The organism is Streptosporangium sp. NPDC049046 (assembly GCF_040649155.1).
Classification (GTDB): Bacteria; Actinomycetota; Actinomycetes; order Streptosporangiales; family Streptosporangiaceae; genus Streptosporangium.
The window spans coordinates 1-55,662 of sequence record NZ_JBEZEZ010000021.1; the positions used below are offsets into that span (position 1 = coordinate 1).

The 55,662-nt window shown below is 70.0% G+C and carries 49 protein-coding genes, 1 tRNA gene and 2 pseudogenes (1 of these 52 only partly in view); 28 read left to right on the plus strand and 24 right to left on the minus strand.

Going from position 1 to position 55,662, the window contains the following annotated elements; genetic code table 11:
* From AB0B96_RS27220 to AB0B96_RS27230, 3 genes and pseudogenes are all read right to left on the minus strand, one after another.
* Window positions 1-220, minus strand: a pseudogene (locus tag AB0B96_RS27220) (hypothetical protein); the annotation flags it as partial.
* A gap of 236 nt (window positions 221-456) precedes the next feature.
* Window positions 457-690, minus strand: a complete 234-nt coding sequence (locus tag AB0B96_RS27225; protein ID WP_362903040.1) for a hypothetical protein — start codon at window positions 688-690, stop codon at window positions 457-459.
* Between the two features lie 4 nt (window positions 691-694).
* Window positions 695-2,053, minus strand: a complete 1,359-nt coding sequence (locus tag AB0B96_RS27230; protein ID WP_362903267.1) for a S8 family serine peptidase — start codon at window positions 2,051-2,053, stop codon at window positions 695-697.
* Between the two features lie 171 nt (window positions 2,054-2,224).
* On the opposite strand from AB0B96_RS27230, the gene AB0B96_RS27235 reads away from it, so the two are divergent.
* Window positions 2,225-4,288, plus strand: a complete 2,064-nt coding sequence (locus AB0B96_RS27235) for a spermidine synthase (RefSeq protein WP_362903042.1) — start codon at window positions 2,225-2,227, stop codon at window positions 4,286-4,288.
* 99 nt (window positions 4,289-4,387) lie between these two features.
* Here the strand turns inward: AB0B96_RS27235 and AB0B96_RS27240 are convergent, their stop codons facing one another.
* Window positions 4,388-5,854 (minus strand): LCP family protein, encoded by a 1,467-nt coding sequence (locus AB0B96_RS27240; protein WP_362903044.1) that lies wholly within the window; start codon window positions 5,852-5,854, stop codon window positions 4,388-4,390.
* Between the two features lie 843 nt (window positions 5,855-6,697).
* On the minus strand, window positions 6,698-7,951 hold the full coding sequence (locus AB0B96_RS27245) for a neutral zinc metallopeptidase (RefSeq protein WP_362903046.1): 1,254 nt from the start codon (window positions 7,949-7,951) through the stop codon (window positions 6,698-6,700).
* Between the two features lie 738 nt (window positions 7,952-8,689).
* Here AB0B96_RS27245 and AB0B96_RS27250 point away from each other — a divergent pair.
* Both AB0B96_RS27250 and folP read left to right on the plus strand, forming a co-directional pair.
* Window positions 8,690-9,559, plus strand: a complete 870-nt coding sequence (locus tag AB0B96_RS27250; RefSeq protein ID WP_362903048.1) for a LysR family transcriptional regulator — start codon at window positions 8,690-8,692, stop codon at window positions 9,557-9,559.
* Window positions 9,560-9,656: 97 nt separating this feature from the next.
* On the plus strand, window positions 9,657-10,490 hold the full coding sequence (folP, locus tag AB0B96_RS27255; RefSeq protein WP_350949203.1) for a dihydropteroate synthase: 834 nt from the start codon (window positions 9,657-9,659) through the stop codon (window positions 10,488-10,490).
* Between the two features lie 10 nt (window positions 10,491-10,500).
* Here folP and AB0B96_RS27260 read toward each other — a convergent pair whose 3' ends face one another.
* The 3 genes from AB0B96_RS27260 to AB0B96_RS27270 all read right to left on the minus strand — a co-directional run bounded on the left by AB0B96_RS27260 (window position 10,501) and on the right by AB0B96_RS27270 (window position 14,376).
* Complete coding sequence (locus tag AB0B96_RS27260; protein WP_362903050.1) at window positions 10,501-11,961, minus strand: aspartate aminotransferase family protein; 1,461 nt, start codon at window positions 11,959-11,961, stop codon at window positions 10,501-10,503.
* Window positions 11,962-12,110: 149 nt separating this feature from the next.
* A complete protein-coding gene (locus AB0B96_RS27265) occupies window positions 12,111-13,712 on the minus strand; it encodes an ATP-binding protein (RefSeq protein WP_362903052.1) in 1,602 nt (533 codons plus the stop codon).
* A complete protein-coding gene (locus tag AB0B96_RS27270) occupies window positions 13,702-14,376 on the minus strand; it encodes a response regulator transcription factor (protein ID WP_350949200.1) in 675 nt (224 codons plus the stop codon). The genes AB0B96_RS27265 and AB0B96_RS27270 overlap by 11 nt, the downstream gene beginning before the upstream one ends.
* Before the next feature lie 161 nt (window positions 14,377-14,537).
* Between AB0B96_RS27270 and AB0B96_RS27275 the strand changes: the two genes are divergently transcribed.
* The 3 genes from AB0B96_RS27275 (at window position 14,538) to AB0B96_RS27285 (ending at window position 17,902) form a co-directional block, all read left to right on the plus strand.
* A complete protein-coding gene (locus tag AB0B96_RS27275) occupies window positions 14,538-15,734 on the plus strand; it encodes a DUF2092 domain-containing protein (protein WP_362903055.1) in 1,197 nt (398 codons plus the stop codon).
* Window positions 15,735-15,948: 214 nt separating this feature from the next.
* Window positions 15,949-17,034, plus strand: coding sequence for an ABC transporter ATP-binding protein (locus tag AB0B96_RS27280; protein WP_362903057.1), 1,086 nt, complete (start codon window positions 15,949-15,951; stop codon window positions 17,032-17,034).
* Window positions 17,021-17,902: an ABC transporter permease gene (locus AB0B96_RS27285; protein ID WP_350949197.1), complete on the plus strand. Its 882-nt coding sequence runs from the start codon at window positions 17,021-17,023 to the stop codon at window positions 17,900-17,902. The genes AB0B96_RS27280 and AB0B96_RS27285 overlap by 14 nt, the downstream gene beginning before the upstream one ends.
* A gap of 244 nt (window positions 17,903-18,146) precedes the next feature.
* Here the strand turns inward: AB0B96_RS27285 and AB0B96_RS27290 are convergent, their stop codons facing one another.
* Together AB0B96_RS27290 and AB0B96_RS27295 are read right to left on the minus strand one after the other, a co-directional pair.
* Window positions 18,147-18,887, minus strand: coding sequence for a YcnI family protein (locus AB0B96_RS27290; RefSeq protein WP_362903060.1), 741 nt, complete (start codon window positions 18,885-18,887; stop codon window positions 18,147-18,149).
* Window positions 18,888-18,937: 50 nt separating this feature from the next.
* Window positions 18,938-19,489 carry an MFS transporter gene (locus AB0B96_RS27295; RefSeq protein WP_362903062.1) on the minus strand — a complete coding sequence of 184 codons (552 nt, stop codon included), beginning with the start codon at window positions 19,487-19,489 and terminating at the stop codon, window positions 18,938-18,940.
* 103 nt (window positions 19,490-19,592) lie between these two features.
* Between AB0B96_RS27295 and AB0B96_RS27300 the strand changes: the two genes are divergently transcribed.
* On the plus strand, window positions 19,593-20,066 hold the full coding sequence (locus AB0B96_RS27300) for a hypothetical protein (RefSeq protein WP_350949110.1): 474 nt from the start codon (window positions 19,593-19,595) through the stop codon (window positions 20,064-20,066).
* 13 nt (window positions 20,067-20,079) lie between these two features.
* On the opposite strand, the gene AB0B96_RS27305 is transcribed toward AB0B96_RS27300, so the two are convergent.
* Both AB0B96_RS27305 and AB0B96_RS27310 read right to left on the minus strand, forming a co-directional pair.
* Window positions 20,080-21,528, minus strand: coding sequence for a HAMP domain-containing sensor histidine kinase (locus AB0B96_RS27305; protein ID WP_362903064.1), 1,449 nt, complete (start codon window positions 21,526-21,528; stop codon window positions 20,080-20,082).
* Between the two features lie 59 nt (window positions 21,529-21,587).
* Window positions 21,588-22,418 (minus strand): helix-turn-helix transcriptional regulator, encoded by an 831-nt coding sequence (locus AB0B96_RS27310; protein ID WP_362903066.1) that lies wholly within the window; start codon window positions 22,416-22,418, stop codon window positions 21,588-21,590.
* 708 nt (window positions 22,419-23,126) lie between these two features.
* Between AB0B96_RS27310 and AB0B96_RS27315 the strand changes: the two genes are divergently transcribed.
* From AB0B96_RS27315 to AB0B96_RS27335, 5 genes are all read left to right on the plus strand, one after another.
* Window positions 23,127-24,317 carry an alpha/beta hydrolase gene (locus AB0B96_RS27315; RefSeq protein ID WP_362903068.1) on the plus strand — a complete coding sequence of 397 codons (1,191 nt, stop codon included), beginning with the start codon at window positions 23,127-23,129 and terminating at the stop codon, window positions 24,315-24,317.
* A 243-nt stretch (window positions 24,318-24,560) separates the two neighbouring features.
* Complete coding sequence (locus tag AB0B96_RS27320; protein WP_362903070.1) at window positions 24,561-26,234, plus strand: serine/threonine-protein kinase; 1,674 nt, start codon at window positions 24,561-24,563, stop codon at window positions 26,232-26,234.
* 84 nt (window positions 26,235-26,318) lie between these two features.
* Complete coding sequence (locus AB0B96_RS27325; protein ID WP_350949103.1) at window positions 26,319-27,149, plus strand: ATP-binding cassette domain-containing protein; 831 nt, start codon at window positions 26,319-26,321, stop codon at window positions 27,147-27,149.
* A gap of 51 nt (window positions 27,150-27,200) precedes the next feature.
* Window positions 27,201-27,935 carry a hypothetical protein gene (locus tag AB0B96_RS27330; RefSeq protein WP_362903073.1) on the plus strand — a complete coding sequence of 245 codons (735 nt, stop codon included), beginning with the start codon at window positions 27,201-27,203 and terminating at the stop codon, window positions 27,933-27,935.
* A gap of 124 nt (window positions 27,936-28,059) precedes the next feature.
* Window positions 28,060-28,192, plus strand: a tRNA-OTHER gene (locus AB0B96_RS27335).
* A gap of 228 nt (window positions 28,193-28,420) precedes the next feature.
* Here the strand turns inward: AB0B96_RS27335 and AB0B96_RS27340 are convergent.
* Window positions 28,421-28,708 carry an HU family DNA-binding protein gene (locus AB0B96_RS27340; RefSeq protein ID WP_030909250.1) on the minus strand — a complete coding sequence of 96 codons (288 nt, stop codon included), beginning with the start codon at window positions 28,706-28,708 and terminating at the stop codon, window positions 28,421-28,423.
* 395 nt (window positions 28,709-29,103) lie between these two features.
* Window positions 29,104-29,277, minus strand: a complete 174-nt coding sequence (locus tag AB0B96_RS27345) for a hypothetical protein (protein WP_350949100.1) — start codon at window positions 29,275-29,277, stop codon at window positions 29,104-29,106.
* A 163-nt stretch (window positions 29,278-29,440) separates the two neighbouring features.
* Between AB0B96_RS27345 and mihF the strand changes: the two genes are divergently transcribed.
* Window positions 29,441-29,749 (plus strand): integration host factor, actinobacterial type, encoded by a 309-nt coding sequence (gene mihF / locus AB0B96_RS27350; RefSeq protein ID WP_329083125.1) that lies wholly within the window; start codon window positions 29,441-29,443, stop codon window positions 29,747-29,749.
* Window positions 29,750-29,993: 244 nt separating this feature from the next.
* Here mihF and aceA read toward each other — a convergent pair whose 3' ends face one another.
* A complete protein-coding gene (gene aceA, locus AB0B96_RS27355) occupies window positions 29,994-31,286 on the minus strand; it encodes an isocitrate lyase (protein WP_362903076.1) in 1,293 nt (430 codons plus the stop codon).
* A 441-nt stretch (window positions 31,287-31,727) separates the two neighbouring features.
* Here aceA and AB0B96_RS27360 point away from each other — a divergent pair, with 441 nt between their 5' ends.
* On the plus strand, window positions 31,728-33,164 hold the full coding sequence (locus AB0B96_RS27360; RefSeq protein ID WP_350949114.1) for a helix-turn-helix domain-containing protein: 1,437 nt from the start codon (window positions 31,728-31,730) through the stop codon (window positions 33,162-33,164).
* Window positions 33,165-33,235: 71 nt separating this feature from the next.
* Here AB0B96_RS27360 and AB0B96_RS27365 read toward each other — a convergent pair whose 3' ends face one another.
* Window positions 33,236-35,236 (minus strand): hypothetical protein, encoded by a 2,001-nt coding sequence (locus AB0B96_RS27365; protein WP_362903078.1) that lies wholly within the window; start codon window positions 35,234-35,236, stop codon window positions 33,236-33,238.
* Between the two features lie 131 nt (window positions 35,237-35,367).
* On the opposite strand from AB0B96_RS27365, the gene AB0B96_RS27370 reads away from it, so the two are divergent.
* Window positions 35,368-36,318, plus strand: coding sequence for a glucosyl-3-phosphoglycerate synthase (locus AB0B96_RS27370; RefSeq protein ID WP_362903080.1), 951 nt, complete (start codon window positions 35,368-35,370; stop codon window positions 36,316-36,318).
* 160 nt (window positions 36,319-36,478) lie between these two features.
* Here the strand turns inward: AB0B96_RS27370 and AB0B96_RS27375 are convergent, their stop codons facing one another.
* Window positions 36,479-37,435 carry a threo-3-hydroxy-L-aspartate ammonia-lyase gene (locus AB0B96_RS27375; protein WP_362903082.1) on the minus strand — a complete coding sequence of 319 codons (957 nt, stop codon included), beginning with the start codon at window positions 37,433-37,435 and terminating at the stop codon, window positions 36,479-36,481.
* A gap of 355 nt (window positions 37,436-37,790) precedes the next feature.
* On the opposite strand from AB0B96_RS27375, the gene AB0B96_RS27380 reads away from it, so the two are divergent.
* The 4 genes from AB0B96_RS27380 to AB0B96_RS27395 all read left to right on the plus strand — a co-directional run bounded on the left by AB0B96_RS27380 (window position 37,791) and on the right by AB0B96_RS27395 (window position 41,306).
* Window positions 37,791-38,222: a cold shock domain-containing protein gene (locus tag AB0B96_RS27380; RefSeq protein ID WP_350949095.1), complete on the plus strand. Its 432-nt coding sequence runs from the start codon at window positions 37,791-37,793 to the stop codon at window positions 38,220-38,222.
* Between the two features lie 419 nt (window positions 38,223-38,641).
* Window positions 38,642-39,481 (plus strand): copper resistance protein CopC, encoded by an 840-nt coding sequence (locus AB0B96_RS27385; protein ID WP_362903084.1) that lies wholly within the window; start codon window positions 38,642-38,644, stop codon window positions 39,479-39,481.
* A 133-nt stretch (window positions 39,482-39,614) separates the two neighbouring features.
* On the plus strand, window positions 39,615-39,983 hold the full coding sequence (locus AB0B96_RS27390; RefSeq protein WP_362903086.1) for a cupredoxin domain-containing protein: 369 nt from the start codon (window positions 39,615-39,617) through the stop codon (window positions 39,981-39,983).
* Between the two features lie 9 nt (window positions 39,984-39,992).
* The gene (locus AB0B96_RS27395) at window positions 39,993-41,306 is read left to right on the plus strand and encodes a hypothetical protein (RefSeq protein WP_362903088.1); all 1,314 of its coding nucleotides are present in this window, start codon (window positions 39,993-39,995) and stop codon (window positions 41,304-41,306) included.
* Window positions 41,307-41,353: 47 nt separating this feature from the next.
* On the opposite strand, the gene AB0B96_RS27400 is transcribed toward AB0B96_RS27395, so the two are convergent.
* The 4 genes from AB0B96_RS27400 to AB0B96_RS27415 form a co-directional block, all read right to left on the minus strand.
* The gene (locus AB0B96_RS27400; RefSeq protein ID WP_362903090.1) at window positions 41,354-42,187 is read right to left on the minus strand and encodes a S1 family peptidase; all 834 of its coding nucleotides are present in this window, start codon (window positions 42,185-42,187) and stop codon (window positions 41,354-41,356) included.
* 173 nt (window positions 42,188-42,360) lie between these two features.
* Window positions 42,361-43,635, minus strand: coding sequence for a cytochrome P450 (locus tag AB0B96_RS27405; RefSeq protein ID WP_362903092.1), 1,275 nt, complete (start codon window positions 43,633-43,635; stop codon window positions 42,361-42,363).
* Window position 43,636: 1 nt separating this feature from the next.
* On the minus strand, window positions 43,637-43,837 hold the full coding sequence (locus tag AB0B96_RS27410) for a ferredoxin (RefSeq protein WP_362903094.1): 201 nt from the start codon (window positions 43,835-43,837) through the stop codon (window positions 43,637-43,639).
* On the minus strand, window positions 43,834-44,484 hold the full coding sequence (locus AB0B96_RS27415) for a TetR/AcrR family transcriptional regulator (RefSeq protein ID WP_362903096.1): 651 nt from the start codon (window positions 44,482-44,484) through the stop codon (window positions 43,834-43,836). Before AB0B96_RS27415 ends, AB0B96_RS27410 begins: the two co-directional genes overlap by 4 nt.
* Before the next feature lie 202 nt (window positions 44,485-44,686).
* Here AB0B96_RS27415 and AB0B96_RS27420 point away from each other — a divergent pair.
* The 6 genes and pseudogenes from AB0B96_RS27420 to AB0B96_RS27445 form a co-directional block, all read left to right on the plus strand.
* A pseudogene (locus AB0B96_RS27420) lies at window positions 44,687-45,106 on the plus strand (TniQ family protein); the annotation flags it as partial.
* A 171-nt stretch (window positions 45,107-45,277) separates the two neighbouring features.
* The gene (locus AB0B96_RS27425) at window positions 45,278-45,760 is read left to right on the plus strand and encodes a hypothetical protein (protein ID WP_362903278.1); all 483 of its coding nucleotides are present in this window, start codon (window positions 45,278-45,280) and stop codon (window positions 45,758-45,760) included.
* A gap of 193 nt (window positions 45,761-45,953) precedes the next feature.
* Complete coding sequence (locus AB0B96_RS27430) at window positions 45,954-46,715, plus strand: TnsA-like heteromeric transposase endonuclease subunit (RefSeq protein ID WP_362903098.1); 762 nt, start codon at window positions 45,954-45,956, stop codon at window positions 46,713-46,715.
* A complete protein-coding gene (locus tag AB0B96_RS27435; protein ID WP_362903100.1) occupies window positions 46,712-48,838 on the plus strand; it encodes a hypothetical protein in 2,127 nt (708 codons plus the stop codon). Before AB0B96_RS27430 ends, AB0B96_RS27435 begins: the two co-directional genes overlap by 4 nt.
* On the plus strand, window positions 48,835-50,034 hold the full coding sequence (locus tag AB0B96_RS27440) for a TniB family NTP-binding protein (RefSeq protein WP_362903102.1): 1,200 nt from the start codon (window positions 48,835-48,837) through the stop codon (window positions 50,032-50,034). Before AB0B96_RS27435 ends, AB0B96_RS27440 begins: the two co-directional genes overlap by 4 nt.
* Complete coding sequence (locus AB0B96_RS27445; RefSeq protein WP_362903104.1) at window positions 50,031-51,275, plus strand: TniQ family protein; 1,245 nt, start codon at window positions 50,031-50,033, stop codon at window positions 51,273-51,275. The genes AB0B96_RS27440 and AB0B96_RS27445 overlap by 4 nt, the downstream gene beginning before the upstream one ends.
* A gap of 63 nt (window positions 51,276-51,338) precedes the next feature.
* On the opposite strand, the gene AB0B96_RS27450 is transcribed toward AB0B96_RS27445, so the two are convergent.
* Both AB0B96_RS27450 and AB0B96_RS27455 read right to left on the minus strand, forming a co-directional pair.
* Window positions 51,339-51,911: a sugar nucleotide-binding protein gene (locus AB0B96_RS27450; protein ID WP_362903106.1), complete on the minus strand. Its 573-nt coding sequence runs from the start codon at window positions 51,909-51,911 to the stop codon at window positions 51,339-51,341.
* A gap of 256 nt (window positions 51,912-52,167) precedes the next feature.
* On the minus strand, window positions 52,168-52,548 hold the full coding sequence (locus AB0B96_RS27455) for a transposase (protein WP_362903108.1): 381 nt from the start codon (window positions 52,546-52,548) through the stop codon (window positions 52,168-52,170).
* Between the two features lie 93 nt (window positions 52,549-52,641).
* Between AB0B96_RS27455 and AB0B96_RS27460 the strand changes: the two genes are divergently transcribed.
* The 3 genes from AB0B96_RS27460 (at window position 52,642) to arsM (ending at window position 54,776) form a co-directional block, all read left to right on the plus strand.
* On the plus strand, window positions 52,642-52,872 hold the full coding sequence (locus AB0B96_RS27460; RefSeq protein WP_362903110.1) for a helix-turn-helix transcriptional regulator: 231 nt from the start codon (window positions 52,642-52,644) through the stop codon (window positions 52,870-52,872).
* 329 nt (window positions 52,873-53,201) lie between these two features.
* Window positions 53,202-53,537 carry a metalloregulator ArsR/SmtB family transcription factor gene (locus AB0B96_RS27465; protein WP_362903112.1) on the plus strand — a complete coding sequence of 112 codons (336 nt, stop codon included), beginning with the start codon at window positions 53,202-53,204 and terminating at the stop codon, window positions 53,535-53,537.
* A gap of 9 nt (window positions 53,538-53,546) precedes the next feature.
* Window positions 53,547-54,776, plus strand: coding sequence for an arsenite methyltransferase (gene arsM, locus AB0B96_RS27470; RefSeq protein ID WP_362903114.1), 1,230 nt, complete (start codon window positions 53,547-53,549; stop codon window positions 54,774-54,776).
* A 259-nt stretch (window positions 54,777-55,035) separates the two neighbouring features.
* Here arsM and AB0B96_RS27475 read toward each other — a convergent pair whose 3' ends face one another.
* Window positions 55,036-55,662, minus strand: the 3' portion of a protein-coding gene (locus tag AB0B96_RS27475; RefSeq protein ID WP_362903116.1) for a sulfite exporter TauE/SafE family protein. 201 nt of this gene lie beyond the right edge of the window; the window shows 627 of its 828 coding nt (coding positions 202-828); its start codon lies beyond the right edge, outside the window — the gene reads right to left on this strand; it ends in the stop codon at window positions 55,036-55,038.

Consider the following 55,662-nt stretch of genomic DNA (forward strand, 5'->3'; position numbering starts at 1 on the left):
CCTTTGGGCGTTTGGCTTCTGGTGGCGCGGCGTTTTGCGCTCCTTTGTGGTTCGGGGGGTGTCGCCCCTCCGCGCCGCCGCCCGCGCCGTACGGCGCGGCGCTCGTCGTCGTCGAGGTCTCCAATCCGAGCGTGACCGCGTTGATCACGATGACGGCGATGATGAACTGCTGGAAACGCTGCGTTTCGAGCAGGCGGCGGAGACGCTCGCGCGGTGGCACGGGGACTCCCGGGAGTCAAAAAGGTCAAGGACAAGCAAAGATCATAACGGACCGATGAAGACCGAAATCCGCCTTTTGTGGGGGCGAGATGTCCCAAATATTTGATCTTTGTGGTACGGGAACGTTCCGTGTAAAGGAGAGTGTGCCGAACCGTTTTTCCGGTTCTGTTCCTGTGCCTCGCCCGGCGGGCGGAGACGCAGGGCGGGGCCCACATGGGCCCCGCGCGAGCGAGGTGTTCAGCCAGGGGGGCCGTACGGCTCGATTCTCGGATCGGAGTAAGGGCCGCCGCCCGCCTTCGGGGCGACCCGGCGGGCGGCGACCTCGCTCACCCGCAGGCCGTACAGGCCCTGGTCGGGGTCGATGAGCACCAGGCCGTAGTCGGTGTCGACGTCCTCCTCGGGCAGCTCCAGGCGCCGCATGGCCTGCGCGAGCGTGGCGTCGGGCGGGAGCCGTACGGTGATCAGGAGCATGCACTCACGCTACGCGCCTGGCGCGGCGTCGCAACGAGGCGAGCATCCCGGGGGTGTCGACGACTCCGTAGCCGTAGTCGTGGTCGAACCCGATGTCGCCGCGGTCGTCGGCGGTGCGCCGGAGCAGGGTGCGCAGCTGGGAGGGTGACAGCCGGGAGGAGGGCCACAGGGTGCGGATGGCCGCGACGACCCCGGCGACGACGGGGCACGCGGCCGAGGTGCCCGAGTCGGCCTCGTCGTCGCCGAAGGCCCGCGAGCCGGAGAAGTGGGTGAAGGCGCAGAGATCGGGCTTTCTCACGGTGAGGCGGCCGGGCCCCTGCGAGGAGTAGCCGACCCGCTCGCCACGGATGTCGACCCCGCCGACCGACAGGACGCGCGGGTGGGAGTTCGCGCCCGTGATCGGCCGGTTGGCGTACGCGCACCGGCCGTCGGGGCAGTCGCGCCCGCAGTTTCCCGCGGCGAACAGCACGTCGGCGCCCGCCTGCTCCAGGCTGGAGACGATCAGGTTGAACGGGTGGGCCGGGTTGTCGGAGTAGTTGCCGGGATGGCCCGCGGGGAAGTCCCAGCTGGGGGAGAAGGAGCCCCAGCTGTTGGTGACGACGAGGGAGCGTGAGGCCGCGGGCTGGTCTTCGAGGACGGTGCGCAGGTGGGCGAATGCGGCGACCGCGTCCGACAGCAGGCCGTCCAGCGCCGAGCCGCCCGGACGCCGGGAGAGCAGCACGGGCACGTCGATCAGCGACGCCCTCGGGGCGGCGATGAGCGCGTCGAAGGCGCACATCGTGCCGTGGTCGACGGGGAACTCGCCCGCCTCGCCCCGCACCCCCGACGGCTTCCAGCTGCGCTGGGCGTCGAGGGCCACGCCGCGGTCCAACTGCCGGGCCACGTGCGCGGCGTTGATGCCGCTGTCGAGCACCGCGAGCGCGACGCCCGAGCCGTCGAGGCCCTCGCGCGCCAGCTCGGAGACGTGGAGCAGCCGCTCCACGTCGCGCCAGTCGCCCACCGGTGGCGTTCCGCCGCAGGTGAGGCTCCGCTGGATCATCGGGTCGGCGAAGACCCCCACCACGTCGGGACGCAGCGAGGGCAGCAGGGTGACCCGGGTGGAGATCTCGTCGTCGGAGATCTCCCCGCGGACCAGGACGGAGGCCTCGTCGTCGGCGAAGGAGAACGTGAGCGGCTGGTTGAGCGAGAGGGGATCGCCCCCGGCGAGGGGGACCGGGCGGGGAGCGACGACAGGGGTGAAGGAGGAGTCCACGACGACGCCGGGCAACGCGTCGGCGACGTCGGCCGCCGCCGTGCTCACCGAGGGGTCGGCCACGGCCGCGACGACGTCGGGGGATGGACGGAGCTGGAGCAGGACCCGCATGTGCACCACCGGGGCTTGAGAGGATCGGGCTCCACCACGTTCCTGCATCCGTCTCGACCGCGTCCAGCCGTTGAAACCACCCTCTATCTGGCCTCATGGCATGTAACCCACACAAACGACAGGGATGGATTTCCTTCCCTGCGCGGGTGCCGGTGACTAGCGTTGGGCGGCATGACCGCAGAGGCGGAGACGACTCCACCCCCCACCCCAGATGTCCGGCACACCCACTGGCTGAGCACCCGGCCCAGACTGATCGTCGCCAGTGGGTTCATGCTCTTCCTGGAGCTGGCCCTGATCCGATGGACCGGATCGAACATCGTTCATCTGAGTTACTTCACCAACTTCGTCCTGTTGGGGTCGTTTCTCGGTATCGGGCTCGGCTTCCTCCGGGTGGGACGCACCACCCGGCAGCCGTACTACTCGCCGATCGTGCTCGCCGTCCTGGTGCTGGTCGTGTGGCTCTTCCCGGTCACCGTGGACCGCCAGACCGAGGGGGTCCTGTACTGGACGAGCCTGAGCGAGAGCGGGCCGCCCGCCTGGCTGATCCTGCCGGTCATCTTCGCCGCGGCGGCGATCGTGCTGATGGGCCCGGCCGAGCTGGTCGGGCGGTGCTTCCCCGAGCTGGAACGGCTGGAGGCCTACCGCTACGACCTGATCGGCAGCCTCGGCGGCATCGCGCTGTTCACCGCGCTGTCGTTCCTCAGCGCGCCCCCGGTGGTGTGGGGGTTGATCGCCGCGGTCGCCTACGCGGTGCTGCTCTGGCCCCGCAAGGTCTGGGCCCGCGCGGCGCTGCTCGTGCCCTCCCTCATCGTCGTCGGGGTCCTCGCGACGGAGTCGCTGACGGCCGGGGCGCTGTGGTCGCCCTACTACAAGGTGACCTACGTGCGCGGCTACTGGAACGACGTGCCGCTGATGGACATCAAGGTCAACGGCATCCCGCACCAGCAGGCCAGCCCGGCCAAAAGCCGCCTGGAGTGGGAACGCCAGTACGCCCTGCCGTACGAGCGCGCGACCTCGGGCAAGCTGGACGACGTGCTGATCGTGGGCGCGGGCAGCGGGACCGACGTGTCGATCGCGCTGTCGAAGGGCGCCAAGCGTGTGGACGCCGTGGAGATCGACCCCAAACTGCTCGAACTCGGCCGCTCCTACCACCCCGACAGCCCGTACAGCGACCCCCGCGTCACCGCCCACGTCACCGACGGCCGCGCCTTCCTGGAACGGACCTCCGACAAGTACGACCTCATCCTCTTCGCGTTGCCCGACTCGCTCACCCTGGTGTCCGGGGCGAGCTCGCTGCGGCTGGAGAGCTACCTGTTCACTCAGCAGGCGATGGAGGCGGCGAGGGACCACCTCAAGCCCGGCGGCACCTTCTCGATGTACAACTACTACCGCGAGACCTGGCTGGTGGACCGCCTCGGCTCCACCATGCAGGCCGCCTTCGGCCACAAGCCCTGCGTCGACATCGTCAGCGAGACCGGGCAGCAGGCGGTGATCACCGCGGGTCTCACCGCCGAGGCGCAGCGCTGCGACTCCGAATGGGCGGGGGCGACCGCCGACACCCCGCCGCCGAGCGGTGACGACCGGCCCTTCCTCTACCTGAAGGACCGGACGATCCCGCAGATCTACGTCATCACCCTCGGCCTGATCCTCGTCGTCAGCCTGCTCGCCGTCCGCGCCGTCGCCGGTCCCTACCGGCGGATGCGCCCGTACGCCGACCTCTTCCTGCTCGGGGTGGCGTTCCTGCTGCTGGAGACGAAGAGCGTGACCGGGTTCGCGCTGCTGTTCGGCACCACCTGGGTGGTGAACGCGATCGTGTTCGGCGGGGTGCTGGTCGCCGTGCTCGCCGCGGTGGAGGTGACCCGCCGCTTCAGGGTGCCGTCGCTGCCGGTGATGTACGGGGTGCTGCTCGCGGGGCTGGTCCTCGCCTGGTTGGTGCCCAACTCGTGGCTGCTGAGCCTGCCGCTGCCGGTGCGCGCCGTGGCGGCCGTGGTCGTGGCGTTCCTGCCGATCTTCGCGGCCAACGTGGTGTTCGCCAAGCGCTTCGCCGACTCCGCGGACGCCACCGTGTCCTTCGGGGCGAACCTGCTGGGCGCGATGGTCGGAGGCTGCCTGGAGTATCTGGCGCTGGTCATCGGCTACCAGGCACTGCTGATCGTCGCGGGCCTGATCTATCTGGGGGCCTTCGTCCTGCTGCCCAGGACCGCGAGGGGCGTCGGAGCGGCCAAGGTCGGCTGAGCCCGGCGGGCTCCGGGAAAAGCGCCGGTGGCCCGTCCTCCTTCGCGGAGGGCGGGCCACATGCGTGCGGGATGGTCAGGAGCCGGTCGCGCGGGGCGGTCAGAACCCGCAGAGCTCGTCCAGGGACGCGGCCTCGCCCTTGCCGTTCGGGGTGGGCGTCTGGCTCGGCTTGGCCACCGCCGTCCTGGAGGGCTTGGGTGTGGCGGTGGGCGTTGATCCGCTCGCGCCGCTCGTCCCGGGGGAGGCCGTCGCGGCGAGGGGCCGACGGGCCGGCTGCAGTGACTGGCGCAGCGTCCTGGCGGTCGCGGCACGGATCTTCTGCCAGTCGGGCGAGCCGGTGTAGAACTCCGGCGGCACGAACTGGAGGCTCACAATCCTCGCGTCCTTGACCTTCAGCCCCAGTTCGGTGATGTGCTCGAGCAACTCGCGAGGGATGTCGGTCTTGGCCATCTTCTTGGCCACGTTCGCGATCTTGACGAAGTTGGTGAGCACGACCGACGGGGTGGCCTGCTGGGTGAAGGCGCCGATGACGCAGCGCTGGCGGGCCATCCGGGAGAAGTCGTCGCTGCCGACGCGGGAGCGCCCGTACCAGAGGGCCTCCTCGCCGGTGAGCTTCCGGTATCCGGCCTTGATGGTCCCCGCGGTGCCGTAGAGGCCGCCCCAGGGCACGTCGCTCTCCACCCTGATCCTCAGGCCGCCGATGGCGTCCACCAGGTGGGCGAAACCGAACATGTTGACCAGGGCGTAGTAGTCGATCTTCAGGTTGAGCGTGTAGCCGATCGCGTCCATGAGGGCCCGAGGGCCTCGATGGCCGTCCTTGACGTCGGGCATGAGCTCGGGGTGGTCCTCGGCGTACTGCCAGACCTCGTTGAGCAGGCCCCCGTTGGGCAGCTCGCGCATGAACCCGTCGGGGAACCGCTTGCCGAGCGGGGTGTTCGGCGGGAAGCGGACGTGCTGGAGGTTGCGGGGGAGGCTGAACATGGCGGTGTTGCCGGTCGCGACGTGCACGCTGGCCATGGTCATGCTGTCGGTCCGCACGCCCTCCCGGTTTCCGGCGCCGTCGCCGCCGACGAGCAGGAAGTTCACCCGCTTGCGCCCGCCCCACGGGTCCTCGTGCTTGACGGGGGCCGCCGTGGGGTTGGCCGAGGCGCTCTCGAAGATGCTGTTGGCCGCGTCCTTGACGGTCAGCACGGTGCTCGCGGTCAGCGCGAACGGCGCCATCACCGACACGCACAGCACGCCGACCGCGATTCCCGACACGATCTGTCCCCTGCCGCTGAGCCGGTCGGGCCCGAGGGAGACGTAGGAGAAGAGCACCAGCAGGAACCAGGCGATCGCGCCGACGATGGCGAGGACCGCCCCGGTCATCAGTGTGCTGTCGCGGGCGACGAAGCCCGCGTTTCCGTCACCGCTGAGGACGAGCGCACCGACCAGGGCGGCGAGCAACAGCGCGCCGAAGATCGTGAGGAGGATGTATCCGGTGCGGCGGTGTCCCGCCCGCAGGTGCGCCGCGCCGGGCAGGAGCGCCGACAACGCGGTCCAGCCGATGAGCGCGCCGACCGTCATCGGCTTGGCGAACCGCGGCCGCTTCCCGGGCGGTCCGGGAGGGGCAGGGGGGCCGGGAGGCGACCCTCCGCTCTGGCCCGGTCCTCCGGGACTGCTGGGCCCTCCGGGCGGGGCTGCTCCCTGAGGCTGAGCCGGTCCCGCGGGCTGGTCGGGCCGCGGTCCAGCTCCGGCCTGCGGGGGAGAGGCCGCCTCGGTCTCGGGCGCCCCTCGGGAAGGAACGGACCCCTGTGCGTCGTGCGTGGCCTGCCCGTCGCGTACGCCGTTCGGGGGAGGCGTCCCCTGCCCGCCGCGTACGTCGTGGGGGGAGGGCGTCCCCGGCCCGTTGTGCGCGCCCAGAGGGGAGCGCGCCTCCTGCCCGTCGGTGGCGCCCCGTACGCCGGGCCGGGTCTGCGGGGGTGTGCCCCGCCCGTCCGGCACGCTCTGGGCCTGGCCGGGAGCCGCCCGGAGTCCGCTCGCCGCGTCCCTGGAGGGGGACGCGTTCTGCCCGGAGGGAGAGCCCTGCGCCTGTGGCGTGCCGGGTGGGGCGGCGGGGGGCTGTGTCTCGGCCGGCCCCTGCGCGACGCCACGACCTGCACCTTGGCCGCCGCCGCGGCCCGCGCCCTGGCCACCGCTGCGGCGCCGGGGGCGCCGTTTCCCGTTCCCACTGTCGCCGGCGAGATCCCCCGAGTCTTGCCCAAGGCGCATCGTCACACCGCTTCCTACTACGTCTTGCCCCGGTCTACCTGGCAAAACAGCCAAGGTTCCCCGATTGAACGGAATTTGCCAGGATTCTAGTCCCCATACCTGGACATGACAGACAGATAGCTAATCTGTGGTTAATGATCGTTTAAGTCGTGATGTTATCTAAGATGTCGCTGAAGACGGTGCCAACCAGGTGTTGCACTGGAACGTCTTGTTCTTCTCGTAGCCCTGCCGGAACCACCGATGGTTGTTCGCCGGGGAACCGTGGTCACGGGGGTAGCCGGGCCAGTCGCCCACGCGGGAGTAGAAGTAGTAGAGGGTGTTGCGCCGGGCGGGGGTCACCGGATAGCTGGCCGAGACCGAGCGCATGAACATCGCGCCGAAGCAGGTCGCCTGGAGCTCGAACCGGCGGCTGAGCGCGAGCCTTCCGCTCTGACTGCCGGAGCGGAGCGACTTCTGCCACCAGGTGTCGGACAACCCCGACAGATGCTGCACATGGTGTCCGTACTCGTGCGCCATCATGCTGACGACCCCGCCGTGCCAGTCGGTGATGGAGCCGTACCCGCCGGAGTTGCCCACCCCGCGCACCATCGCCCTGGTCGAGGCGTAGATGGTGGTGTTGCGCGGGCAGTAGTAGGGCACCATGCTGCCCGGCGAGGGAAAGTCGCCACAGGCGCCGCGGCCCTTCGTCGCGGTGAGGGCGTAGCCGGGCGGACGCCAGTCCATGCCCTGCTCGCGCATGATCCGGGACCAGCCCTTGTCCATGCATCTGGAGGTCTTGAGGATCAGTGCCTTGAGCTGACTGTGGCTGTAGATGCTGGCCGATCCCGCCGGGCAGTTGACCCTGGGAAGCCCGCCGGCCCGGTAGAGCGTGTTCTTCTCCAGGCTGGTGTTGAGCGCCCGTGCCCTGGTCGGGGGCGTGACCGTGTCCTTCGAGGCGTCGGAGGAGGTCGTCGTCCGCCGCGGTTCGCTGGACGCGGTCCGCGCGGGCTTCGCGGTGGGCCTGCCGTCCAGGGAGGTGGGCGGCGGCGAGATCGCGACCGGCGAGACCGAAACCGAGCGGCGGCTGTTCTTGGCCACCGCGCCCATCACCACGAGCCCGAGGAAGACCAGCGCGAACACGCCGAGGAACCCGCCGACGATCGCTCCGGCGCCACTGGAACGAGAGCGCTGCGGCTGCCACTGCGGTGGCGGGTAGGCGTGCCGCTGCCGCAGGTCCGGTGGTGGCGGGGCCGGGTGGCTGTACGGCGGCGGGGGCGGATGACCGTACGGCGATGGTGGCTGGGATGGATGACCGTACGGCGGCGCCGGCGGGGCCGGATCGCCGTATGGCGATGGTGGTGGGGTCGGATGACCGTACGGCGGCGGCGGGGCCGGATGGTCGTACGGCGCCTGACCGCCGGGCAGTGTAGGCATATGCCGGTATCCCTGTTCCGGCGGCGGCTGCTGCGGGCGCGCCGGCGAAGGCGGAAACCGGGGCGGATATCCGGAGGGCGGTGGCTGGGGGTGGCTCTGGGGCGGGCTCGGCTGCCGGGAGGCGGGGGGATACCCGTAGCCGGGAGGGAATCCCTGTCCTGGCGGCGACGCCGGGTGGCTCCCGTGCCCCGGCGGCGACGCTGGACGGTTTCCCTGCCTCGGCGGTGCCGGTGCGTATCCGGCCTGTCCCGATGGTGGCGCCGGCGGATATCCGGCCTGTCCCGGAGGCGGCGCCGGAGGGTTTCCCTGTCCCGGCGAGGGGTGCCCCTGCTCCGGGTACGTGGGCAGGATGAGCGTGTGCGGATAGCCCTGCCCCGGCGGCGACGGGTGTCCCTGCCACGGCGACGCCGGACGGTCTCCCTGTCCCGGCTGCGGTGGATACCCCGGTGGCGGCTGGGGGTGGCCGTGAGCCGCCCACCCGGGCGGCTCCTGAGGTGGTCGCCCCCCTGGTGGAGGGGGTGGTGGAGGATGTTGTCCGTTGCCTGTCACGCTGTCTCCCCGTTACCCCGAGCGTCTGATATGAGCTACAGGTCCGGACTTTTGCCGAATTTGGGGCGTAAGCATACTGATTTATCATCCGTCACGGATGTCGCTGCATTCGATTACATTCCGAAATCATCCGAGGTGATCTCCGCTATGTACCGGACCGATCCAGGGCCCGTGACCTAGCTTCAAACCATGAATCTGCAGCAGCTCCGCTATGTGGTCGCGACGGCGGAGCATCGCACCATGACCGACGCGGCCAGGTCGCTGTACATCGCACAACCTGCCCTTTCCCGTGCGATCAGGGATTTGGAACGAGAGCTCGGGATGACGTTGTTCGCACGTTCCGGACGTGGCGTGGTCGTCACGGCACAGGGACGCCGGGTGGTCAAGCTGGCCCGGGAGGCACTCGACGCCGTCCGCGAGATCGAGTCACTGTCCACGCACGGCCACGCGTCCGAGGCGGAGCTTCGCATCGCCTCGATACCCAGCCTCGAACCGGGGCTGGCAGGACGCCTCCTCCCCGCGTACACCGCGGAACATCCCGGGGTACGCATTCACATCGTCCGCTGTGACGGGCGGGACGGCGTGGTGAGCGCCATCAGGGACCAACGGGCCGATCTCGGCCTGACGGACCTGCCCGTCCCCACCGATCTGGTCAGCCACCCGCTGGAGCGCCAGGAGATCGTGCTGATCTCCCCGCCCGGCGTGGACCTGCCCGACCCGGTGCCGATGAGGAGACTCAACGGCATGCGGCTGGTGCTGCCGGTTCCCGGCAGTTCCCGGCGCAGGGAGTTCGACGCGCTCTTCGCCAAGCACGGTGTGGCCCCCGTGGTGGCGACGCAGCTCGACGAGCGCGGCAACTGGCTGAGCACCGTCCGTTCGGGTACGGCCTCGATGCTCTGGTACCGGGGGATGGCCGAGCAGGCATCCCGCGCCGGGCTCGTGGTCCGCACCCTCGATCCCTCGGTCCGCCGGGTGATCGCCATCGTTCACGCGCGGCGGCGGCTGCCCGCCATCGCCCAGGAGTTCCTGTCCGTGGCCGAAAGTGGGTCGGCCGCGTAAGGACCCTGTGGTTCGCTGGTTTTCCCAGATTTCCCCCAGAGGCGGCGCAGGTGGGAGCGCCGTCCTCTCCGACACCGGGGCTATAGGCTCGGTCTCGATGACTATCCTGCGCCTGCGTGGCCGTGAGTTCCGGCCCGGCGAGTTCGCGATCATGGCGGTGGTCAACCGCACCCCCGACTCCTTCTTCGACAGGGGAAGGACGTACGGCTTCGCGGCGGCCCTGGAGGCGGTGGACGGTGCCGTCGCGGGAGGCGCGGACATCGTCGACATCGGCGGCGTGAAGGCGGGTCCCGGCGACGAGGTCGATCCCGCCGAGGAGATCCGCCGGGTGGCCGACCTGGTCGCCGAGGTCAGGCGCCGCCATCCCCGGCTCATCGTCAGTGTCGACACCTGGCGCGCCGAGGTCGCCGAGGTCGTCGCCGAGGCGGGCGCGGACCTTCTCAACGACACCTGGGGCGGGGTGGACCCCGAGCTGGCAGGAGTCGCCGCCAGGCACGGCATCGGCCTGGTCTGCGCGCACGCCGGGCGCGTGACCCCACGCACCCGCCCGCACCGCATCGCCTACGCCGACGTGGTCGCCGACGTCATCGGCTACACCGTCGACCTCGCCGAGCGCGCCGTCGCCGCGGGGGTGCCCAGGGAGTCGGTCCTCATCGACCCGGCGCACGACTTCGGCAAGAACACCTGGCACTCCCTGGAGGTCAGCCGCCGCCTGGACGAGATGGTCGCCACCGGCTGGCCGGTGCTCGTCGCGGTCTCCAACAAGGACTTCGTCGGAGAGACCCTCGGCGGCCTGCCGGTGGACGAACGCCACGCCGGGACCATGGCCACGCTGGCGGTCTCCGCCTGGCAGGGCGCCCGGGTCTTCCGCGTCCACGACGCCGCCTCCGCCCGCGCCGCCCTGGCCACCGTGGAAAGACTGCGCCGGTGACGCCGGTGGATCAGGAATAGATGACGGAGAGGAAGCGGATCAGGATCGCCTCTCGCCGATCGGCGGGAAGGGCGTCGAGAACCGCGTTGACCACGGCCATCTCCGGCTGCCCTGAACCGCCCAGGTCCACCCCGACCGCGGACGCCAGCTCACCGAAGGCGGCGTCGTCGAGCGCGTCCAGGTCCAGGCCCGCCACCAGTTCCACCAGCCCTTCCGGCAGCTTGGCGGGACCCCGCTCTCGCGCGGCCTCCACGGATTGCGCGATCACTTCCAGCATCGCCTCGACGCCCCGCAGCGTCACCCCGGTCACCGTGATGTGGATGTTGGCCGGGATGCCCGCGTAGGACAGCTGCGGCTGCAGGAACCAGCCGCGTCTCCGCGCCTCGTCCGACAGCACGAACACGTCCACCCCTTCGCCGCCGGAGTCCCCGTGGGAGCCACTGCCGGAGCCTCCGTCGGAGCCGAAGGCGACGAGCGCCGACTCCGGGTCACCGAGCACCCGCAGCCCCGGGATCTTCGCGATGCCCGCGCGGAGCTCGCGGGCCGCCGCCAGGGTGGTGCGCCCGAGCTCCAGGTAGCCCTCCCGGCCCAGGGCTTGGAGGGTGGCCCACGCGCCGCCCAGCGGGCCCGCGGACTTCGAACTCTGCACGGTGGCGTTGATCACCGTGTAGCCGGGCCACGACGCCGAGGCGAAGTACGCCCGCCGCCTCATCGCCGGATCGGCGAACAGCACGACCGAGGCGCCCTTCGGGGCGTAGCCGAACTTGTGCAGGTCGCACGAGAGCGACGTGACCCCGGGCACCGACAGGTCGAAGGGCGGGATGTCCGCCCCGGCCTCGCGCAGCCACGGCAGCAGCCACCCGCCCACGCAGGCGTCGACGTGGCACGGCACGCCACGCGCGGCGGCGATTGCGGCGATCCCGGCGACCGGGTCGATCACGCCCTGCGGGTAGGACGGAGCCGAGGCGACCACCAGGACGGTGTCCTCGGTGATCGCGGCCTCGACGTCGGAGGGGGAGGTGCGGAAGGTCACCGGGTCCACCGGCACGGCGTCCACCACGAGCCCCAGGTAGTGCGCGGCCTTGTGGAAGGCCGGGTGCGCGGTCACCGGGACCGCCATCCGGGGGCGTCCCGCGGTCTCCCGCGCGTCCCGTGCCGCCTTCACCGCCAGCATGATCGACTCGGTGCCGCCGCTGGTGAAGATGCCCGACCCGCCGCCGAGCAGCTCGGCGACCGCGCCGACGACCTGTTTCTCCATCTCCACCACGCTGGGGAAGGCCGTCGGGTCGAGGGTGTTGACCTCCAGCATCTCGAAGTAGGCCCTGGCTGCGGCCTCGTGCACCTCTGGCCGCCCGGTGTCGTAGACGTACGCGGTCACCTTGCCTCCGCGCACCGGCAGGTCCTCCAGCTTGAGGCGGGTGATCTCGGCCAGCAGTTCCTCGGTGCTGCGGCCCTTGTCGGGCAGGCTCATCGCTCTCCTCGGGGGTACGGCTCGCGCGGGCCGGAAGGGAACGGCCCGCGAGGGCCGCCGGGAAAATGCCAGCATCACACGAATCGACCCGTACGGGGGATACGACGGAGGCCCGTCGCCCGGCCGAGCGGGTGATCCAACGGCCTCGATCAGGACAGCGGAAGCCGTACGACCGCGCGAAGACCCGGGGAGGCGTCCTCCAGATGGACCGCGCCGCCGTGGGCGTGGACCGTCTCGCGCACGATGGCCAGGCCCAGCCCGGCTCCGCCCTCGTCGCGGCTGCGCGAGCTGTCCAGCCGGGTGAACCGGTCGAACACCCGCTCCCGGTCGGCCTCGGGGATGCCCGGCCCGTCGTCGGTGACGGTCAGCACCGCGTCGGCCCCCTCGGTCCGCAGCTCGACCACCACGGGGGCAAAGGTGTGCCGCAGCGCGTTGTCGACCAGGTTGACGAGCACCCGGCCCAGGTCCAGCGCGTCCCCGGTGACCGTGATCGATCTGCTCTCCACCGCGCCGCCGGCGTCGCGGGACCGGTTCTCCGGCGTGCCTGCGCCGCCGCCGGACACGCCGCCGGACACGCCCCCGGTCGCGTCGCCGGTCACGTCGACGACCGCGCCGCCGGCCGGGGCGGGGCCGCTCTCGGGCGCACCGTCCGGGTCGCCGATGATCCTCACCGTGACGGCCTCGCCGTAGCGTTCGACGGTCTGCGGGACGAGCTGGTCCAGCTCCACCGGCTCCCCCCGCGCGGGCGTGCCGCCGCGCTCGTCCAGGCGGGCGAGCGAGAGCAGGTCCTCGGCCAGCCGGGACAGGCGCATGGTGTCCTCGAGCACGCCCTCGGCCGTCTCCCGCCAGTCCTGCCCCTCGGGGTGGCCGAGAGCCACCTCCAACTGGAGCCGAATGCTCGCCAGCGGGCTGCGCAGCTCGTGCGCCGCGTCCGAGACCAGGGCCTGCTGCCGGATGCCCGCCTTCTCCAGCCGGGCCAGCATCGCGTTCAGCGTCGTGGCCAGACTGTGCACCTCGTCGCGCGCCTCGGGCACCGGCAGGCGACGCGAGCGGGCGGTGTCGGTGATCTCGTCCGCACCTCGGCGCAGCGCCGCGATCGGCCTCAGGGTCCCGCCGATGATCACCCAGCTCGCCGCCGCGAGCAGGACCAGCAGCAGTGGCGTGCCGACGATCAGCACGTTCCCCGCCGTGGAGATGCTGGTCTGCACCTCGCTGAAGGAACGCGCCGCGATCACCGTCTGCCCCCGGTCGGCGCTGAGCACCCGGACGCGGAGCAGGTGCGGGATGCCGTACGGTTTGCCGTCCAGGAACCGCGCCTCGCCCTCGCCGATCGCCGCCGCCCGCTGTTCCGCGTCCAGCAGCGGCACCAGCCTGTCGGTGCCGGTGGTCGTGTGGGTGATCCGCCCCGCGCCGTCGATCACCTGCAGGAGAGTGCCGTCCGACGAGGTCATCTCGTCGGGCAGCCGTCCGGCGTCGGCGAGCGAGACCGTGTCCCTGGCCCGCTGGTAGATCGACTCGTCGATGGTGTCCCGCAGCGCGTTGCCGAGCACGGTGATCATCACGTAGGCCGAGACCACCAGCGCCACCGCCAGCACGGCCGAGGCGACCGCCGTCAGCCGGAAGCGCAGGCTCTTGCGCCGCCACCTGCCGACCGCGCGCCCTCCTCCGTGCGGACCCGTGCCGGTGCGGGAACCCGTGCCCGCCTTGGCGGGTGGGTCCCCGAAATCCCGGTGCGCCGGATCAGCCGCCATCGCCGGCCAGCCGGTATCCCGCTCCCCGTACCGTCTGCAGCGCGTTCCGGGAGAACGGCACGTCGATCTTGCGCCGCAGGTAGCCGACGTAGACCTCCACCACGTTGGGATCGGTGTCGAAGGTGTCCCAGACATGCTCCAGGATCTCCGTCTTGGAGACCACCTCGTCGTGGTGGCGGAGCAGGAACTCCAGCAGCGCGAACTCCCTGGGCGTCAGCTCCACCGGCGTCTCCCCCCTGGTGACGCGCCGCCGAGCCGGGTCGAGCTCCAGGTCTCCGGCCCTCAGCACGGCCGGGCGCCGGCTCGCCCCGCGCCGCAGCAGCGCCCTCAGCCTGGCCACCAGCACCACGTACGAGAACGGCTTGGTCAGGTAGTCGTCGGCGCCGAGGTCGAGCCCGTCGGCCATGTCGTACTCGCCGTCCTTGGCCGACAGCATGAGGATCGGAACCCAGTTCTCCTCGGCCCGCAGCTGCTTGCAGACGTTGTAGCCGGAGATCCTGGGCAGCATGATGTCCAGCACCACCACGTCGTAGTCGCCGTGTCTCGCCTGGTGCAGGCCGTCCTCCCCGTCGTGCGCGAGGTCGACCACGAACCCTTCGGCCTGCAGGCCACGCCGCAGGGCGGCGGCCATCCTCCGCTCGTCCTCGACGACGAGAACCCGCATGACTGCCCCTTTCACCGTCCCGACGTGCCCATCCTCGACCACCCGGCCTGAGAGGCGGCTGAGAAGCCTGTGAGCCCTCTCAGTCTGTCTCAGCTTCGGCACAGGACCCGTCGCGCAGGCTGCTGCTGACAGGGATTGACGGCATACCGTGGAGGAATGAGATGTCTGAGCAAGCGAGACGGGGGCGCGCGGTGAGGTGGGCGGTACCGGTCGCCGCGATCGCGGTGGTCGCCGGAGCCATCGGAGCCGGACCGGTCATCGCCGCCGTCCAGGGGGACCCCGCGCTGCCCGAGCGCACCGCCGAGCAGCTGCTGGCCGACGCCGTCCAGGCGAGCCAGACCGGGCTCAAACCCATGTCGGGCACCGTCGTGCAGACCGCCTCACTCGGGTTGCCGGGGCTGCCCGACGTGGCGGGCATGGGGGGATCCTCGCCCGCGGGCCTGCTCGCGGGCTCGCACGAGCTCAAGGTCTGGTACGGCGGTGAGGACAAGGTCCGCTTCGCCCTCCCGGGGCGGATGAGCGAGACCAACCTGATCGTCAACGGCGACCAGGTGTGGATGTGGCAGAGCGACGCGAACAAGGCCACCCGTATCAAGGTGGGGGAGGCGAAGGACGCCGAGGGACTCGGGCACGGGGGGCCGGCCGACGGCGCCGCACGTAGCGCGCTGCCCACGGCGGCCACACCGCAGCAGTTCGCCCGGCAGCTGCTGGAGAAGGCCGGGGACGACACCGCGATCAGTGTGACCAACACCGAGAAGGTCGCCGACCGCGCGGCCTACCAGCTCGTCCTCGCGCCCAAGGACGCCTCCTCCCTGGTCAAGGAGGTCAAGGTGGCGCTGGACGGGGAGACCTTCGTCCCGCTGCGGATCCAGGTGTACGCCAGGAGCGCGGCCGAGCCCGCCTTCGAGATCGGCTTCACCTCGGTCACCTTCTCCCCGCCCGCCGCGGAGAACTTCACCTTCACCCCGCCCGCGGGCGCCAAGGTCGAGGAGACGTCGCTCGGCGAGCTCGCCGAGGAGCGCGGGCGGCAGGGGGAGAAGCTCAGGGAAGGTGAGGAGATCAGGAACAAGGCCGAGATCGTCGGCGAAGGCTGGACCACGGTCGCGGTGATCCCCGCCTCCGAGATGCGGAAGCTGACCTCGGCACCACGGGACGAGGCCTCACGAGACGCGGCCGGACAGGACGCCGACGCGATCACCGACGCCCTGCTGAAGTCGGCCAAGCCGATCAGCGGCACGTGGGGCAGCGGCAAGGTCGTCCAGACCAAGCTGGTCTCCGCGCTGCTGACCGACGACGGCCGCCTGCTGGTCGGCGCCGTCACCCCGGAGAAGCTGTCCGAGGCGGCCGGTCGGAAGTGAACACGACGCCGGGAGTCAGGTGTCCGCGCCCGGCTCCCGGCGGGCGTCCTCCGATCCCGTGTGCGGGATCGGAGGACGTGAACCGGGGACGCCCTCCGGACCACGCGGGCGTTCGGGAGATCAGGCGGATCCGGCGGCCCGTGAACGTCCGGGGCGTGAGATGAGACGGGGCGGCCGCGCGGCCGTCCCACGACCGACGAGCAGTGGGGGAGAAGTGCCGATCGTCCAGAACGCGAGAAACGGCGGGGACGGTGAGAACCGGAGCGGCGAGACCTCGGAGAGCGGAGCCGGCGAGGTCAGGGACGGCGGGGTGGCCGGGGGTGCCGTGCTGACGGACGAGAGACCGGTGCCGGGTCCCGCCGCCGACGGGGATCTCGCCATTGTCACCAGCGGGCTGACCAAGCGCTTCGGAAGTGGTCAGGTGGCCGTGGACGCCCTCGACCTGGCCGTACCCGGCGGGTCGGTCTTCGGCTTCCTCGGCCCCAACGGCTCGGGAAAGACCACCACGATTCGTATGCTGCTCGGTCTGGTGGCCCCGACGGCGGGGGAGTGGCGGTTGCTCGGCGCGCCGATGCCCTCGGCGGCGGGCGGCGTGCTGCCGAGGGTGGGCGCCCTCGTCGAGGGCCCGGCCTTCTACCCCTACCTGTCGGGCGAGGCCAACCTGCGCCGCTACGACGCCGCCGACCCCTCCGCGGATCCGCGCACGGTCTCGGCCAGGATCGGGTACGCGCTGGAACGGGTGGGCCTCGCCGCCGCGGCGGGCAAGCGCTACCGCGCCTACTCGCTCGGCATGCGCCAGCGGCTGGCCATCGCCGCCGCGCTGCTCGGCCCGAGGGAGTTGCTCATCCTCGACGAGCCGACCAACGGCCTGGACCCGCAGGGCACCCGCGAGGTGCGCGGCCTGGTCAAGGAGATCGCCGCCGAGGGGACGACGGTGTTCGTCTCCTCCCACCTGCTCGCCGAGGTGGAGCAGATGTGCTCCCACATCGCCGTCATGCGAACCGGGCGGCTCGTCGCCCAGGGATCCATCGCCGATCTGCGCGCGCGGGAGACGGTGAGGATCCGGGTGGAGACCCCCGACACCGTCGAGGCGGCGGCCGTGTTGGCGGGGCTCGGCCTGGCGGAGATCCGTCTCGGTGACGGTGAGGTCGGTGCCGCGCTGGGGAGCGGCGCGGCGGAGCGGGTGTGCGCCGCCCTGGTCGCCGACGGCGTCGCCGTCCGCGGCCTCGTCGTCCAGCGACCGAGCCTTGAGGACATGTTCGTGGGCCTGACCGGGGAGGGATTCGATGTCGACGGTTAGCGGTGCCCCTCCGCTCGCGCGGGCGGTGGGCGCCCCTCGGGCATGGCTGCGGCTGCTCGGCTCGGAGATCGGCTTGATCTTCCGGCGGCCGAGGAACATCGCGATGCTCGCCGTGCTCGCCGTGATCCCGGCGCTGATCGGGGCGGCGCTGCGGATGTTCAGCGGGTCCATGGGGGGAGAGGGAGGCGCCGGCGGCGGGTCGGCGATCTTCGAACAGGTCGCGGGGAACGGGCTCTTCCTCACCTTCGCCGCGTTCTCCGTCCTGGTGCAGCTGTTGCTGCCGGTCACCGTCGCGGTCGTCGCCGGTGACTCGATCGCGGGGGAGGCGGGCATCGGCACGCTGCGCTACCTGCTCGCGGCCCCGGCCGGCCGGACCCGCCTGCTGGCCGTCAAGTACGCCGGCGCGGTCGTCTTCTGCCTGGCCGCCGTCGCCGCGGTGGCGCTGTCCGCGCTGCTCGTCGGCCTGCTGCTGTTCCCCGCGGGGCCGATCACGCTGTTGTCGGGAGGGACGATCCCCTTCCTCGACGGCGTGCTGCGAATCGGTGTCGTGGCGCTGTACGTCACCGCGGGCATGGCCGCGCTGGCCGCCGTCGCGCTGGCGCTGTCGACCTTCACCGAGGTGTCCGTCGGCGCCATCGCCTCGACCGTGGTCGTCGTCATCGTGTCCCAGCTGCTGGGGGTCATCCCGCAGCTGTCGGCGATCCAGCCCTACCTGCTCACCCACTGGTGGAGCGGCTTCGACGGTGTCCTGCGAGATCCGGTGGCCACCGGTGAGATGGGGCAGGGGCTGCTGGTCTTCGCCGCCTACGTCGCCGTCTTCGGCTCCGTCGCCTGGGCGCGCTTCACCGGCAAGGACATCACCGCCTGATCCGCCTGATCCGCCTGATCCGCCTGATCTCGGACGGCGCCGTCGCCGCCTCTGTGCCGGGGCCCGCGCCGGTCTCCGGGAAAGGTGCGGACGGACGCGGAACGGCCCCGGGAAGCTCCTGGTGGTTTCAAGGGGGCGTCGCGACTCCTCGGATCGAGGAGTCGCGACGACCACGTGAACCCAAGCCTTCCCGGGGCCGTTCCGCGCGCGACCAGAAGACGATCACAAGGCGATCGAAGGATGTTCAGGAGGCGCGCCCGCGGCGCAGGCCGAGGGCACCGACCACGAGCCCGGCGATCCCGAGTACGAGCCCGGCCCCGCCGAGCAGGCGGGCGGTGCCGTCCGAGCTCTCGACGGAGGCGGCGGGAGCCACGGAGGGTGCCGACGCGGGGGCCGCGGCCGAGGGGGTGGCGGAGGCGACGGCGCCGTGGCCGTCTCCCTCGGCGGAGGCCGGCGTGAGCTTCAGCGTCGGGGCCGGGCGCTCGGGCTCGGAGCCGTCGGCCTTGGGCTCGTCCGCCCACTTCACGACCTCGCCGCCGCTGTAGGTCTGGGTGGTGGGGAAGACGAGCTGGTCGGTGTCGGTGGGCAGGGCTCCCATGGACACCTCGAACTCCTGGAACTGGCCGGGATCGATCTTCCCGCCCGACCAGGTGACCTTCGTGACCGCCTCGGTGAGCTCGCCGTACTCGGTGGTGACCGGTTTGGGGAGCTTGCCCTCGACCACCTTGACCTCCCAGCCGGGCACCGGCTTGACCGAGACGAACGCCAACGGGTGGTCGGTGGGGAAAGTCACCTCGAGCTTGGTCGTCGAGGCGTCGTCGCGCTCGTTCGGGACCCGGAAGGCGACCTTGGTGAAACCGCCCTGCTGGGCGCTGCCGGGATTGATGGTGACGTGCGCGAGGGCGGGGAGGGCGAGGCCGAGGGTGAGCGCGGTGACACCGGCGGTGACGGCGGCGAGTCGACGGCAGGCATGCGTGAGCGACATGGAGGTTCTCCACTTCGAAAATTCGGGGGTTGGGGTTTTCCTTGGTCGAGTCAGGCGGCGGGAAGTGGAGGACCGCGCCGGCTGACGAAGTGACGGAGGACGGCACGCGGGAGAACGGGCGTGACCGAGGCGTACGCGGGACGTGGCGGAGCGGCGACGGCCGCCGGGGGCCGCAGCAGCGGGAACATGGCGCCGAGACGCCGGCCGGCCGAACGGAGCAGCGCCCACAGGGCACTCTCGCCGCGGGCCAGCCACCAGCCGGTGACGAGGGTCGCGGTGAGGTGCGCGACAAGCATGCCGAGGCTCTCGCCCAACCCTCTGACGTGCGGATGCGGAAGCGAGATCCCGGTGGCGTCACCGAGGGCGAACACCTCGTGCAGTGACAGCTGCAGGGTGGCGAGCCCGGCACCGATCGCCACCGCCGACCGCTCCCGTCCCGCGAGCAGCGTGGCCATCGCGGTGACCGACGCGCCCGCCGCGGCCACCGCCCACGGCCCCGGCACCGAACCGCCCGCGGCCACGTGGCCGAGGACGGCGAGTGCCAGGCAGACGGCCGAGAAGGCGGCCGCGCGCATGAGGCGTAATGGGAGGCGAGCGCGCATGGTGACCCACATATTCTCACGTTCCGGGGCGTCTGCCGTTTTAATGTTTTTGTCGCTATGGTTGCCGCGACCGTGAGAGCTCCTTCGAGCCGAGGTGATGGCGATGCGGCACGTCGCTGGGGTGTTGGTCGGACTGGTCGTGTCGGCCGTTCTCCTCTTCGGTGCGGGCTGGGCCGTGCAGGAGGCGGGGGCGAGCCTGGCGGCTGTTCCCTCGGCGGAGAGCGGTTCGAGGACCTGGATCGCCCTCGGGGTGATGGCCGGGATCGGTCTCCTGGTCGGACTGGTGGTCGCCGGTCGTGTCTCCCCGATGGCGGCCTTCGTCCCGTCGATCGTCCTGCTCGCCTGGACCGTGGTCTACGCCCTGGACGTCAGGCGTGCCATGGGCCTGGTCCCGGACGATCCGACCTTCCACGAGGTGCTCCTGCAGGCCGGTCGCGGCATGGGCCTGTTGCTGACCAGCGGCGTCTACGCACTCCTCGGCATCCTGCTTTTCCTGCCGGTGCTGATGCCCTCCCGCTGGGCACCGCGGTTCCGGGACGACGAGGAGTACGAGGAGGACTACGAAGAAGTCCGATGAGCGTGGCCCTCTGTCACCGCCGGTGGTGCCCGGCCGGGCTGACCGGGTTCTCCGCGCAGCGGCCCTCCGCGCCGTCGTTCTTCTCGCAGGTGCCCTCTTCGCCGGAGTTCTTCTCGCCGGTGGCACTCCTGGCGGGCGGTGGTGGGGCCTTCGACGTGTCGTCGAACGTGGCCTGCGGGCCGTTCCCGCGCGGCCGCGCGTCCGACAGCGGTAGCCGCAGGACGAACCTCGCCCCTCGCGGCGAGTCCTCGATCAGCAGGGTTCCCCGATGGGCGTGGGCGATGTCGCGGGAGATGGCGAGGCCGAGCCCGCTGCCGCCGGAGTCGCGCAGACGCCCGTCGTCCAGGCGGGTGAAGCGTTCGAAGACGCGCTCGCGATCGGCGGGCGCGATGCCGGCGCCGTCGTCGACCACGGCCACGGCGGCCTCCCCGTCCTCGACGCCGACGAAGACCTCGACGCGGCTGTCGGCGTGCCGTCGCGCGTTGCTCAGAAGGTTGCCCACCACCCGGATCAGCTGGATCCGGGAGCCGCGGACCCATACCCCGTCGGCGGCCTGGACCCGTATCCGCATCCCGGTGCCCTGGGCCGCCTCCTCCTTCACGAGGGCGCCGAGATCGACCGGCTCCTGCGGCGCGGGGTCGGCGGCGCGCAACCTGGCCAGCTGCAGCAGGTCGTTCACGATCGCCTCCAGCCGGGCGCTGGTCGTGAGCGCGCTCCGGATGGTGTCGCGAGGATCGGTGTCGTCGGGATAGAGCAGTGCCTCCTCCAGTTGCACGCGCAGCCCGGTGATCGGGGTCCTGAGCTCGTGGGAGGCGGTGGAGGCGAAACGGCGCTGCTGTTCCACGGCCTCCTCCAGCCGCGCCAGGGTCTGGTTGGCGGTGCGGGCGAGCAGCGCGATCTCGTCCTCGCCCGGCGGGACGGGCACCCGCAGGCTCAGGTCGCTCGCCGTGATCTCGGACATTCGCCCGCGTATCGCCGCGACAGGCCGTAGCGTCCGCCCCACGACACACCAGGTCATCCAGGACGCCAGGGCGAGGAGAACGAGGAGACCCGCGCTGATGAAGTACTCCAGGTGGTTCTTGTGCAGGATCGCCGGCTCCCTGAGGCCCGCGTAGACGACGGGTGAGTCGGCCGCGGCGGAGACCCGGATTGCCATGACCATGAGGGGGCCCTCGGTCAGCTGCTGGAACCGGTCGTCGGACGGAGGGCGGAAGGAGCTCATCGGCGCCATGCCCATCGCTCCCGTGCTGGAGTTGACAACCACGCCGTTGGCGTTCACCACCTGGACGAGATCGACCGGAGCCGAGACGGGAATCGGATCGGGAAGGGTGCCGAGCCTCGCCATCGCGCTCCACTGGCTCGCGACCTGCTCGGCGTTGCCGAAGGCGTCGTCCTGGAGCCGGTAGCGGATCGCCATGTCGATGCTCGCCCCCACCACGGCGAGGATGACGAGGAGCACCATCGTCGTGATGATCGTGTATCGCGCCTGGATCGAGCGCAGTCGTGATCCCTCCGCGTTTTTCACGACGACGCCGGCGTGGAGAGGCTGCCCAGCAGGTCCAGGGCGTGCGCGGACGGGCTTCCGGGTTCGGCCTGGAAGACGATCAGCTTCTGACCGAGGGAGCCGCCGATGGTGAACAACTCGTACGCGAGCGTCAGGTTACCGACGTCAGGGTGGCGGAGGCGTCTGGTCGCGAGGCTCTCGGTGGACACGTCGTGGCGCGCCCACAGGCTGCGGAAGTCCGCGCTCTTGAACGAGAGCTCGTCGATCAGTTCGGTCAGATACGGATCGTCGAGGCCGGCGCCCGCGACGGCGCGCAGCTGGGCCACCTTGGAGCGGGCGGACTCCTCCCAGTCCCGGTAGAACAGGTGGGAAAAGGGGTTCAGGAAGATCAACCGGAGTAGGTTGTCCCTGTGCTCCAGCCGGTCGTAGAGGGCGTCGCCCATCTGGTTGGCGGCCAGCACGTCCATCCGGCGGCTGGTCACGATCGCCGGGGTACGGGGCCAGCTTCGTATCAGCCGCAGCAGCTCCGGTCTGACCTGGTCCGGCAGCCCCGCGTTCTCCAGCCGTCGCGGCCGGGGGTGCGCCAGCTCGTGCAGGTGCGCCGTGGCGTCGGGACCGAGGTCGAGGACCCGGGCGAGAGCGTGGAGCACTCGATCGGAGGGGTGACGCTCCCTTCCCTGCTCCAGGCGGATGTAGTAGTCGGTGCTGACCCCGGCCAGCATCGCCACCTCTTCCCGGCGCAGCCCCGGGGTCCGCCGATACCCCGACTGGGGGAGCCCTACCTGGTCGGTGACGATGAGTTCGCGCCGGGCGCGCAGGAACTCACCCAGGAGCTTGTCGCTGTCCATGGCATTTACGGTATGTCAGAAACCCTTTGACAAGGTGGCAGTATCACTCCCACGAAAGCTTCCCTCGCCTTGGGGAATCCCTGCTCAGAGCCGCTTTTGGTAGATCGTTCACGATGGCCGTCCACCCTCGGGCCGATGATCGGCCGACCGTTTCGTCGACCTCCGCCTGAGAGGTTTGTGGCTACGCGCAAGGGATTTCGGCGCAAAGGAGGGCGGTGGGTGTCGCCGGAAAGCCGGGTCCACACATGGGGAGACCGTTCCGGTCAAGAGTGCTTCAAGTGCTCACCAGGAGCTGTCCCACGACCCGCGATGATCATTGTTGTGTGACAAACATCACATTTAACTCGGCGGGACTTCGTAGTATGCATCTCGGTCGCCAAGCTTCGCTGTCCTGGTCGACATCGAGGTGGTCGGGAAGTCGGCGTCCGGAGGGTTTCGCCGGCCGCGTCCAGGTCGTTCGCGGTCTCGTCGAACGCCGGTGTGGCGGGGGTCGCCGTCCCCGCCTCGGTGGCGCCGTGAGGCGAAGGGGGGCGGAGGTCGACCGGCGAGCCGATTCGGGGTGGGGTCGCAGGCGTGATTACGGTCGGTGTTCGGATGTGACGCCAGGGTGACGTGTACTTGCGTGATACGTAGTTGTAATCTTCTCGATATGTTCAATCGCCGATAGAAGCCCATTCTGGGGGGAATGTCCTTTTTTGGAGGTCCCCCATGCACGATGAGATCGATATGGACGTCAGTCCGGCCTATCCCTTCAGTTGGCAGGCCGCAGCCCTCAACGTGATCATGCGTGGCACCTTCAAGCCCATCTCCGACCTGCTGCTGAGGAACGACGTCGGCTTCGCCGCGGCCTCCCGCATCGTCGCGCTGGCGGGCAGGGTGCCGTTCCGCCTGCCCGTCCACGTCACCGTCACCCCCGACGAGGCGGGACCGTGCCCGGGGGAGTGGGTACGCGCCGGGGAGGAACTCGACGAGGACAAGGTCCTGCTCTACTTCCACGGCGGAGGCTACTTCGCCTGCTCCCCGGTGACCCACCGGCCGATCACCTGGCGCCTGGCGGCCGCGACCCGGCGCCCCGTACTGGCGGTCGACTACCGCCAGGGGCCCGTCCACCGGCCGGCCGAGGCCCTTGAGGACGCGATCGCCGCCTACCAGTGTCTCCTGGAGAACGGGTACGACCCCGCCGACGTCGTCTTCAGCGGGGATTCCGCCGGAGGCCACCTCACCCTCGCCACGCTCCTGGCGCTCCGAGACCGGGAGATGCCGCTGCCGTCCGCCGCCGTGTGCCTCTCCCCGTGGGCGGATCTCACCGGCGCGCCCCGCAGGGTCAACCGGCTGCTCGACCCGATGATCCCGGCCGGTCGCGTCGACTGGCTCGCCCGCCGCTGGACCGCGGGCCTCGACCCCCACGACCCCCTGCTCTCCCCGGTCCTCGGCGACTACACCGGCCTGCCCCCGCTGATGGTCGTCACCGGCTCCACCGAGGTTCTGCGCGACGAGGGCCGCCGCGTGGCCGAGCGGGCCCGCACCGCGGGGGTGCCGGTCACGTACGAGGAGTGGCCCCGCATGCCGCACGTCTTCCCCATCCTCGCCGACGTCGTCCCCGAGGCCCGCGAGGTGTATCCGCACATCGCCCGCTTCCTCGACGCGGCCCAGGACCTCCCGCCCGTCCATGACGGCTCGAAGCGGAGGCGCGCGATGCCGGACCTCACCGCGTCGGACCTCACCGCGTCGGATCTCTCCGTACCGGGCCTTCTCCCGTCGGGGCTTTCCGTTCCCGACCTTTCCGCGCCGGATCTCACTCCCGAGGACACCGCTCCGGCGCTCCGCAAGCGAGCAGTGCCTCCGGGGCCTCCGGGGCGCCCCGGACGCCCCGGACGCTCCGGATCCGCCGCCGCCTGAGACGCGGCGCCCGCGACAGGCCGCAGGCCTTCCGCGCTGGTCACACCGTTCCACCACGTCCCAAGGGCATCCCGCACACCACGGATTTCTTACCCTGAGGGATCATTCGCCTTACCTCTCATACCCCTTCTGGCCGGTCGGGGGCGAAGGACGCTCGAATCCCGCCACAGTGTGCTTGCCGGTAGCCCGCGCACGAGAGGCTCAACGAGGATGGCACGTGGGGGAGCAGGTCCTGGAAACGGCATGCCGACCGGTGTGCGGCCGCTGACCGTCGGAGACCCGATCGGCATCGGCCGCTACCTTCTGCTCGGCCGCCTCGGGGTGGGTGGGATGGGCATCGTCTATCTGGCCGAGCATCCGCAGGGTGGGGTGGTGGCGCTCAAGACGCCGCATCCGGTGCATCTCAACGATGCCACGCTCCGCGCCCGTTTCGCGGAAGAAGTGCGATTCTCCCGAAGAGTGGTGCCTTTCTGTACCGCCGCGGTGATCGAGGACGGCATCGACGGGAACCGTCCCTACCTGGTGTCGGAGTACGTTCCCGGCCCCGCGCTCTCCCAGGTGGTCTCCGCGTACGGCCCCCTCACCCCCGATCTGGCGTACGGTGTCGCCCTGGGGGTGGCCGCCGCGCTGGTGGCGGTGCACGAGGCGGGGCTGGTCCACCGCGACCTCAAGCCCGGCAACGTGCTGCTGTCGGACACCGGTCCCCGGGTGATCGACTTCGGTATCGCGAGGGACGTCGACGTGCTCGCCGCGCACACGCAGGCCGGGCAGGTCATGGGCAGCCCAGGCTGGGTCGCCCCCGAACGGCTCACCGGAGGGCTCGCGATGCCCGCCTCCGACGTCTTCGCCTGGGGCTGCCTGATCGCCTACGCCGCCGGCGGCCACCACCCCTTCGGCGCGGGGGAGGCGGACACGCTGACCCGGCGCATCCTGGTCGAGCCGCCGAGGGTGGCCTCGGTTCCCGCCCTGCTGCGCCCGGCCGTCGAGGCGTCCCTGGCCAAGAACCCCGCGGAACGACCCGGTGCGGCCGACCTGCTCGGAGCGCTGCTCGCCGCGGGCGGCGTGGGCGATCCCTGGGACCTGCGCGAGGCGGTCGCGGAGGTGCTGGCGGAGATCTGGACACCGGTGCCCCGCACCCCGGGAGCCGGGATGGTGCGGCTTGAGGCCCCGCCATCACCGCCATCACTGTCATCACCGCAGTCGCCGTCGTCGCGTCTGTCGCACGCGTTCGCCCGGTCCTCCCCGCCCTTCCGTACGCATGACGAGCCCTCGATCCCGGTGGAGATCTCCGGCAAGAGGGCCCGCAGGGCCGCGCGCAAGGGTGCGCACCTGTCGCAGGCCGGCTTCGCGGCGCTCGCCACGGTCTCCATGGCGGCGGTCACCGTGGCCGCGGCGACCGGTGGCGGCGGTTCCGGTTCGGACGGCGGCTTCGATGTCCCCGAGTCGGTGCCGCTGGTTCTCCCCGCCGAGGGCACTCCCACGGCCTCCATCTTCCACGCCGCCACCCGTCCGCCCCCCGGCACGCCGCGGGACCGGACGCCGACCACTCCCTCCACTGTGGAGATCACCACCACCAGGACCGTCTCACCGCCCACCACGAGCTACGACGGCAGCGACGGACGGCGGGAACCGGCGCCCGAACGCCCGCGGGGCCCCGGTGGCTCCGGCGACTCGCCCGACGACGGCGACGACCCGCGCGACTGCGCGGACACGACCGCCAGGGGCAAGGGCAGGGCGAGGGACTGCCCGAGGGCCTCGGACGATCCCAGGCCCTCGGGCGGCACCAAGCCCTCCTTCACCCAGATCCCGCAGACGGGCGACGGTGAGAGCCCGATCCCGACCCCCACCGTCCCCGCCCCCTCGGGGACGACCATCACCCCGCACCCCACCCCGGGCCCGTCCATACAGATGGGCTGAGACCCGCTTTGCGGGCGATGGACGGGAAGGTATCGGTGCATCGGTTAAAGTGAGCGCCGCGAATCGACGCGGAGGGGGATACCGATGGGCGGGCCTGTGTCCGGTGCGGTGGAGTTGAGCGGCGTCGGGGTCCGGGTGGTCGGCCGTACCCTGCTGGAAGGCATCGACTGGCGGGTCGGATACGGAGAGCACTGGGTGGTGCTCGGCCCCAACGGGGCGGGGAAGACCACGCTGCTCTCGTTGGCCGCCGCCGTGCGCCACCCCACCGAGGGGGCCGTCACCGTGCTCGGCCAGCGGCTGGGCCGGGTCGACCTTCGCGAGCTGCGCCGCCACATCGGTCTCGTCGCGGCCAGCCAGCGGCTCGTCGACGAGGAACTGCTGGAGGAGGAGGGGGCCACCGCCCACACCGTCGTGCTGACCGGCCACACCGGGACCAGTGCCCCGCTCTGGGACCGCTACGGCCCCGCCGAGCACGAGCGCGCCCATCACCTGCTCGCCGACCTGGGCTGCAAGGACCTCGCGGACCGGCCTTTCCGTGTCTGTTCCCAGGGGGAGCGCGCCCGCGTCCGCGTCGCCAGGGCGCTGATGTCCGAGCCGGTGATCCTGCTGCTCGACGAGCCGTTCGCCGGGCTGGACCTGCCCGCCCGCGAGGATCTGATCACCGCGGTGGAGGACCTGGCGGAGGTCCGCCCGGCGCTGACCACGGTCACCGTCACCCACCACCTGGAGGAGGTCCCGGCCACCACGACCCACGCCCTGCTGATGCGCGACGCCCGCGTCCAGGTGGGCGGTCCGGTGGCGGAGATCCTGACCGCGGAGAACCTTTCCGAGTGCTTCGGGCGTCCGCTGCGCGTCGACCACTTCGACGGTCGCTGGGCCGCCCGTGCGGTCCGCGGCGGGTACCGCGCGGGGTGATCTGCGGAAAAGCGGTGTTATGTGGGTGATCTTCCCGCTACGGTGTCACCCATGGCGACCAAGTTGAACCAGATCCTCGCCGTGGAGAAGGGCGTCAAGTCCGACACCCAGCGCAAGGTGACCGACGCTTACCACACGATCCAGAAGAACGCCCTGCTGTCGGGTCTCTCACGGACCTACCAGCCCATCGACGACGAGGGCGAGCAGCTGCCCCCGGAGGCGACCCGGGTGCAGGTGCAGGGCGAGGATCTGCTCAAGCAGGTGGGCGCCGCGCTCACCCGGCTGTTCGACGTCACCGCCACCAAGGACTGGGCCAACTGCTCGGCGAGGGCCGACATCAAGGTCGACGGCTCCACCCTCCTGGAGGACGTGCCCGTCACCTACCTGCTGTTCCTGGAGAAGCAGCTGGTCGACCTGCACACCTTCATCGCCAAGCTGCCCGTCCTGGACGCCGCCGAGGCGTGGACGCTGGACCAGTCGACCGACTGCTGGCGGACCGAGCCGGTCAAGACGACCCGTACCAAGAAGGTGCCCCGCAACCACGTCAAGGCGGAGGCGACCGACAAGCATCCGGCCCAGGTAGAGGTCTACCACGAGGACATCGTCGTCGGCTTCTGGACCAAGGTCACCTTCTCGGGAGCCGTGCCCCAGAAGCGGGTGAACGAGCTCCTGGAGCGGGTCGGCAGGCTGCAGAACGCGGTGAAGTTCGCCCGTGAGGAGGCGAACGGCACCGAGATCACCTATCAGCGCGTCGGCGAGAAGGTGCTGGGCTACGTTCTCGGGTAAGATCACAGGACTCCCCGTTGGAGCACGGGGATGCGCGAAAGCGCGAAAGCTGAAACTGAACCGTCAGACTGACACGCGGTCACAGTGGGGGTTCGAGTCCCTCTCCCGGCACCGTCGAGCCGGGATGGCCCAACTGGCAGAGGCAGCCGCTCACGCTCAGACTCTCGCTCCAGATTCAGCATTCGCCGCCGGGCGCCGGATCGAACGGATACGGGCGACGAGGTCGAGTGCGGGTTCGAATCCCGCTGGGTGCTCCACGTGCGCCCATAACTTAACGGCAGAGTGCGACCTCATCATGAGTGACCCGGGTCCTTAAACGTGCCGGTGCCCCGACATGGCGGCACTCCAGGCCCTCGGGGAATGGATACTTCCCCGGGGGCCGCCGTCCTCCCGATGTCGCCCTTGGCTCCGCCCACGTCTCGGGTGAGGCCCCGGACGGTCTGCGCGGGCACGAGGAGGCCGATCGGTGCGTAGTCGCGGGAAGGTCAGTCTTTCTTGCGCTGACGGATCAGGCCCATGAACCCCGGGCTGGGCTTGAACTTCGCCGTCCAGGTCTCCGCGATCTCCAGCGGTTCTCCGGTCTGCGGGTTGCGTCCGGTCCGTGCGGGCTTGTGGACGATCTCGAAGGACCCGAACCCGGGAATCGCCACCTTGTCCTCGGCCGCCACGGCCGTCTGGATCGTCCCCAGGATCGCGTCGAGAGCCGCGGCCGTCTGCCTCCGGGTGAGCCCGGCCTCGGCGGCGGCCTTCTCGATCAGCTCGCGCTTGTTCATAGGGAACAGTTAACGCCATCACCACCGGGTGAATCGAGCCCCGTTCCCCACTCGCACCGGTCGGGGGAGCGGGATGCCTCCCCGGTGAACCGGGCCACGAAGGTACCGCCCCTGCGACCTGTTGACCCGCTCGCCGCGCGGGTGCCCGCCGTTTCAGGCGGCGGGCACCCGTCCTCGTTCAGCGTTCGGGCTGGGCGGCCAGCCGTTCCGCCTCCGTGTGCAGTGCCTCGACGAGGATGAGCTCCAGGAGGAGATCTTCGTCAACGAGGCCGATCAGAACATCCATCGAGCCTCCCTGACTACTTGACGTCCCAGTGGTCTCGGAAGTTGACAGGCGTACCGAACAAGACTCGAACCTGATCCGACTTCGATCGCCGGCATGCGCGGGGATCCGTCTACGCCGGAACCAGCTCCGCCAGGTCGACGTGCTCTCCGACCTCGCGGATGCTCATGCAGTACGCCACGAGGACCCGCCGTCCGTCGATCCGGCGGCTGACCAACAGGCAGGGGCCGTCGTGGACCACGATCGCCTCAACCTCGATGCCCTGAGGGCTTCGCCAGATACCCATGAGCCCGAGGCTACGGAGAACCAGGTAAGAGCGGGGTAACCAAACAGGCATATCGTGATGCGCAGTACGTATATCGGGGATCTATCTGTATGTCCTCCGATGATTAACCGGGTGGCTTTGGGTAGCAGGACCCTGGAATTACCGTCATCAGGGAGAAAACACCATGGCTTTGCCCAAGCTCACCCCCGAACAGCGTCAGGCCGCCCTGGTCAAGGCCGCCGAGACCCGCACAGCTCGCGCCAAGCTTCTCGCCGAGGTCAAGAACGGCGCGCTCAGCCTGGAGCAACTGCTAGGCCGTGAGGACGACATCGCCAAGCGCATCAAGGTGTCCCAGGCCCTTCGCGCCCTGCCCGGGGTCGGAACGGTCAAGGCCGCGCAGCTGATGGAGCAGGCCGACGTGGACGAGGCGCGTCGGCTGGGAGGTCTCGGTACCCAGCAGCGCCGCAAGCTCATCGAGGCCGTCGGCCGCTGAGATGCCCCCGACCGGCCGCCGCCCGCCGTTCCCGTGAGGAGGACTCCCGGGAACGGCGGGCGGCCGAACGGGATACCCCAGGTCGCGGACGTGGGACGGGCGGGAAGACGGGAGGGCCCCGCCGCACGGACTCGGGGGAAATCCGTGCGGCGGGGCCCTTCGATCGATCGACGACCTGGTCGTCGAACCCGTCTCGGGGGACCTCCCATGCCCTGGAGGTCGCCGGCGAGCTCGGTCCGGAGAGTCAGTGAGCCTCTGCGAACTGCTGCTCCTCCGTCGATCCCTTCAGGGCCGTGGTGGAGGAGTCCGGCGCGATGGCCGTGCTGACCAGGTCGAAGTATCCGGTGCCGACCTCGCGCTGATGGCGGGTGGCGGTGTAGCCGCGTGCCTCGGAGGCGAACTCGGCCTCCTGGAGTTCGACGTAGGAGGTCATGCCCTCCTCGGCGTAGCCCCGGGCGAGGTCGAACATCGAGTGGTTCAGTGAGTGGAACCCCGCCAGCGTGATGAACTGGAACTTGTAGCCCATGTGACCGAGCTCCCGCTGGAACTTGGCGATGGTGGAGTCGTCCAGGTGCTTCTTCCAGTTGAACGAGGGCGAGCAGTTGTAGGACAGCATCTGGTCGGGGTACTCGGCCTTGATCGCCTCGGCGAACTCGCGGGCCACGTCCAGGTCGGGGGTGGAGGTCTCCATCCAGAGCAGGTCGGAGTGGGGCGCGTAGGCCAGGCCGCGGGCGATGCAGGCGCCCACGCCGTTGCGGACCCGGTAGAAGCCCTCCGCGGTGCGGTCGCCGGTGGTGAACGCCTGGTCACGGGGGTCGACGTCGGTGGTGAGCAGGGTCGCGGCCTGAGCGTCGGTCCGCGCGATGATCAGGGTCGGCACGCCCAGCACGTCCGCCGCGAGGCGGGCGGCGCTGAGGGTCTTGATGTGCTGGCCGGTGGGGACGAGCACCTTGCCGCCGAGGTGGCCGCACTTCTTCTCCGAGGCGAGCTGGTCCTCCCAGTGCACCCCGGCGGCACCCGCGGCGATCATGCCCTTCATCAGCTCGAAGGCGTTCAGCACGCCTCCGAAGCCGGCCTCGGCGTCGGCCACGATCGGCGCGAGCCAGTGCGGCGCGTCCCGGTCGCCCTCCGACCAGGTGATCTGGTCGGCGCGCAGCAGCGCGTTGTTGATACGCCGCACGACGGCGGGGACCGAGTTGGCCGGGTAGAGGCTCTGGTCGGGGTAGGTCTGGCCGCCGAGGTTGGCGTCGGCGGCGACCTGCCAGCCGGACAGGTAGATGGCCTTGAGCCCGGCCTTGACCTGCTGCACGGCCTGGTTGCCGGTGAGCGCGCCCAGGGCGTGCACGTACTCTTCGCTGTTCAGCAGGTCCCACAGCCGCTCGGCACCGAGCCGGGCGAGGGTGTGCTCCTCCTGGACGGAACCTCGGAGTCGAACCACGTCCTCGGCCGTGTAGGTCCGCTCGGTCCCCTTCCAGCGAGGGCTGGTCTCCCACTCGTGCCGCAGCTCGTCTGCGGCTCCCTTGAGGCGATCGTTCATCGGTGACTCCTTTTCGTCCCCTGGGTGGCCTACTTCGAGTGTGTGCTCCGACGAAACGGTCAAACAAGGTCGAGTCGGACGAAAAACTAGAAATTATTCTCCTTAGATCAATACTCGCTGGTATTCGGGGGAGAAGAAGTTAATAGTTTTCTCTATGGACTAGACCAATTCTTGTGCCGGGATCGGGTGTGCGCATGCCCTCCACCGGGGACGCGCGCGAGCTCCGGCGCCGGGACCCGGTGATCGCGGTCGCCGGTTCCGGGCCGTGGCGAGGGCTTGACGGTCGCGACTCCGGGTGGCGTCGATGCGAGGGGCGACTCCGGCGGCTCCGGGCGCGGGTGCGGCGATGCCCGCTCCGCGGCCTGCCGGGGGCGAAATTTCCTCGGAAATTTCGTTTAGCATCGAGTCATGGCATCTTTGGTCGGTGAAGAACCGCTTTCCTTGACGCAGGAGCTCGATCTCATCGCGTTCGGCCAGCGGCTGAGACACCTGCGGAAGCAGCGTGGCCTCACCCTTTCCGACCTGGGCGAACGCGTGAGCCGCGCGCCCAGCCAGCTCTCCCTGCTGGAGAACGGCAAGCGTGAGCCGAAGCTGTCGCTGCTGAAGTCGCTGGCCGCCGCGCTCAACGTGCCGGTCGAGGAACTGCTCCGCAGGCAGGCGCCCAACCGGCGGGCCCAGCTGGAGATGGCGCTGGAGGAGGCGCAGCGCGACCCCCTGTACGCCGGGCTCGGCCTGGCCAGGCTGAAGATCTCCGCCCGCGTCCCCAACGACGTGCTCGAACACATCCTCGGCCTCTACGAGGAACTGCGTTCACGCCAGGCCAGGGGGACCGCCACCCCCGAGGAGGCCCGCGCGGCCAACGCCGAACTCCGCCGCAAGCAGCGTGAGCAGGGCAACTACTTCGCGGAGATCGAGCAGGCCGCCGCCGAGGCGCTCGCCGCGGTCGGCTACCGCTCGGGCGCGCTGTCGCAGAGCACCGTCCAGGCGCTGGTCAGCCACTTCGGCTACACCGTCCAGACGGTCCAGGACCTGCCGCGTACCGTGCGCTCCATCTCCGACCTGCGCAACCGGCGCATCTACGTCAAGCACGAACAGGTCGGCATGCACACCCCGCGCACGATCCTGCTGCAGACCCTCGGTCATCTCTCCCTCGGCCACCACAGGCCCCGCGACTTCGCCGACTTCCTGCGCCAGCGAACCGAGGCCAACTACTTCGCCGCCGCCGTCCTGGTGCCCGAGGCCGCCGCCGTGCCGTACCTGCGGGAGGCGAAGAAGGACCGCGCGCTGAGCGTGGAGGACCTGCGCGACGTGTTCGCCGTCTCCTACGAGATGGCCGCGCACCGCTTCACCAACCTGGCCACCAATTTCCTCGACCTGGTCTGCCACTTCGTCCGCAACAACGCCGACGGGATCATCTACAAGGCGTACGAGAACGACGGCATCGTCTTTCCCGCCGACGAGCAGGGCGCGATCGAAGGCCAGCGCATGTGCCTGCAGTGGTCGGGGCGCCAGGTCTTCCTGTCACCCGACCGCTTCTCCGTCCACTACCAGTACTCCGACTCGCCCACCGGCACCTACTTCTGTCTCGCGCACGTCGACATCTCACGCGAGCGTGACTTCGCCATCACCCTCGGCGTTCCCTATCGGGAGTCGCGCTGGTTCCGTGGCAGGGAGACCACCACCCGCACCAGATCGGGCTGCCCCACCGGCGAGTGCTGCCGCCGCCCGCCCGCCGAGCTGACCCAGCGCTGGGAGGGGTACGCCTGGCCCTCGGCCCGCGGCAACTCCCACGTCCTGGCCGCGCTGCCCCCCGGGTCCTTCCCGGGGGTGGACGAGGCCGACGTCTACACGTTCCTGGAGCGCCACGCCGCGGGCTGAGACGCGCGGTGCGCCCTCCGAGCACGATGAGGATCCCCGCCACAGGGACCCAAGTCGCGAGCCGGCGGCGGTCACCCCGTGGGCGGGGCCGTCCGGCGCAGCGTCAGGGACGGGTGGCCGTGGAACCGGTAGGCACCCGCGCTGTCGGGGGCCTGCCCGCGCATGGAGCGCAGCACTTCGGCCGGGGGCTCACCGGCGAAGCAGCGCCTATAGAACTCCGGCGCCAGACCGCCGCCCGCGGGCCAGAGCGGGGCGACGACCCCGCTCGCGCCCGCGAGCAGGAACGCCTGGGCGTCCCCCGGCTCCTCCAGGAAGACGAACGGGGCACCCGCCAGCTCGTAGTCCAGCGCCTCGGAGGCGGACCCGCCGTCCGTGAAGTGGACGATGTCGGGCCCCTGCCTGAGCGCGCCCAGGACGTCGCCGAGCGCGGGGGAGACCTGCGTGGCGCCGTACTCCGTCACCAGCGGATGTGCCTGCGCCTCGCCGTACACCACCGCGACGCGGTCGGCCCGCGCGTGCACGGGAGGGGGTAGCTCGGGACGCCGCCCGCCGAGGGGCCAGCGGCCGGTCGCCAGCTGGCAGCCCAGGTAAGGGGGCAGCGAGGGATCGTACGGCTGCTCGAGCACGGCCAGCTCCCAGGGCACGTGCGGCTCCTGGGAGAGGATGAGCACGTTCGGGCGGCGCGGCGCGACCCGGCCGGCCACCGCGTACAGCAGCTCCCAGAAACCCCAGGGCACGCGCGAGCCGACCTCCCGCCCCAGTTCCTCGGAGAGACGGCCCCGATCGGTCAGCTGCCGGCCGAACTCCGAGGCCCGGGTGCCGAGGTCGCAGGGCTCGGCCTGGTCCGGGGTGACGAAGTGCGGTGACTGGTAGGTCCACCACAGCAGTCCCGGCCTGTCACCGTGGACGATGATCGCCGTGACGTCGGCGGGTTCTCCCACGAGGGCGGGACGGATGCGGGTGCCCGAGACCGGCTCCAGCGCCTCGTGTCCGCCGAGGGCGCCGGGCGAACCGTGGACCGTGACCGCACGCAGGCCGAACCCGACCACCTGGCCGCCTACGGAGTAGGTCACCTGGATCTGCCGGGCGGCTTCGGGCTCCTCCTGAGCCAGGGCGACGAGGTCGACCACGGCCCGTGGGTACGGTGACGTCTCGTCGGCACGCAGCCGCACCCGCCGGCCGCCGGGCGCGTCGAAGCCCTCGGCGACGATCTGGATGTCCAGGTCGATCGGCCCGCGCGGTGTCGCGGTGCCGTCCTGCCCCTGACCTGGGGCGACGCCGACCGTCACCTCCGAGCCCCAGCCCGCGACCACCTCCGCGGGAGCCTCGATGAGCGGGATCACCTCCCAGCCGGGCCCCGGTGCCGGAGGTTGTGTCTCCTTGCGCCGCCTGCGGAAGGCCCCGGTCAGCCGGTCGAGAACCGAGGGGCCCCGGCTCTCCGCGGGACCCGGTGCCGCGGCCGCGGCCGTCGACGATGCCGCCGGAGGCTGCGGCGCGGGGACCTGCGGTGACGGTGCCTGAGGCGTCGAGGGCGGTGGGTCCGGGGATGTCCGCGGCGCTTCGAGGAACGGTGGCGGATCCTCTCCGGACGCCTGCCCTGACCCCGGAGCGGGACGCCTCTGCCCGCCCATGTCGGGGAGCAGCCAGGCGGGAGTGTAGGCACCGGTCGCCGGAGCGTCGATCGGCTCCCAGCCGGAGGGGTCCGTGCCGTTCGGGGGCGCCGCACCCCAGGAGGACGGGGTGGGGCCCGCACCGACCGGCGGAAAGCCGAGACCGCTCCCGCCTCCGGGCGAGCCCGGCTCGGCGCCCGGCCGCCGGGAGAGCAGGGGAATCACCTGCTCGGGGGTGACGCCCCGCTCCAGGCTCAGCAGCGCGGTGAGCCGGTCCCAGGCGGGGCCGTACTCGGCGACGAGCCTGATGACCGCGTCCGCCAGCTGGTCGGAGGGCCGGCTGCCCGCCTCGGCGAGCAGCGGATCCAGCCGGTCACGAAGCTCGCCGGAGGCGCCCCCCATCAGGCTGTCGAGCTCGTCGCGGACGCCGCGCGCCGCCCGCATCACGGCTACCGGGTTCATGCCGTCCCCCCTCATTCCGGACTGGACTGATCTTCCCACCTGCGTGGCGGAGACGGGAGCCGGTAGGTGTCCGGAATCAGCGCCACATAGGGTGATACCCCTAACCGCCGAGGTGATGGAAAGGGTGGGTCGTGCTGCCTGAGGTCGAGGCATGGCTACGCGGGCGCACCTCATCCTCGGGTGACTGGGCGCTGCCGGAGCTGCTGGAAGCCAAGGGTGAGACGACGATCAGTGTCGTGTTGCCCGCCCGCGACGAGGAGGAGACGGTCGGGGAGATCGTCGAGGCGATCCGCCGCGATCTCATGGAGGCCGTTCCGCTCGTCGACGAACTCGTGGTCATCGACTCCCGCTCCGTCGACGAGACCGCGGTACGCGCGGCGCGGGCCGGGGCGAGGGTGGTCGCCCAGGACGAGGTTCTGCCCGATCTCAAACCGCTGGACGGCAAGGGCGAGGCGCTCTGGAAGTCCCTCGCCGCGACCTCCGGCGACCTGCTGGTCTTCGTCGACGCCGATCTGCGTGAGTTCCGCACGTCCTTCGTGACCGGGTTGCTCGGCCCGCTGCTCGCCGATCCGGCGGTGGTCTACGTCAAGGGCTGCTACGACCGGCCCCTGTGGAACGCGAGGAGTGGTGGCGGGCGGGTCACCGAGCTGGTCGCGCGCCCCCTGCTCAACCTGCACTGGCCACGGCTGGCCGGGTTCGTGCAACCCCTCGCGGGGGAGTACGCCGGGCGCAGGTCCGTGCTGGAGCGCGTCCCGTTCGTCACCGGCTACGGCGTGGAGCTCGCCCTGCTGATCGACCTGCTCGACCTCGCGGGTCTCGACGCGTTGGCCCAGGTCGATCTGGGACGCCGGGTGCACTCCCACCAGTCGACGGAGGCGCTCGGCGGGATGGCCGCCCAGATCCTGCAGACCTCCTGGTCACGCCTGGAGCGCCAGAACATGATGGTCTCCCTGCATCGGCCGTCTCCCCGCCTGGCCCAGTTCCGCCGGGGCGCGGACGGCCACCAGGTGAGCGTCAGGGACGTCGCCGTCGCCGAACGTCCCCCGATGGCGACGATCCCGGCCTACCGTTCGCTTCGCTGACCAGGCCGTACGACCTGACGGCGAGGTCGGCGAGGTCGGCGAGGGTGGCGAGGGTACTGACGGCCCGGCGGAGGCTCTCACGGCGAAGGCCGGTTCGTCCCGAGGCCCCGCGAAGACCGTCCCGGGAACCGGCCCTTCGGCCGGGCCCCGGACGTGGCGGTCAGGAGGCGAGCAGTGAGGCGTAGCGGTCGAGGTCGACGTTGCCCCCGCTGACGATCACACCGACCCGTTTCCCGTCGAGCCGGTCGGCGAGGTCGCGGACGGCGGCCAGGCCGAGGCATCCGGTGGGCTCGACGACGATTTTCATCGCCGATCCGAAGAGTTTCATCGCGTCGACGAGATCGGCGTCGGTGGCGGTGACGATGTCGTCGACCTCGCGGCGGATGATCTCGAACGTGTGGGTGCCGAGCCGCTGGGTCTGCGCGCCGTCGGCGATGGTCTTCGGCGTGTCGATCTGGACGATGGAGCCCTGCCGCAGCGACCGCCGCCCGTCGTCGCCCGCCTCCGGCTCGACGCCGTACAGCGCGCAGCCGGGCGACAGCGCGCGAGCCGACAGCGCCGTGCCGGAGAGCAGCCCGCCGCCGCCCAGGGGGACGAAGAGCGCGTCGAGGTCGCCGACCTCGTCGAACAACTCCTTGGCGGCGGTGCCCTGACCGGCGATCACGTGGGGGTGGTCGTACGGCGGGATCAGGGTGAGACCGCGGTCGGCGGCGAGCGCGCCGCAGATCTCCTCCCGGTGCTCGGTGTAGCGGTCGTAGCGGATGATCTTCCCGCCGTACCCCTCGGTGGCGGCCACCTTCGAGGCCGGCGCGTCGTGCGGCATGATGATCGTGGCCGGGATGTCGAGCAGCCGGGCGGCCAGGGCGATCGCCTGGGCGTGGTTGCCCGAGGAGTAGGTGATCACGCCGGAGCGTCGCTGCTCGGGGGTGAACCGTGACAGTGCGTTGAACGCGCCGCGGAACTTGAAGGCGCCCATCCGCTGGAAGTTCTCGCACTTGAACACCACGTCGGCGCCGACGCTCTCGTTGATCCGGCGTGAGCGCAGCACGGGGGTGCGGTGCACCTGCGGAGCGATGCGGTCGGCGGCGCTCAGGACGTCGTCGTAGGTCGGGGACATAAGGGACATCGGGGACGTCGATGACTGGGACATCGGCTGGCTCTCCTCGGTCGGCGCGGCTCCTCGAAGCCTGGCATTCCCGTCGTGCGGGCGGTGTACCGGGGGGCGCCGCCGTCCGACGATCCCCGGCACGCGACCCGTACGCGGTGTCGTGCGGCGGTGCGCGCGGTGTTCGGCGGGATGGTGTCGCGGAGCTGTGGCACGGAATCGCTATCGATGAGGACGATGAGGACACGGCGCGCCGTCCGGTCTAGCATCGGGTCGTCCGGTGTGACAGGCAGGCCGGATTCACCGGCCGGACAGTGCCGGAAGGTGAGCGCGCAGTGGTGCGATCCTCGGTGTAGGTGGTGTTGTGGTGGCAGTTGGTACGATCCTTCGTTTTGACGAGGTACGCGGGTACGGGTTCATCGCCGCGGTCGGCGGGGGTGAGGATGTGTTCTTCCACGCCAACGACTTCGGTGAGAGCAGGCACGTCCTCCAGCCCGGCCTGCGAGTGGAGTACGAGGTCATGGAGGGCGAGCGGGGCCTGAAGGTCTCGACCGTCAGCCTTCTGGACCCGCCGCCGAGCCGGCGGCCGGTCGCGGCCGTGCCTCTCTCGGACGCCGTCTCCTCGCAGCAGTTCGGCGACGACGACGGGGTGTGCGACGTGTTGTCGGCGAAGTCCTTCAACGGCGCGGTGACCGAGCTGCTCATCGAGCACGCGCCCACGCTGACGGGCGCGCAGATCGGGCAGGTCAGGAATCGTCTCCTGACGTTCGCCCGGTCCCACGGCTGGGTCGACGACTGAGGCCGGACGATACGTCCCCGCCGTTCCGGATCCGTGGCGAGCCGGGATCCGGAACGGCATGGCTCGCGCGTACTGCGGTGGGCCCGGCCGGGGAGGGCTCGCACCCGGTCACGTCGAGTGGAGAGAAGGGGCTCGGCCGCCAGGCTTCGGGGAGGCCGTCGCGTGCCGCGGAACGGGTGCCGGACGGGCGCGGGACGTGGACGTGGGGGAGCGGGTCGGGGTGCGGGGCGCCTGACCGGCATGAACAGGTGCGGAAGGGTGAGGCTCACAGTCCTTGGCGTTCTTCGGTTGGATGCGTGCCAAAGTTCTGTTCATATGGGACAAAAGCGGTTATTCTCGACGAGCATTGACCGTGATCGGCCGGAATCGTCCGTGATTCCGCAGGCCAGCGGGCCTTTCGGTGGAGAGCAGGGGTGGCGATGGCGCGCTGGTTGGGCCAGCTGCTCGTGCTGGCCGTCGTCGCCGTCGTCGCGCTGACCACCCTCGCGACGCCCGCTTCCGCGCACGGACAGCTCGCGATGTCGACGCCGGCCAAGGACAGCACGGTGAAAGAGCCGCTGGAGTCGCTCGCGCTCTACTTCACCGAGAAGCCCGCTCCGAACGCGTACTTCACCGTCACCGCCCCCAGCGGTGCCCGCGTCGACGAGCCCTGGTCGCACGGGCAGCCCGAGCGCCTCGACGAGCCGGTCAGGGAATACAACCTCGTGGACGGCACCTGGCAGCCGAGCCTGTACCACACCGGCTTCCCCGCGAAAGTCCCCGTCGCCCACTGGCCGGAGAAGGGCCTGTACGTCGCCCGCTACATATCGGTCGCGTCGGACGGCGAGAAAGTGGAAGGCGAGGTCCGGTTCACCTACAAGGGCCCGACGTCGGGTCCGCCCAAGGGCTGGAAGGCCCCCACGAACGAACCCGACCCCGCGCTGCTCGCCATGTTGGAACCCGGCGCCACCACGCCGTCGGCCCCGGCGGCCGGACCCGTCGCCCCCCAGGCCACCCCGCAGACCACGCCCCAGGCCGCGGCTTCGAACGCGCCCCAGGCCACCTCGGGATTCGACCTGTCGGTGTGGCTGCTGCCCGCCCTCCTCGTCGTCGGAGCGGGGTTCATGGTGGTCCGGGCGGCACGGCGGCCGGCGCCCTCCGGCGCGCAGGTCCGTCGGCGCTCCACCGGGCCGCCCGGGAGGAAACCCGCGGGTCGGCCGACGGCCGCGTCGCGCAGGACCGGGAGCGCGAAGGCGGTCAAGTCCGCCAAACGACGCTGACCCGCCCCTCCGCGCTCCGGCTCCGCCGACGACACCCGGTCCCGTACCGACCTCACCGTCTTCATACCGATTCACCGTCCCCGCCCCCCGCCGACTCGTCGGCCCGACCACCGACCCCCCCAGGAGAAAAGTCATGACGTCCCCCCTTGCCCGCCGCCTGCTCGCCGCACTCATGCTTGGCGTGACCCTGCTGACGGCCACGGCCTGTGGCTCGTCCGCCGCGGACCCCGGCGCCTCGACGGTCAAGGAGATCACGGTGACCATCGCCGGACGGCAGGTGACGCCCCCGCCCGGACGGATCGACGTGACCAAGGGGCAGACGGTACGGATCACGGTGACCGGTGACGCGCCCGACGAGGCGCACGTCCACGGCTACGACAAGGCCGTGACCCTGACGCCCGGCACGCCCGCGACGATCGAGTTCGTCGCCGACCAGGACGGCCTGTTCGAGTTCGAGACCCACGAATCGAAGCTGCAGCTCTTGCAGCTCGTGGTGCGCTAGGCCGGCGTGATGTTCCTGGCTCACGGCGTCGGCGGGCGCCAGGATCTGCCGATCCCCTTCGAGGCCGCGCTGATCGGCGCGATCCTCGCCCTGCTGGTGTCGTTCGTGGCGCTGGGCGCCCTGTGGACCGAGCCGCAGCTGGGCCTCGACCGCCGTCTCCGCCCGCTCGCCCCCCTGGTCCAGAGGATGGTCTCCGCACGGGCGTGGCCGTGGGTCTGGCGGGTCGCCGGGCTCGTCGCCGCGGCGTACTTCTGCGTGGGCCTGCTCTTCGGCCCCGACCGGGTCGAGAATCCCACGGCGGGAGTGTTCTACGTCCTGTTCTGGGTCGGCCTGGTGCCGCTCTCGCTGCTGTTCGGACCGGTGTGGCCGGTCCTCAACCCGCTGCGGACACTGCACCTGCTCGCCTGCCGGGGACTCGGACGCGACCCCGAGATCGGGATGCGCCCGCTGCCGCCGGGGCTCGGCTACTGGCCCGCGGCGGGAGGTCTCCTCGCCTTCGTCTGGCTGGAGCTGGTCGCCCCGGAACGGGCCACCCTGCCGGTCATCGGGGCCTGGCTCGCCGTGTACGTCGTGTTCGTGCTCGGGGGAGCGGTGATCTTCGGGTCGCGCTGGTTCGACCACGCGGACGCGTTCGAGGTCTACAGCACCCTCGTCGGACACCTCGCCCCGGTGACCAGGCGCCCCGACGGCGTCGTGACCTGGCGTAACTCGCTCGACGGCATGGCCGGGCTCCGGCCGGTGCCCGGGCTGACGGTGCTGGTGGTGGTGCTTCTCGGCTCCACCATGTACGACAGCCTCTCCAACGCCCCCGTCTGGGTGCGCTTCGTGCAGGAGAGCTCGCTGCCGGCACCGGTCATGGGAACGGCGGGCCTGCTCGTCGTCATCGGCCTGGTGCTCGCGGCGTATCGCGGGGCGACCGCGCTCGCCGGTCGCTGGGGGGCGGCGGAGCCGGGGAAGACGGCGGGCGAACTCGCCCACTCGGTCGTCCCGATCGCCGTCGGGTACGTGGTCGCCCACTACTACACGCTGCTCCTCCTCGAAGGGCAGCGGACCATCGCCCTGCTCTCCGACCCGCTGGGCACCGGCGCCGACTGGCTGGGCACCGCGGGGTGGACCGTCCAGGCGGCCGGAACCTCCCCCGCCGGGATCGCCATGCTCCAGGTGACGGTCATCATCGTCGGTCACGTGCTCGGCACCGTGCTCGCCCACGACCGCGCGCTCGCCCTGTTCCCACGCAGGACCGCCGTCCTCGGGCAGATTCCCCTCCTCGTGCTGATGGTGGTCTACACGGTGGTGGGCCTCTTCCTCCTCTTCGCCGGCTGACCCGCCCGGCCACCGGCTCGCAGAGCTTGAGACGGTGGCCACCGGGGTCAGGTGGAGGATCTCGCGGATCGGCTGGAGGGAGCGGGGCCCCGCACCGACATGGCAGGCGTCGCCGCCTTCGGGCCGTGCGCGGGCCGAGGGTTCTCCTCGGAGTGCACCACGACCACCAGTTCGCTGTCCGTCCCGATGGACTTGACGACATTCAGGGTCGCCGGGGCGTCCCTGGACAGGACGACGACCTTGTTGATCCGCACGTCGACGTAGCGGATGGTCTTGCCGTCCGGGTGGGCGGGCAGGAGATCGTCGAGTCTCTGCTTGACCGCTCTCAGCGTCGCCAGTGATACGCGGACGACCTTGGGTGTGGCGCCCGCGGAGACGATCGCCGGGATGTCGGCGGAGCTGGTGGTGGCGATCATGAGGGTTTCCGCGACGGTTCCCGTGAACCAGGAGCCGCCGAAACGGTCGCCGAGTTCCTCGCGCAGCCGCGCCTCGACCGGTGTCAGCCGGGCCTCGTTGAGCAGCCGGGTCGCGACCTGCTGCCTGGTGAGACCGAGGTCGCGCTGGAGCGCCTCGATGAGGCCCGGCGGCAGGTTCGACAGGATGGGCGGGTCCGGCGGCGGAGGCGCGGTGACGCCGGGGCCGGCGGTCGGTACGGGCGCGGGGCACGTCGTCCGGGGTGTGGTGACGGTGGGACGGGGCGTCGGCGCGCACGCGGCGCCCGAGGGGCGGGTCTTGTGCGGGGGCACGGTGCCCGCCGTCCGGGGGGTGGCGACGGTGGCAGGGGATGTCAGGGCGAGCGTGGCGACGGCCGGAAGAGACGCCAGGGCGAGTGCGGTGATCGCCAGAGTGCCCCCCGTGGTGGCGATACGGTGACGGGACATGTTGCTCTCTCCTCTGCCTCTTCCGAAGCGTGAGGGGGAGCGGCCGCACATCGTCGGTCGCACGACATGGACCGACACGGATCGACACGGACACCGCCACCTTAGTCCGGCCGCCGTCGAATCCGGCCGCGAAAGCCGGGCGCCACGCTGGGCGGACAAGACCCGGGCGTGGGTCAGCCGATGCGCAGCGGGAGCGTGCGCGGCCCGCGGACCTGGCCCGTGGACCAGGTCACCGCCGCCGGGTCGTCGAGCGTGAAGCGCGGATTTCGCTCCAGCCAGACCTCGAGGGCGACCTGCAGTTCCATCCGGGCCAGGTGCGACCCCGCACAGCGGTGGATGCCCAGACCGAACGCGGCGTGCCGGTTGACCTCGCGGTCGATGACGACCTCGCCCGCCCGGTCGAACTGGGCCTCGTCGCGGTTGGCCGCCGGGAACGACAGCAGGATCCAGTCGTCGGCCTTCATGTCGACACCGTTCCAGTGCATGTCCTCCTTGACCAGCCGGGCCATCGTGACCGGCGCGTAGGCCCGGAGGAACTCCTCCATCGCGGTCGGCAGCAGAGCCGGCTCGGCGACCAGGCGCTCACGGTCGGCCGGAGTCTTGGCCAGGTGCCACAACGACGCGCCGATCGCGCTCCACGTCGTGTCGATGCCCGCGATGAGCAGCAGCGCCATCGTGCCCGCCACATGGGCCGGCTCCAGCTTCCTGCCGTACAGCTCCGCGTTGACGAGGTAGGTCGTGAGGTCGTCACGCGGGTTGGCGACGTGGTCGCGGATCTGCTCCAGCAGGTAGTCGAAGAGCTTGTCCATCCTGGCGATACGCTCTTCCGGTGGCCGGTTGACGCCCTCCAGTGCGTTCTCGACGAACTCACGGAACCGCGGACCGTCCTCGGGCGGGAAGCCCAGCATGTCGCTGATGACGCGCACCGGGATGTGCTGGGCGTAGTCACGGGCGGCGTCGACGACGTCCTGCCCCTCAAGCGCGTCGACGAGCGAGTGGCAGAACGCTCGCGTCGCCGGCTCCTGCCTGGCGACCACCGACTTGGTGAACATCGGCAGCAGCAGCTTGCGCGCGTCGTGATGGAAGGGCGGGTCGGAGGAGATCGGCGGTGTGCCGCCCACCGGGGCCACCTCGCGTGGTGGCCGGAAGTTGCCCACGATGATCGACCGGGAGGAGAAGCGCTCGGTGTCGTAGGCGATGGCCGCGACGTCCTCGTAGCGGGTCGGCAGCCAGGCGCCGCCGAACCGATCGGTGTGCGCTATCGGGCAGCGCCGCCGCAGGTCGTCCTGGATCGGGTACGGGTCGGCCGCCCATTCCGGTTCGGTGTGGGAGAAGTCGATCGCCCAGTCCGAGACAGGTCCGGTGATGATCTCGTTGCGCACGCCGTCGGGGCGGTTCTGCTGCCTGCCTCCGAGCGCCTGCTCACTGAAACGGTCATCGATGGTCATGTCACGCCTCCTGGAGGATCTCGATCGCTCTTTCCGGGCAGTTCGCAACGGCCAGGCGCGCCGCCCGCTCCTCGCCCGGCGGTACGACGCCGTCGCCGACGACCTGCCCGTAGCCCTCGTCGTCCTCGTCGAACAGGGCGGGGGCGAGGGCGTAGCAGCGACCGTGTCCCTGGCACCCCTCCGGGTCGATCCATACTTTCACTGTCGCTCTCCTCTCCGTGCCGTGGCGTCGGCGGAGGACGAGGGGGATGGTGTTCCCCCGTCAGGGGCGAAGGCGGCGACGAGACGGGTGAGCAACGCGGCCCACTCCTCCTCGTCGACCGTGTGCAGGTCGGGTGTGACGAGCGCGCTGCCCATCGCGAGCAGCAGGCAGAGATGTGACAACGCGTTCGGCGAGAGGGTGCCGTCCACTTCGCCGTCGTTCTGTGCGGCGCGGACGAGCCCGGCGAGCCAGTCGGTGCGCTCGCCGACGTAGTCGCGCATCGGCCGGGCGACGTCCTCGTCGCGGCGTGCCACCACGAGCGCCTCGACGATGAGATGGTTGTGGGCGTCGGGCCGCCTGTGCGGGAGCCCTCGGCCGACGACGGCGAGCAGTTTCGTGATCGACTGCTCCGGGTCCGCGGCGAACAAGGTGGCCAGCAGTCGCGGCCCGTGCTCGCGCAGCGCGGCCACCAGCAGTTCGGCCTTCGAGCCGAAGTGCGCGTACAGGGCGCCGTTGCTCACCCCGGCGGCGGAGGCGATGTCGGCCACGCGCGTGCCGTCGTAGCCACGCGCGGCGAAGGACTCGGCCGCCGCGCGCAGCAGTCGCTCACGGGTCTCGGCGGCGCTGACGCCCGCGATACGCCCCATGCGTCAATTAAAAGAACGTTCATTTGATGTTGTCAACAGCGGGCGGCGGTGAGGTGGGTGGTCTGGAGCCTTTGCGGATGTCAGTACAGCACGCGAGTTGTCAGTGGACTTGGCAGTGGGCCATCGGGGATGGCAGTAGACGCGTGTACGACAGGAGGCTCAGCCCGTGACATCTGGCCGTACACCTCGGCGTTTGACGTTGGTGGTCGAGCCGCAGCCGGGTGAGTCGTTTGCCTCTTGGGTTGATCGGATGGCGCTGCGGAACGGATGCCCGCCGTGGACGCTCGTTGAGTCTTTGGGGCTGGACGTGTGTGCGAAGGCCGGTGATGTTCGATCGCTGGCGTACGGCGTCGTCGCGAGTCCAGAGACGTATAAGGCGATCAAGTCCGCCACGGGAGTGGATGCCAAGATCGCCCGGGGAATGCACCTGGAGATGTTCGACGGCTCCGCCGTGAACTTGGCGGGCGTCCGTGTGGGGGACAAGGAGTCGGTCCGCCGGGCGGAGGCTCGTGAGTGGGCGCACTTCTTCGGCGGTCGGGCTTGCCCAGAGTGCTTGGCGGCTTCGGGGGGAGCGTGGCAGATGTGGTGGAAGCTGGGTTGGGCCGGGGTCTGTCCGATCCATCGGGTGGGTCTGGTGGATCACTGCCCATCATGTCGCGTACGCATACGACGGGGGCCAGTTGGCCGGCCGCGTGGTCTGTCTCGCACACGCGTACCTGCCCCGTTGCAATGCGGCGCGATCGTTAGCGGGGGTGTTTGCGATCAACCGGTCTCGCAGATCAGGACGAGTACGGTGAGCAACGAACTCGTCGACGCGCAACGGCTGATGCTCGAGGTGGCGACGCGCCGCCGACCCGCGCTGATCGCGGCCCAGGTGGTGGGGGCCAGCCAGTGGTTCGCGGCGTTGAAAGCGATTGCGATGCTGGTCCGCCTGGGGATGCCGGAGGTTCTGCCTTTACTGGATGCGATGTCTTCCGATGCTCGGCTGGCAATGGCCACAGAAGCGGTGGTGCGCCGGTGGAACCGGGCAGGGGTAGCGGGCCGTTTCGGGATGGTTCCACAGACCGCGTTGGTGGCAGCGGGATTGCTGGCAGTGGCCTCGCACGTGGTCGCCGCGGAGGGGGAAGAGGAATTGGCGGTCCGGTTGAAGCCACTGGTCGCAGCCGCTCGAATCAGGTGGAACGGCCGGCATCCGGATCCGCTCGCGGAATTGGATTTGCCATCCGTGTTCGCAGCGGCCCTCGATGTCTTGCCTCGGCGCGGTCGCCGGTCCTGAGCGAGGCTGAGGAGTGGAATGGTGGTGAATTAATTGGTCTGTGGGCAACGGGCCAGTTGAGGGGCCATGGCAGGGAAAGCGAGGACAGATCCGATCACAGGGCGCTATTGTGATGTACGTCACAGTAGTCTACCGGGTGTTGCCGAGGTCTGAATGACCAAGAAAAGGCGGCCTGACAGCCTGTGGAGGCGCGATGAAGCTGGCTGCCGACCTGCAGCTACGCAGCGTCCAAGTTCGCTACCTGCACCCGGATGGGCAGGAAGAGCGCTGCTCGCTCGAAGATGCCGCCGAGGTGGCTTTCGAGAACTGCGGTGCGGTCCGGCGAATCCCGCACCGCGCCGATCAGGCGCACACGCCGAGCACTCACTGGTCTTCCACGACGAACCGGATGATCGAATGCGAGTCGTATCTGGAGAGTGTCTGGATGACGCTGCTGGACTTCAACCCCGAGGTGAGCGGCTTCTCCGGCCAGCCGATGCAACTGTTCGGCGTGGACGATCGCGGCTCCTGGAAGGCCACGCCTGACTTGTTCGTCCGCTGGCTGGACGGCTCGGCGACGATCATGGAAGTGAAGAATCCCGCTCGGCTGGCCGATGCGAAGGTGAAGGCGACCGCCGAGCGGGTGGCGGCCTGTTGCGCGGCGGCGGGCTGGGGCTACGAACTGGTCGGCGAACCGCCTGGGCGGCAACGCACGATCAACGTGCTGGCGTTGGCGGGTTATCGCCGCGAGATGGTGGGGGTGAGCCACTACCGTGCGCAGTTGTTGTCCCTGGCCGGCGAGCCGGTCCAACTGGGGCAGTTGGTCAGCTTTACCGCCGAACCGCTGGTGGCTCGCGCGGTCGTGCTGCACCTGTGCTGGACCGGGGAACTGATGGTGGACCTGACTCGGCCGCTGGAGGACACCAGCTTGGTTCAGGCCACTGCGGCGAGCAGCGGCGCTGGGGCGCGGCGGTGAGCGGAGACGGAGAGGCGACCGGTCGGCGGCTGGCGACGGGTGAGTGGGTGTGGTTCAACGACGCACGCCACCAGGTGGTCGGTCAGAGCGGCAGCGAGGTTCACCTGCGATCGGCCGGTGGGGAGTGGACGGCCATCTACATCGCGGCCCTGATGGCGGCGCCCGGGTTTCGGCTGGTCAGCGAGATCTCTGCCGAGTCGGCTTCCTCTGCCGTCGACGCCGGGGCGCTGTTGGACGGCTTGCCGGAGGACAAGGCGGCAGCAGTGCGTGACCTCGAGGCGCACTTGAACGAGATCAAAACCGGCTACCGCAGTGGCGATCCGGAGCAGGCCGCACCAGGTGAGCCACGCCCTACCTACGATCTGGGGTTACATCCGCGGCGCGGTGATCGGGTCCGGGCCAAGGCCGCTGAACTCGGTATCAGCGAGCGGACGATCTGGCGCAAGCTGCGCCGTTTCCGTACGGAGGAACGTCCCGGGTTGATCGACGGGCGCGGCGCTGAGGTACGCGATCCGCTGGCCCGCGCCGATCAGCGAGTGCTGGATGCGATCCTCGCTCAGCACCGGGTCGGTGAACGAGAGGACTCCACCGGTGGCTTGGACCGGTTCTGCCGGCGGCTGCAGGATCGGCTGGATCACGAGTACGGGCCGGGGACGGTGCGGATTCCTTCTGCCAAGACCGTCGCCCGCCACGTTGAGGTGCTGCTGCCGGGCCAGTACACCTTCGGCCGCGCTCCCTCGCGGCGCAGCGCGGCGGCGCGTCCGCAGCGTTCCTACCGGCCAGACCCGGCGGTGCGGCCGGGCCAGGTGGTGATGATCGACGCCACCCCGCTGGATGTGATCGCCTACGACCCGATCGGCGACGTCACCCATAAGGTGCACGTCGTGCTGGCGATCGACGTCGCGACCCGGACGCTGCTGGCCTGGCGGATGACCGTGAGCGACACCCGCGCGGTCGACGTGGTGATGCTGCTCAACGACGCGATCACACCGGAGCCGATGAGGCCCGGCTGGCAGCAAGCGCTGGCATTCCGGATGCTGCGCCTGCCCATCACCCGCGAGGTGGATCTGGAAGAGCGGCTGGAGCTGGCCGCGGCGCGGCCGGTGATCTGGCCGGAGGAGATCCTCGCCGATCACGCCAAGGTCAACCTGTCGGACGCGCTGCGCGAGGCTTGCCTGGATCTGGGCATCAACCTGGGTCTGGCCCGCAAGGCCAGTCCCACCGACAAAGCCAACGTTGAACGCGCCTTCGGCGTTATCAGTGAAGATTTCGCCAAGCATGTCGCCGGTTACAAGGGGTCTGACACCTCCAGCCGGGGCCGGCTGGTGGAGCACGCCGCCCGGTGGAGTCTGGAGGACTTGGAGGAGTTCTTCGCCGAGTACGTGGTGGCCATCTATCAGCGGCGCGTGCATTCGGGATTGATCGTTCCGGGGTTCCCCGAGCTGGAGATGTCACCGAACCAGGCCTACAGCCTGATGGTGGCCCGCTACGGCTACATCGTCTGCCCGCCGAGTTCGCACCATTACTGCAAGCGGCTGCCGATCGAGTACCGGGTGATCCGCCCGGAGGGGGTGCAGCGCGACTACCTCATCTACGACGATCCGATCCTGGGCAACTACCGGCGGGCGGTCTCGCCTGTCCCAGGCAAAGGCAGGAAGTGGCCGATTCGCTATCACCCCGGTGATCCCAGCCGTGTGTTCATCTTCCTCGAAGGCGCCTGGCACGTCCTATTTTGGACGCATCTGCCGGACCCAGCCACCCCGTTCACCTGGCGGATGGTCGAACAGGCCCGGAAGCTGCTGCGCGAGGGCGGACTGCGCGAGCCGAGTCAGCAGGATATCGCCGATGCCTTGGTGGATCTGCAACGCCGCATGGACGCGCCCGAGTCGGCCACCGCCCGCACCCGCCGCGAGCTGCTGCGGGCTCGTGAGGACGCGCGCGCCATTAAACGTGATCAAGCTCGCGCCCAGATCCACGAGCAGGAAGAGCTGCCTCCGGCGCTGATTTTGGTCCCGCCCGCCGCAGAGAAGGAGCCCGTGGATGCGGTCGTGGTGGACCTGAGCGAGCTTGAGGAGTTCGAGATCTGGAACCCCGGCGCGCCGCAAAGACCGGAGGGCGCATGAACAAGCGTGTCGCACAGCCGCGTACCAAGGAGCACTGGCGCGAGCTCTGCGCTCGCCAGGCCCCGCCGCGGCCGGAGCCGGTCAGCCGCAGCGAGTACGACAGCTGGCCCGCCGAGCGCCGGGGCCCGTTCGATGAGCAGCGCTCACGTTGCAACGCCAACCCGCCGTTCATCAAGCACCCGCAGATCCTGCAGGTGCTGGCGGCGCTGAAGCCGAAACTGACCCAGGGTAAATACAGCGAGGACGGCACCTACCACGGCGCGATCATCAACGGGCCCGGGCACTGCGGCAAAACGTCGCTGCTGAAGATGATCGGCAAGGACTACGAGCTGGCCTGGCGTGAGCGCCACCCTGGCTGGGCGCCCCCGCCCGGCGTGTCCGCGTCGGAGTTTCGCGGCAATTTCCTCGGCGAGCGGGTGCCGGTTATCTATGTCAGCGTCAGCACCGGCGCCACCGCAGGCATGCTCTCCCAGGCCGTCGGCAAGTTTCTGCACGTCCCGGTCCCTGGCCGCGCACCGACCAAGTGGACGTTGACCACCCCGGTGCTGGATGCGATGGAGGCCGGCGGCGCTGAACTGCTGCTCCTGGACGACCTGCACATGCTGGAACAGATCCGCGGCAACGGCGAGGAAATGAACAACCACATTAAGAACCTGGCCAACCACGCCGCGGTCACCATCATCGGTGCGGGGATCTTGTTGGAGGAAGGCAATCTGTTCACCGACGGAGTTCCGCCCCGCACTCGCCCGGGTAAGGCTGGCACCGCCCCCAACGACGACGAGCGCGGCCGGGCCGGGCAGTTCGGTTCCCGCTTCGCCGACCTGCAAAACCTGGCACCCTTCCGGATCACCACCGCAGAAAAACAGCGCAACTGGATGTCGCTGGTGCGTCACTTCGAGAGCAACTTGATCCTCCTCGATCACCAGCCCGACTCCCTCACCTTGAAGCACTGGCGCTACCTGCACGAACGCACGTCCGGCTACATCGGCGGGCTGGCGATGCTGTTCAAAGACGCGGCGCACGTGGCGATGGACTCCGGTGTTGAAGCGCTCACCCGCGACGTCCTGGACAGCGTGGTCCTCGGTCACAACGATGAGGTCGACTACGCCAAGGCCAAAGCCCGCCGTCAGGCCGCCGCCAAGCACCGGGCGAAAAGCGTTCCGCCCGCGTCTGGGCAGAGCACGGGCACCGGATGACCCCGCGCTATACCGCCGAACTCGTCGAGTCCCCGCGGTTACCGCTGCGCCGGCTGACTCTGGTGCCCCCGCCGGCCGATGGCGAGGCCTTCCACTCCTGGTTCTTTCGCCTGGTCGAGGCACACCTCAGTCACCGTGACACGATCGCGCCCCTGCTTGGCCTGCCGCCCTATACCCCTCGGCGCTACACCGTGGGAGAGGACCTCTTCGCCCTCTATGACGGCGAGTACGTCTTCGAGAACCTGCGCGATGCCACCGGCCTGCGCGCCCGTGCCATGAGAGCCATGCTGCTCCTTGGCCAAGGCGGCCGATTCATCACCCATAGCTGGATCGGTAACACCACCGCCCGTCCTTGGCCATGGCGTACCGGCACCGCAGCCATCTGCCCTCGCTGCCTGGCCGAGCCAACCCCGATCTGGCGCATCTCCTGGCACCTGCTGCCGTGTGTGGTCTGCCCCCTGCACCGCGTCTATCTGACGGGCTGGTGCCCAAGCTGCCACACCCGGATCAGCGTCGGCTACACCCCTCGCTATCGGCGCGAATGCAACGGCCCCTTCGGCCGGCAAGGACGCATCGTCGGCTCTCGAAACTGCCGCCAGCAGCTCGCTCGGCTCCCTTGCCATCAGCTCGGAGACGAGCGTCTCCTGCGCATCCAGCACGACCTCTGCGCCCGCCTACGTTACCCACGACATGGCCCCATCGAACCCACCAAGGACTTCTGGGACCTCTATGAGCTGCTATTTCGGCTGGCCGTCTATCTGGGCACCCCAGAGATGCTGCCCACCGGCACCGACGTCCACCTCTGGTGGATCTTTCACGAGTTCTGCCATCTACGCGACCAACTCGCTTTGACCAGCGGCCCCGCAGCCCGCCAGTTCTGCCGTGACCTGCTCGATTACCAACCCGGACCGTTGCTCAGCGCGGCCGCGATGCTCATCGTCGATGAGATCCGCCTCGGCGGCACCCTGCTGGACGCGTTGCGCTACTTCATGGACCAGCGCCGCTTCGACCCCTGGGCGGGAACCCTCTGGCGCGAGTTCTGCAACGGTAACCACTCCACTGCGATCACCAACCGGGTCCTCAACCACCTTGAGATCAGAAACGTGGACTCAGCGTTGCTGAAACCGCTCACTCTCTCGGAACCAGGCGCGCCCAATCACCTGCACCGGCCCGAAACCATCGAGGACCTCGACCTCCCTGAAGCCGCACTGCTCCTGGCCGGCGAAGGACTACGCCGATGACAGACGACCGAAGGTGTCCTTATGCCCCTGCAGTGAGCACATTCGCAGGCAATAAAATCACGATCAGCGGTGTCCCTCACCGAGAAACTGCCGCGCGCCACGCAGTTCGGTCCGAAGCCGCCTTTGAGTCATGTCGCACCGCAGGCGCACGTCCAACGGCCCGGTCAAACCGGCCTCCGCGCGCCGCCCTGAAGGCACCTCGTCCATATCGAGTCCGTCGCGTCGGGCGATGAGCAGTCCCAGCTCGTACCGGCTCACCGCATCAGCTCCGGCGACGTGGTGGACGCCGTGATACCTGGACGTGGCGCGTTCGAGGAGAGCCGCGGCGAAATCGGCGACATGCACGGGACACCGGACATCGTCGGTGAACAACGTTCCCCTGACCCCGCCGCCGGCCAGTCGATGCACCAGCACTTCGTGCGGAGAATCGCCGTCACCGACGATCAGGGACGTCTGAACTACCGCTGAGTTCGACACGATGGCGTCCACTGCCGTCTTGGTGGCGGCTTTGGCGGCACCGGAGGGGGTGATCGGATCGGGAACGCTCGTCTCGTCATAGCGGATCGCCGCTCCGGAGAAGACCGCGTCGCTGAACACGTGAACCAGGCGCCCGTCCGCCGCGAAGGCCACGTTCACGGCACCGACCGCCGTGGTCGCTCAATCCGTCTGCCGGTACGCGGTATTGACGACCACCTCCGGCTGCCACGCGCCGATCAGGGCTCCGACCTCCTCTCGCCGGCGCACATCGAGCGGCGACCACTCAAGCAGTCGCAGCGCGCACCCGGTCGATCATGATGGGCCGCGACTTCAGGCACGGGACTCGCAGAACAGCCAGTGCTCACTTGACGACTGTGGAGACATGGCCAAGTGGCGCCAGATGGGCGAGGTCGTATCAGCCGACCTCCATCAACTCGGCGGCAAACAGCGCGCTCGCCGCCCTGAGGATCTCGTTGGCGCGCTTGAGCTCGGCGTTCTTTTTGCGGAGATCGCGCAGTTCTGCCAGCCGGATGGTGACCAGCTGGTCGTCGTCTTGGTGCGTGGCCTCATCCTCGCGGATCCATGTACGCAGTGCTTCGCGATGAACTCCCAGATGCTCTGCCAGACGGCTGATGGCCGGTTTGGGGTCCGACTCCCGGTACAGCTGCACCGCATGCGACCTTAGGTCATCGGGGTACTTTCTTACGGCTGGCACCCGATCGTTCCTCTTCCCTCGTGAGCCGAGCGACCTTCTGATGGCGATCCCGACAAGGCGTGATGCCACCTGAAACCTCACTTCTATCTCTAACGGAGAGAGAGGCGATCACACTCCGTTAGATGTACCATGTATGGTACAGACTTTGAGTGAGGCGCATACCAGGTTTGGTACGTGCCATCCGCGATCACACCCCGACTCACTGAACTGCGCAGACAGTTCGGCATCAGGGTCCGTGAGGTGCGTGAACAGCAGGGGCTGACCCAGGAGACGCTGGGTGAGATGGCAGAGGTCGACAGGAAAACCATCAACCGGATCGAGAACGGTGCTTACAGTCCGTTACTGGATCACGTGTTCAAGATCTCCGACGCGCTTCAGGTGTCAGCCGCCGAGCTGTTTCGTTAGCCAATCTCATGATCGCGCCGAACGCGGAAGCTCCGTGGTGTGAGCGCGCCACAACGTGCTTGCCTGCTGATAGCGGCGAAGGCACTCAAAGACGCTGACTTGCTGCCGGAAAAGCCTGCTAGCTGTGACAGGGCGGCTCGCTGGACCCGGGTGATCCGGACAGGTTGATCCTGCCATCGGACCTGCCAGCAATCACGCCTGTCGGATGGCTGGCGCACGCTGCTCTACCGGCAGGCGTGAACGTGGAGATGCCGTCTTCGTGGTTGGCCTTCCCGAAGGCGGGAGGAGGGGTTCTCCAGCAGGCACTCATCGTATATCGTCGATATTCGATGAATGCGAAGAAGGAACACCTGGGGCGGGCCGAGGCCGAAGAGTACGCGAGCTGGTTCAGGGCGCTGGCCGACGGCACCCGCATCCAGATCGTGTCGTTGCTGGCCCGGCGGCGCGAGCCGATGAGCGTCGGGGAGATCGTCACCGCCGTCGGGATCGGCCAGTCGACGGTGTCACACCACCTGAAGATCCTGTCGGAGGTGCGGTTCGTCCTGGTGGAGCGCCACGGCACCTCCAGCCTGTACCGGATCAACGAGGCCTGTGTGAGCTGCTTTCCCACCGCCGCCGACGTGGTGATGGGCAATCCCGTTCCCACAACGCCCACCTGCCAGTAGGAGCACGCCATGGCACACGACGAGGTCGTCAACCGCTACTCCGGCCTGGCCCGCGCGGCGCTGGCCGGTGAGACCGTCACCGACTGCGGCGCCGAGGCCTTCGAGCGGGGCCGCTTCGGCGCGGCCGGCTACGACGACACCGCAGGCCTGCCCGAGGGCGCGCTGCGCGCCAGCCTCGGCTGCGGCAACCCAGTCGCCGTCGCCGAACTGCGTGAGGGTGAGACCGTGCTCGATCTGGGCTCCGGGGGCGGCATCGACGTCTTGTTGTCGGCGCGCCGGGTCGGGCCGCACGGCAAGGCCTACGGCCTGGACGCCAGCGCCGACATGGTGAAGCTGGCCCGCCGCAACGCCGAGCAGGCGGGCGCGACTAACGCCGAATTCGTGTACGGCGCGATCGAGGCGATCCCGCTGCCCGATCACGCGGTCGACGTCGTCATCTCCAACTGCGTAATCAACCTGTCCAGCGACAAAGCCGCCGTGCTGGCCGAGACCTTCCGGGTACTGCGGCCCGGAGGCCGCCTGGGCCTCAGCGACGTCGTCACCGAAGGCACCCTCGACCCTGAGCTGCGAGCGGCCACCGAGCATCGAGTGGGCTGCGTCGCCGGCTCGCTCAGCGTCGCCGAGTACCGCCAGCTGCTGCTGGAGACCGGATTCGTCGGCGCCTCGATCACGCTGACCGCCGATCACGGCGACGGTGTCCACTCGGCGATCGTCCAGGCGATCAAGCCCGCGATCTCGCCGAGGCTGGAGATCCGGCCGATGCGCGACGCCGACGCCGAGCAGGTGCTGGCCATCTACCGGGCGGGGCTGGAAAGCGGCCAGACCAGTTTCGAGACGACGGCCCCCAGCTGGGAGGGCTTCACCGCGGGCAGGCTCGCGCATCTACGCTACGTCGCCGCCGATACTCATACCGGTGAGGTCGTCGGCTGGGTGGCCGCCTCACCGGTATCGGCGCGGCCGGTGTATGCCGGAGTCGTTGAGCACAGCGTCTACGTTCATCCCGGCTGCCAGGCCCATGGGATCGGCCGGGCCCTGCTGAGCGCGTTCATCGCCGCCAGCGAGGACGCCGGGATCTGGACGATCCAGGCCGGAATCTTCCCGGAGAACGCGGCCAGCCTCTCGCTGCACCAGACGCTCGGCTTTCGGGTAGTCGGCACCCGCGAGCGCGTCGGCCGCCACCACGGCACCTGGCGCGATGTGATCATGATGGAGCGGCGCAGCACAATCGTCGGGCGATGAACCCGGGGCGAAGGTGCGGGAACATCCGGCGGCCGACGATGGTTGTGCATCTCGTGGCCGGTGTGCCCAGTGTCCCCGGGCCTCACCTATCGCCTTCGCGGAATACCGTTCGGCTGGAGCCGCGTTGCGCATTTCGCCGAGAGGCGACCTGCACACCGGTACGCACACGTTGAACCGAAGGCCCCGCCCACAGGGCGGGGCCTTCGGCGTATTCAGGTGCCATTGACAAACGACCATCTGCTTCGAGGCGTGGGGAAGTTCATCTCCCCCCAGGGGCGTGGCGGGCCAGCTTGACCGCCGAGATCAGCAAGATGGCCGCGAGGGCAGGGATGAGGATCAGGTCGGGGATAGCCTCGAGCAGCAGGCCGCCCAGGAGTGCGCCGGTGACCGAGCCGGCGACCATGACTGCGATAAAGCGCAGGTTGGTGCCCAGGACGGCGAAGCTGCCATCGCGGCTGTAGCGGGTGAAGGCGACCAGCATGGTGGGCAGGGACACCAGCAGCGACAGGCTGCCCGCGGTCTTGATGTCGACGGCGTACAGCAGCACGATCGTCGGGATCAGCAGCTCACCGCCGGCCACGCCCATGATCGCGGCGACTACGCCGATGCCGAACCCGGCCACCGCCCCTGTGAACGCCTGTACCGGGGCGGGCAGCGCCATCGAGCCCAGGGCGGTGGTGTGGGTGAGCACCAGGGCGCCCGCCATGCCCACCATCAGGGCCGCCAGCACCTTGTACAGGGTGGCGGTGCGCATCCGCACCGCCCACGATGCCCCGACCCACGCCCCCGCGAGGCTTCCGGCCAGCAGGTTGACCGCCACTGTCCAGTGCGCGCCCAACTCGATCAGGGAGACGGCGGCCAGGCGGGCGGGCAGGGCGACCAGCAC

Coding starts and splice junctions, on each gene's coding strand:
- AB0B96_RS27225 (WP_362903040.1), bottom strand. CDS start 690: ATGCTCCTGATCACCGTACGGCTCCCGCCCGACGCCACGCTCGCGCAG.
- AB0B96_RS27230 (WP_362903267.1), bottom strand. CDS start 2,053: ATGCGGGTCCTGCTCCAGCTCCGTCCATCCCCCGACGTCGTCGCGGCC.
- AB0B96_RS27235 (WP_362903042.1), top strand. CDS start 2,225: ATGACCGCAGAGGCGGAGACGACTCCACCCCCCACCCCAGATGTCCGG.
- AB0B96_RS27240 (WP_362903044.1), bottom strand. CDS start 5,854: ATGACGGTCGGCGCGCTCATCGGCTGGACCGCGTTGTCGGCGCTCCTG.
- AB0B96_RS27245 (WP_362903046.1), bottom strand. CDS start 7,951: ATGCCTACACTGCCCGGCGGTCAGGCGCCGTACGACCATCCGGCCCCG.
- AB0B96_RS27250 (WP_362903048.1), top strand. CDS start 8,690: ATGAATCTGCAGCAGCTCCGCTATGTGGTCGCGACGGCGGAGCATCGC.
- folP (WP_350949203.1), top strand. CDS start 9,657: ATGACTATCCTGCGCCTGCGTGGCCGTGAGTTCCGGCCCGGCGAGTTC.
- AB0B96_RS27260 (WP_362903050.1), bottom strand. CDS start 11,961: ATGAGCCTGCCCGACAAGGGCCGCAGCACCGAGGAACTGCTGGCCGAG.
- AB0B96_RS27265 (WP_362903052.1), bottom strand. CDS start 13,712: ATGGCGGCTGATCCGGCGCACCGGGATTTCGGGGACCCACCCGCCAAG.
- AB0B96_RS27270 (WP_350949200.1), bottom strand. CDS start 14,376: ATGCGGGTTCTCGTCGTCGAGGACGAGCGGAGGATGGCCGCCGCCCTG.
- AB0B96_RS27275 (WP_362903055.1), top strand. CDS start 14,538: ATGTCTGAGCAAGCGAGACGGGGGCGCGCGGTGAGGTGGGCGGTACCG.
- AB0B96_RS27285 (WP_350949197.1), top strand. CDS start 17,021: ATGTCGACGGTTAGCGGTGCCCCTCCGCTCGCGCGGGCGGTGGGCGCC.
- AB0B96_RS27290 (WP_362903060.1), bottom strand. CDS start 18,887: ATGTCGCTCACGCATGCCTGCCGTCGACTCGCCGCCGTCACCGCCGGT.
- AB0B96_RS27295 (WP_362903062.1), bottom strand. CDS start 19,489: ATGCGCGCTCGCCTCCCATTACGCCTCATGCGCGCGGCCGCCTTCTCG.
- AB0B96_RS27300 (WP_350949110.1), top strand. CDS start 19,593: ATGCGGCACGTCGCTGGGGTGTTGGTCGGACTGGTCGTGTCGGCCGTT.
- AB0B96_RS27305 (WP_362903064.1), bottom strand. CDS start 21,528: ATGGTGCTCCTCGTCATCCTCGCCGTGGTGGGGGCGAGCATCGACATG.
- AB0B96_RS27310 (WP_362903066.1), bottom strand. CDS start 22,418: ATGGACAGCGACAAGCTCCTGGGTGAGTTCCTGCGCGCCCGGCGCGAA.
- AB0B96_RS27315 (WP_362903068.1), top strand. CDS start 23,127: ATGCACGATGAGATCGATATGGACGTCAGTCCGGCCTATCCCTTCAGT.
- AB0B96_RS27320 (WP_362903070.1), top strand. CDS start 24,561: ATGCCGACCGGTGTGCGGCCGCTGACCGTCGGAGACCCGATCGGCATC.
- AB0B96_RS27325 (WP_350949103.1), top strand. CDS start 26,319: ATGGGCGGGCCTGTGTCCGGTGCGGTGGAGTTGAGCGGCGTCGGGGTC.
- AB0B96_RS27330 (WP_362903073.1), top strand. CDS start 27,201: ATGGCGACCAAGTTGAACCAGATCCTCGCCGTGGAGAAGGGCGTCAAG.
- AB0B96_RS27340 (WP_030909250.1), bottom strand. CDS start 28,708: ATGAACAAGCGCGAGCTGATCGAGAAGGCCGCCGCCGAGGCCGGGCTC.
- AB0B96_RS27345 (WP_350949100.1), bottom strand. CDS start 29,277: ATGGGTATCTGGCGAAGCCCTCAGGGCATCGAGGTTGAGGCGATCGTG.
- mihF (WP_329083125.1), top strand. CDS start 29,441: ATGGCTTTGCCCAAGCTCACCCCCGAACAGCGTCAGGCCGCCCTGGTC.
- aceA (WP_362903076.1), bottom strand. CDS start 31,286: ATGAACGATCGCCTCAAGGGAGCCGCAGACGAGCTGCGGCACGAGTGG.
- AB0B96_RS27365 (WP_362903078.1), bottom strand. CDS start 35,236: ATGAACCCGGTAGCCGTGATGCGGGCGGCGCGCGGCGTCCGCGACGAG.
- AB0B96_RS27375 (WP_362903082.1), bottom strand. CDS start 37,435: ATGTCCCCGACCTACGACGACGTCCTGAGCGCCGCCGACCGCATCGCT.
- AB0B96_RS27385 (WP_362903084.1), top strand. CDS start 38,642: ATGGCGCGCTGGTTGGGCCAGCTGCTCGTGCTGGCCGTCGTCGCCGTC.
- AB0B96_RS27390 (WP_362903086.1), top strand. CDS start 39,615: ATGACGTCCCCCCTTGCCCGCCGCCTGCTCGCCGCACTCATGCTTGGC.
- AB0B96_RS27395 (WP_362903088.1), top strand. CDS start 39,993: ATGTTCCTGGCTCACGGCGTCGGCGGGCGCCAGGATCTGCCGATCCCC.
- AB0B96_RS27400 (WP_362903090.1), bottom strand. CDS start 42,187: ATGTCCCGTCACCGTATCGCCACCACGGGGGGCACTCTGGCGATCACC.
- AB0B96_RS27405 (WP_362903092.1), bottom strand. CDS start 43,635: ATGACCATCGATGACCGTTTCAGTGAGCAGGCGCTCGGAGGCAGGCAG.
- AB0B96_RS27415 (WP_362903096.1), bottom strand. CDS start 44,484: ATGGGGCGTATCGCGGGCGTCAGCGCCGCCGAGACCCGTGAGCGACTG.
- AB0B96_RS27430 (WP_362903098.1), top strand. CDS start 45,954: ATGAAGCTGGCTGCCGACCTGCAGCTACGCAGCGTCCAAGTTCGCTAC.
- AB0B96_RS27440 (WP_362903102.1), top strand. CDS start 48,835: ATGAACAAGCGTGTCGCACAGCCGCGTACCAAGGAGCACTGGCGCGAG.
- AB0B96_RS27445 (WP_362903104.1), top strand. CDS start 50,031: ATGACCCCGCGCTATACCGCCGAACTCGTCGAGTCCCCGCGGTTACCG.
- AB0B96_RS27465 (WP_362903112.1), top strand. CDS start 53,202: ATGAATGCGAAGAAGGAACACCTGGGGCGGGCCGAGGCCGAAGAGTAC.
- arsM (WP_362903114.1), top strand. CDS start 53,547: ATGGCACACGACGAGGTCGTCAACCGCTACTCCGGCCTGGCCCGCGCG.